This is a genomic window from Chryseobacterium sp. SIMBA_029, from assembly GCF_046535275.1.
Classification (GTDB): Bacteria; Bacteroidota; Bacteroidia; order Flavobacteriales; family Weeksellaceae; genus Chryseobacterium.
Genome location: NZ_JAWRXA010000012.1, coordinates 115344 through 173014, shown reverse-complemented (window position 1 = coordinate 173014; position 57671 = coordinate 115344). Strand labels below are relative to the sequence as shown.

The following is a 57671-nucleotide window of genomic DNA, read 5'->3' as shown; positions in this document are numbered from 1 at the left end:
ATTAATCCATTTGGTCGTATTAACAGCAGGATTTACTATTGCTACTCCGGCTTCTGTAGGAGCAACAAAGTTCAATATAATATTTCCGGTGGGTTCTATATCCATTAATGTTACAACAGGCAGCGTTATAGAAACGGCACTACTTCCGGTAGTTTGTGAAAATAGTGTACCCGATAGAAGCAGGGAAAATATATATACTATGATATTTAGATCTCTCATTTTTTCTTTTTTATTTCATTATATCCTACTTTTATGGATTCCTGCTGGTACTTAACTTCCGTTTGCTGTTTCACTATATTAATGGTAATATCTTTTGTTTCCGAAGGATTTAATGTAAAACTAAAAGTATCCATAGAGATCTTATACCGTTTATCCAGACCGTTTCTGTATAATTTTACATTCCAGTTTCCCGGGCGCAGATAGGTGAAATCAAATTTTTCTCCTATAAAACCTACCTTTCTGTAGATTTGTTCTCCGTTAGAAGCTTCAATAATAATACTTTCTCTTTTCTTTTTTTCCTTTTTAAATTGATATTGAGCAAAGCTCAGTTGATTATTTTCTGCAGGCTCATTAAACTGAATAAACCCCTGGATTTTTGAAGCCGTAGTTAATCCAAAATTGAAAATGTTCTCTTTATTGTTCAAAGGGATTTGTGTCGGTAATGATATATCAGCAATATCATTAATTTCGGTTGTGGAGCGATCTATTTCTAGCAAATAATCTCCGGGAGTTATATTTTTAAATATATAATCACCATTTTTATCTGTAATGGAAAGATGACTTCCCATCATTAGCCTTATCCCTTCTATTTTTTTTGCACCCATATTGCGGATGTTTCCTGATAAAGTAGTGTATTCTGCAATTTTCTGCACCGGAACATTTAAGCGCAATGTATAACGCAATGAAAATATAAAATCCTTATTTCCCAATTCTCCTCTCTGTAGGGCATAACGTCCTGAAACATCAATCTCATGACCCTGAACAATCTGTTGATGAAAAAGGATTTCAAAAAGATTCCGGTCATTATAATATTCTTCCGGAAGATAATTATTCTGGTAAAAAATGCTTAAATAGTTTCTATCAGTAAATCTGCTTAGAATGCGCGCTCCATAGTAAATTTGCTTCTCATTCTGCATTTGATACCTTGAGGTTATGGCATAGCTTCCATATAAATTAAAAGAGGTTTTAAATTTTTCAAAAGCAACATTGGCAGTATAAAAACTTGAATTCCCTGTAAATCCGGACAGATAATTATCCGTTTTACCCCATTGGCTCTGCAGGTTCAGTTGAAAAAGTCCTATTTGCTGGTCGATAGTCAGTCTGACAAATCTTTCATAATAATCAAATTGTCTTGGTTCCAGACGGTCTTGATATTTTTGATATCCGTTGTAAAGCATCACCGATCCTTTTTTCGCATACCTGTAATTGATGCCGTATTGAAGATACTGTCTGTAAGGAGCCGCTAAATACAAAGTATCTCTTTGAAAATTTCTTGCGTCCTGTACATAATTAGCAAATAAATTGAGGCGCTTTGAGATTTTATATTGAAGATTTCCATTAAATGTACTTGTATTAGTAAAGTAGCCTGCGAATTGAGGGCTCGATCTCATATACATTATATTCCCATTGAATTTTTCAAAGCTTCCCAGAACCTGCATCATATAGGCGCTGCCTTCAGTTCTGTCTGTTTTACTGTAAGCTATTTCACCCGATACATCAAGATTTTTGTTTAGTTTAAATTTTCCTGTTGCGTACGGAAGATGAGCATTAGAGTCCAATTTTAGACCATTAAGACTAAAGCTGGGATCTTCAGTTCGCGGGATTTTATATAAATAACCTGCCGTAATTTCAGATTCTTTATTCAGTTTAAATGTCGAATAAATATTAAATTCATCTTTGATATCCCGGAAAAATCTGGGATGATTATAAAAACTGCCTATGCTGAATTTTTTAAAGTTATACCGAAACTCTGCACCTCTTCCGTACCTGGCAAATTCTGTCAGATAGGACGAAGTATATGTTTTATCGCCCAGATGAACGAAAAAATTTTCTCTTCTGTAATTGATAAAATATTCTTCATACTGAGTAAAAGAGTTAAACTCTACAGGATTTTTCGTTACGGCATGAAATTCAAGCTGCCCTTTGTTGTCTTTGTCGAGACTTCCTTTACCATAAATCTCTCCCTGAAAGCCATCATGATACATTCCTCTGTTTTGCATTCCGATAAAAGATAAAGAGGCTGAAACCGGCAACCGGTGATAAATATCCTCTTCGATAGGTTTAGTAGAAATAATCTGGGTGCTGGAATATACCGTTTGATTTTCTTTTGGATGATCAGTAGAAGAAACGGATAGGCTGAGATTCTGATATTCATTTTTTCCTAAATCAGCATTCGTATTCTTACTAACGGTCACTATTTTTGTTTCTCCAGGTAGCAGAAGTAAAGATGAACCGTTATCAACAACTGCATTTTTACTTTCCAGTAAAAGATTCTCGGTTACATTTCCGCTGTTTTTTATCAGGAAGGAAGATTTGATCGTTTCTCCGGCTTTTACAAATTCCGGAGCATTAATTGCCATTACAGATAATTTTCTGTTCCCAGCAACTACTATTGGTAAAGATTGAAGAAGTGGGTTTCCATTATTTTTTTCTGTTCCGTGTAGGGTAATCGTATAATTACCCTGTGGACATTCTGTTGCAATGCGTAAAGGAACAATATAGAGTGAATTCTGGCCTGCCGGAACCAGATATTCACTTTTTGTAATAATAGGCTGTATATACTGCCCGGATGTTTCTACACGAATATCATAGATCTTGTTTTCAGAGGTTTTATTTTCTATCGTAAAGGAAATAGAAGTAGCCGTTCCTGGCAGTAGACTATCTTTTTTGCTGACAAATTCTTTAGGTTGTTGAGAAAAAATAAGTACCGGGAATAATAGAATGATAAAATATAGAATCCAGTTTTTAATCATTTTTTACTTCTAGTTCCACATTGAGGGCGAATGCATTTTCGTCTTCGTCGGTTGCTATAATCACAGCATTATATTGATCAGGGGGGATGGTGTTGATGTCAATATAGTATGATTTAGATGTTTTAGGGAGTAATCCCATGGCCTGACTGGAAAATGTTCCCATTTTTTGCCCTGTTTTACGATTATAGATTTCAATTACTGCGGTAGGCTTACAATAAATATCTCCTTTATTGGCTATGGCTATTTTTACAGTCTTTCTACCCTCTTCTTTTTCGATTTTTACACTCTCAAACTTAAGGTCGGGTTTTACTTTATCAGCATCGTAATCTGTAATTACCTGAATGGCATATCGGATAATAGAAGTTATATTAACCCCTTGTTTACTGTCACTGGGCTTTACATCCTCTATGGGTTCAACGATAATCACACTCCAGTAACTGCCTGCATTGGCAACAGTATTGGGAATGGTAATTTCATAATAGACCTCGGTTTTTTCTTTAGCCTTTAAAGTAATGAAATTGGTGTTGAGCCGGATCCAATCTGTATTTGTTTTTTCGTTCGTATGCGGGCTTGTATAACTAATGGTTCCATCCGACTGATAGGTGAAATCCTGTAAGAATATTTTCACATTTTGCGGCTTGTTATCCGTATTTTCTATTGCAATTTTACCCTTATAGACCTGTCCGTTTTCTACTTTATAGTTATGAGTAAGTCCATTGAGAATCACAATGCTTGCCTGTAAAAAGGTAAAAGGGATTAGGAATGATACCAATAAGAGAATGCGCTTTATCATTTTCAATGAAAAGTTTAGGTTAATATAGAGCAATAGAAAACTAAGAAGAAACCTGATAATCGATTTCTTCTTACTTATAAGATGAAAAATTCAGAATTAGTTATCTGAAATTGTGTACGTCACTGTTGCAACAGTAGTCGTAGACGCTTGTAGATCAGCATAGGCAGCGACACCACCAGGGCCACTTCCTGCAGCAAGTGCATACGTAAGATTATGTCCGTTATTGGCTCCATTCCCTGTGTAAGCACTTCCTATTCCGGAAACAATAGTCTGATCGACAGCACTCAATGTTAGCTGTGCAGAAGGGGTACCCAATGTTCCACCTCCAGCTCCTGTAGCTGCTGCTGCGGTTACATGGATGTCGATGCCGGGAATAATTGCATTCAGTTTTACAGATACATTACGGGTAGGATCGGCAACAGATTTAATGGAAGAATAATTCAGCCAAAGAGTAGTATTACTGGCGCTTGGTAGAATAGGCAAACCAGCTTCTGTAGGAGCTGTAAAGCCCAATGTGATATTTTTAGTAGCAGCCGGTTCAATGTCTACCAATGCAACTTCCGGAATCGTGATTGCGATGGTATGGTTGTCCGTATTGGTATCCTGTGCGTTCATACCAGCAGAGACGGCCAGAGCTATTAAAGATAATGATAGAGGAAATTTGAAATTTTTCATGGGACTAATGGTGTTAATAGTTTTATAAAGTGAAGTTAATAAAAATTCAATAATATGAGGGATTTAAATATAATTTTTTCATATTACAATTTAATTATTTTCACAATTTTAATAATATGTGTTTGAATAATCTATATTATGCAGAAAATCAATATGTTTTTATGATTGAGATCATATGAATACCAAATAAACCTTACATATAACGGTGTAAGGTTTAAATTTTAAAAATTATTCTGTGTTTATGCACTATCCGGGTTAAAATAGGGATATTTTTCTTCCTGATTTTTCATGAAAAATTTTCAGATATTTTCTCTGAAATGTATTTTTAAGTCGTAACAGCCCCTATTTTAATACATGATAAAGCCATTTTTTTGTTCCAGATTGATGTGAAAAGTGTTCTTCCGGGTGTTTTTATTGCATATTTTTGTAAAAAGGAAGATGTTAAAGGATATAAGATTTCAGTTTAAGCGAATATGATTTCGATGTAATACCATCTTAGAATCTACTTAGGATTCCCCAATGGATTTTGATATCATTGAATTTAAAGGGATTTCCAAATTCATTACCATTCGATAACTGAAAGCTCATCAAACCAAGGGGAATAAAGAAATTGAAACCGAGCCCCACGCTATAGAGTTTAGGTTTTACATTGAGCGATTTATTATTCAGCTGTCCATATTGCCCGAAGAAATCAAAAAAGGCCTGATTGCCGATCAGGTAACGGTACTCCAAACCACCATAGTAATAAAAATCGCCGGCGAGAGAGTTTTCATTGAATCCCCGCATGGAGTTCCAGCCTCCGAAACGATACAATTCATTCGCAGAAAACTCAATTTTGGAATCCATCATGGCTCCCTCCGCTTTAATATTGAGGAAATGGTTCCCCGAAATATGATAATTATGCTCCCCAAAGAAGTAAAACTGGTTTTGATTTGCTTTAATATTATCCTTGGTATAGGTCGTGGTCAGGAAGTCATACCCTGCACTGATTTTGGTCTTATAAAGGAAAAGATCTATGTCAGTAGGTTCAGTCATTTCAAACCAAAGTCCGATCCCCTTTTTGTTGTAATCTTTCCCCTGAACATATAGTGTATCAATAATACTCGAGGTTTCAAAAGTTCCTCTCAGACCGATTTTATTTCGGTTATTGATATGATAGTAGAGAGCCGGAAGCATCTTTACATTGGCAAAAGTTGAATCCTGACGGTAAATATTGACTTTCATATTCAGACCTACATTAGATTTAAAAAGATACGGGATATCCGTCTGAAGATCAAAAGTCTGTCCTTTATCCGGATTTCGCTGCCAGTATAAATTGATGGCTTCAAAACCGTTGAACATATTCCTGAAATTAACATTCAGGGTGCCATTTAAGGTGAATTTTTCTGTTTTGTCATTCCCAAATCCGATCACCCCATCAAAAGTATTCGTCTTTTTCTTTTCCATGAAAAGATAGATCTGGGTAGAATCTTTAGTGAATAACGTCTGTGGCTGCCGTTCTAACGTGACGAAAGGATGAGTCTGGAATGTTTTATTGATCGCGATAAGATTCTTATCATCGTACGTTTTTCCTTTGAATTCTTTTTCAAGGTTTTTCATGAATCTTTTGGGAATTCTTTCGTAGCCTTTTACCACAAAACCATTAATGGTCCGTTTATCATTTTTATTGATGTCCAGTTCTACAATGGGATAACCATTTTTCTGGCCTTTAAACTTAGACTTGATCCTGCTGAAAGAATAGCCTTCATCAATATATCTTTTGTTAATGCTCTTTTTCGTAGAATCTAAACTTTTAGTAAAAAAGTCTTTCTGAATTTTTAATTTCTGAACAATAGAATCGGAAAGTTCAACGTACGTTTCATTGTAATTTTTTCCTTTGTTGTAGAAAATTTCAGTCGTATCTCCTTTTTTCTTTACATCCTTAAGCTCTGTGAAGAAGTAATTGCTTTGTGCAAGAGAATCTAAAAATTTCACAGCAGAAGTAGAATCTTTTACCTTTTTTGTGATTTTAGTTTCGGTGTCAATAAGGAAATAATGCTTCTTCTGCGCTTTAAAAAAAGGGCAGAAACAAAGTAATAATATGAAATATAAGCGAATCAAATAGAGGTATTAAAGGTTATTTGCTTTTATGTTCTGTTCCAGCCTCATCGATATAAAACTCTGCTCCATCACGCTCTACTATCATCATTCCGTTTGAAAAGGTATTTAAAACTTTATCGTATGTTTTGTCGTTAATATATTTTTGATGCGTTACATTATATATCTTTATCTTTCTATTTTTGTCTGAAACTTTAACAAAGCTTCCACTCATAGAAGCTATAGAAAAAGGAGAATAGCTTTCAATAAGAAATTTTCCATCTCGTAAGTAATATCTATCAGGCAGGGGTTTCAAATTGGTTCCTACAAAATATAATTCATATTTTCCGGGAGTAGTCGTCTCATAAACATGTCCTTCTATAAAATCATTAACAAGTGGAACAATGATTTTTCCGGTATTGTCAATAATACCGCTTTTTTCATTATTTTTAACTAGAAATAGGAGTAACCCATTTTTAAACACTTCTATTTTTTGATATTTATTCCGAATATCTTGGGGAATTTGATTGATGACCTCAAGATTTTTATCTTCAATTTCTTTACGCTCTTTTCTATAATCATCATCAGAAAATTCATAAATAGAAGCTCCAATTGATGTTGATAGATCTTCTAATTTTGCACAGCTTATTTCAGTATTATCCTCTAAAATGCATTTAGACTTTTTTTCAAGCTTTACAGTTGCCGCCATTACTTTTTTGTACTTTTTTTGCAGAGGATCATAAACATTATACTCAGCAAAAGGGTTGGCAAAATCATACTGAGGAGCAATGATGAATTTTTGTTTATTATCTGCAAAGCCCCATTTATCTCCTTTTTTTACTGGGAAAAGAGTTGCTTTTTGGGCTAAAACAAGACAAGATGCAAACAATAATAAATATTTTATCATGATATAATTGTATTAAACTTAAATCACTTCAAATTATTATATTTCTTCATTAAATTCTCATATGTTCCCTGAGGAAGAATCCATTTCAATGGAACTCCAATTTTCTGCCCGAATTTACCAAAATAATAATGGGCTTTCCATTTGTTCTTACCCAAAAGATTTTCAACATATTCAGCAACTTCCAGAGGTTCAGTTCCATCACCTACATGAGAATTCATCAATGTATACACTTTGTCGAAAATATTTTTATACGGTTCAGAAACTTTGGTTTTTACCCTATTTTCTGCAATATTGGTTTTAATATCTCCTAAATGCAGTGAGCATACATCAATATTCCAAGGATACACTTCATATCGCATGGCTTCAGTCACCTTATCCAATGCAGATTTTGAAGCAGAATAAAATCCTCTGAAAGGAAGACCCATTTCGCTTCCGATACTGGAAACATTGATGATTTTTCCAAATCTATTTTCACGCATTTTCGGAAGTACAGCACTCATCATCTGAACTGCTCCAACCAGGTTCAGGTTGAATAATTTTAAAATATCTTCCTTCGTAGAATCTTCCACAGAGCCAACCATTCCCATTCCGGCATTGTTGATCAGGACATCAATTCTAGTTTCTGTTTTCAGTACTTCTGCAATAGCATTTTGAACCGCCACGTTATCAGTAACGTCGGTTGGTATAGAGGTGAAATACTGACTTTCCGTATGCTTTCTGCTTAATCCGTATACTTTATGACCTTTTTTACCGAAATATTCGGCCAACACAAAACCGATTCCTGAGGATGTTCCTGTGATGATTATAGTTTTTGACATTAGTAATTAAAATATTTATCTGAATTAGGAATTTTGAACTGGTTTTTGCCAACTCTAAAATCATTCATTTTTATTAAGGGGTTAAATGTATGGATAAATTCTTTGTGTACATCTTTTGGAATCTTTCTATCCTCATCTGCATCACAGTCAGAATACTTTTCATCAATGATTACCTTTCCTGTTGAAAAATTGACTTCATTCAAAAAATTAAATTCACAGGTGTCATCAAATGTATTGAGGGCACCAATGAGGTAGAAATCCCCATTTTGAAATCTGAAGGTATATTTGCTTGTAGCAGTATGCCTGGAATTTGTGAAGAGTGATTGCGAAATAACAAGACAGTTATTTTTTATGTTCACTTCGAGCTCATTGCTTTCCGGATAAAAACCGATTTCACTTGCATCGAGCAGAGATGAATTTTCTTTCCAGATTTTAAGCTTTCCATTGATTTTTTTTAGAATATAAAATTTTCTTTGATACCCTTCATTCTCAATTTTTTCACCGATATTAGATACAATTACAGTTTCGTTGATTCCGTCTTTATCTAGATCTCCTTCTGTTTCCAGGACTTTTGTATAGTTTTTAGGAACTGAAAAATCTGTCAATTCCTGAGCGTGAAGAATTGAAATCAATGAAATGAATACAAAAGAAATTAGTTTTTTCATGTAAGCATTATTGAAATTATTGCCCAAAATCTTCTTTCTTTACGTCTGTATCTTCAAGCCTACATAAGCAGCCTTTGAAAGTTTTATACATTCCTGTAATGTCGGTTTCTTTTCCTTTACTGTCCGTTACAGTGATACCTGTAGAAAATGAATCATCTTCCGCAGAGTAAGTTCTGAAGAGTAAATAGGTATAGTTATTATTTGTAAATGACAGATAATTGAGGTCCATTCCTGCGTTTTGTTTTCCGCCGCCTCTATGGTAAGAACTGTATGTAAACTGCTTCCAGCTTTCTTTAGTCCTATCTTTTGGAAATTCCATTTCAACAGTATTTTTGTTTCCAAATCGATACTGAATATATTGGTTCTGCTTATCTTTTACTAAAGACATTTTTTTTCCGTTTTTAGTTTCAAATGAATAGATAACTTCTTCATTAGGCAATAAATATTGCGCCCAAAATGAAACAGGAATAAGAAAAGATAAAAAGATTAAATACTTTTTCATGTAATTGTTACCTCTTCAATTATCTGATTAATATAGTCTCGAGATCCTTCCAGAACATCGGATAAGATTTTTCTACCACATCTTCCTCTTCAATGTTGAGTTCTTGAATTAAACAAAACGGTGCAAAACTCATTGCCATTCTGTGATCCTGGTATGTTTTAATAGAAATATTTTCTTGCGGCTCGTTGAAGCTGATCGATTTGATCGTTAGATCTGTAATTTCAGTTTCAGTTCCTAATTTTTTCAACTCAATATGCAAAGCTGAAAGTCGGTCGGTTTCTTTTACCTTTAATGTTCCCAGTCCTGAAATATCAAATGGGATTTTCAGTGCCGCCGCAGTTACACAAAGCGTTTGTGCGATATCAGGACAATTATTCATATCCAGAACAATTTTTTCAGGAAATATAAAATTAGGATCTGGTTGTAGCGTAATTTTATGTTCATCTTCCGAGAAAATCGTTGTAATCCCGAAGAACTTTTCATAAATCTCTGCAATTGCAGAATCTCCTTGAGTTGATTCTTTATAAAAACTTTTCAAGTGAATTGTTTCTCTTCCTAACGCACAAATAGAGTAGAAGTAAGAAGCAGAGCTCCAGTCGCTTTCCACTTCATAACTTACGGTTGATGATTCATTGTTTTCATTGAATGGTTCCACTTTAATCGTGTTTCCTTCAAAGCTGTTTTTAATACCGAATTTTGTTAAAATATCCAGCGTCATTTCAATGTAAGACCTTGAAGTAACCTCGCCTACAAGATTAATTTTTAATCCATTTTCTAATTTTCCTGCGATCAGCAAAAGGGAAGTAATGAACTGGCTTGAAATGTTAGCGGGAACATTGACTTGAGTCGTGGTAATTTTCTTTCCTGTGATTTTTAAAGGCGGAAACCCTTCATTTTCCATATACTCAATTTCTACGCCTAAATCTTGTAGCGCGCTTACCAAATTCTTGATAGGCCTCTCTTTCATCCTTTTTGAACCGGTAAGGATGGTGGTTTTACCCTCAGCTATAGAATAATAAGAGGTAAGAAAACGCATAGCTGTTCCTGCGTGGTGTATATCTACAATCTCCGTAGTTTCAGACAATGCCTTCTTTAGTAATTGGGTATCCTGAGAATTAGATAAATTCCCGATTTTTATATTGTTGAACAGACTTTCCAAAATCAACAAACGATTCGAAATACTTTTCGAACCGCTGATCTGTACTGTTGTATTGCCTATTAATTTTGATTTTTCTAGCTTCATTGTTTCTTCAGATTTCAGATTGTGGACCTCAGATTTCAGATAGTAAAGTCTAGTATCTGAAATCTGATTCCGGTATCTTATTTTAATTTTTCATTATTCTGATGGCGGTCTTTATCGCGGTCAGTTTTTATCTTCATTTTTTTATCGAAAGCTTCCTGTAGGTTCACTCCGGTCTGGTTGGCCAGACATAATGTTACAAATAATACATCCGCTAATTCTTCTCCCAAGTCTTTACTTTTATCACTTTCCTTTTCACTCTGCTCACCATATCTTCTGGCAATAATTCTTGCCACTTCACCCACTTCTTCAGTAAGCATTGCCATATTGGTGAGTTCATTAAAATAGCGGACACCGATGGTTTTGATCCATTCGTCAACCTGTTGCTGTAGTTGGGTTATTTCCATTATTGATAGGCTCCTAAGGTAGGGTTAGATGTTCTGGATACATTCACAATGTCAAAAGGAACCGTTCCTGCGGTTGCAACATTTCCTTTACCTCTGGCTGGGGAAGCCGTTTTTACTCTTAAATTCTGTTTTGCCGTAAAATAATTAACGAATTGAGGATCCTGATTCTTAATGCTTTGTACCACATTAACATTGCTGTCAAAAGGGAAACCTGCTTCCGAGGTACTGGAATATTTTAATAAAGAGTTTTGAATCAGGAATTCAAACTGCTGTCCTGGCGTTTGCTCAAAATTCACCGCATTATCCCTGTCGGAATAGACAATAGAGTTTTTGATGCTAAGGTTCTGCAGTGCTCCCTGTTCGGTTTGTCCGGCATCATTCTTCCACTCGTTGGTAGCGAAGATACCCATTCTGTTGAATGAGCCCAGCGTTTTAGAATAATTGGCAATCGTAGCATGGGTATAATTATGATTACCTCCTCTGAAAATTCCGATGCAGGATTCTCCACAGTTGTTCATCACTAAATTCTTGGCATTAACGGTAGAACCCACTGCGTAGATTCCATATTCTTGGAAAGTATGGATAAATGAATTACTGATCGTAGCATTCGTCTGTCTCATATCCAATCCTCTTGTCCCTCCAAAAAGCCTTGCATAAGCCATGTTAAGAATAGAACCCGTTTCCATTCTGATAGAATTCCAGTTTTTTGGAATCGTATCATAGTAGGGATCGTTCCTGTCACCACGGAGAATTACTTCATGATTCAGGGCTCCATTGATGTTCAGGGTTGCTCCGGAGGAAACCTTCATTCCACTGTTTTTGTGGAAATATACTTTGGTTCCCTGCTGGATATCGAGCATAATATTCGGATTTATGGTAAGATCACCATAGATGATTTTTGCTTTAGTATTATCCCAGACCGTATTACTGGCAATCACATTGGGGTTACTGGATGATTTGATGAAAAATTCGGCATCCTGAACGACGGAGAATAACGTCACGTGCTGTTGTCCTGCCGGGCTGGTGAACAGTACTTTATCTTCAGCAATTGCTTCAGGGCCTGTAGCTTCAGGGGCAATTTCAACGAAAATATAAAGGCTGTCTTTTTTTCTTAACGGAACATCTTTGAAGTCAATCCCAGCTTTTCCATCTACATTGATTTTATAAAGAGAAGCCGCACCTTTTTCGAGATTAATTCTTGGAATCAAAATATCTTTGTCCTCATTATTGTATACTTTTACCACGTAAGTTTCAGAGCGTACCTGATGATATACAGTGTCACAGAATACGGTGTCTTTTGAAAAACGCAGTTGCTGTGAAGGGGCATCAAAGGTGATATCGTCTTTATTACATGATACTGCCGCAAGAAGCATCCAAAAAGAAAGAGCCAGTAATAATTTGAATTTCATCGAAATTAAAGTTTAATATAGATTCCAAATTTAACGAAAATACTTTGAATTTCTTATCAAGAAAAAAAATATTGGACCTAGAGTTTGGAATTTAAAAAAAATATTGTATTTTTGCACCCTAAAATTAGCAGAGAAATATCCATTACTATTTCGAAAGCAAAACTTTAATTTTTTTAACAATTGTATTATGAAAAACGGAATCCACCCAGAAAATTATAGACTTGTTGTTTTCAAAGATATGAGTAACGACGAGGTGTTTCTTTGCAAATCTACTGCAGAAACAAAAGACACTATCCAATATGAAGGACAAGAGTATCCTTTGATTAAAATGGAAATCTCTTCTACTTCTCACCCTTTCTACACTGGTAAAGTGAAGTTGGTTGACACTGCAGGTAGAGTTGATAAGTTCATGAACAAATACAAAAAATTCGCTAAGTAATTTTTTGTATTTAGAAAATATAGAAGTCTTCCAAATTATTGGGAGACTTTTTTATTGTATTTTTGTTTTAGAGAACGGACTTATAACCAGAATATATACGTCCATTACCTGATATCTAATATTTAAATAGCTAAAAAAATATGCAGTTAGTATTTTCGGATGCGCAATATTGGGAAGATTTTCTTCCGCTTACTTTTACCCGTCCTGTTGCAGCCATGCGGTGCGGAATTCTTACTTTCGCTGAGAGATGGGAGAAAATTTTAGAGAGTACAGAAGTTTCTTATTTTACTGAGCATTATCTGCAGGCAAAATTTAAAGAACCGGAAGCAAAGGAAAGCCTTTTCCTGGTAACTAATTTCTTACCTACTGAAACCATCATTCAGCAAATAAAAGATCTGAAATTGGGGGAAGCACTAGTCTATGAAGACGAACTGATTGCTGCAAAAATTAATATGAAAGGTTTTTCACTCAACCAGATTGAGAAAATGACCGATATTAAAGAAGAACTTGTCTTTTTTAAGAAACCAACCGATCTATTTACCCATAATCATAAAGCGATTGATTTCGATTTTGAATTGCTTACCAAAGGAAGAGTTTCTCAGGAATTATCTTCAACCAATGGCTTCCTTGGAGATAAAAAAGACCTGTTTATTGAAGAAGGTGCCCAGATCGAGTTTTCAACGCTCAATGCAAAAACCGGGAAAATATATATTGGTAAAAATGCAGAGGTGATGGAAGGATGTAATCTACGAGGTCCTATTGCCCTTTGTGAAGACTCTAAATTCAATTTAGGAGCAAAAATTTATGGAGCTACTACAATCGGTCCTCATTGTAAAGTGGGAGGTGAGGTAAGCAATATTATTATTTTTGGATACTCTAATAAAGGGCATGACGGTTTTGTTGGGAATTCGGTGATCGGCGAATGGTGTAACCTGGGTGCAGATACCAATTCTTCCAATCTGAAAAATAATTACGCCAATGTGAAGCTCTGGAGCTATAGAACCAAAGCTTTTGAAGATACCGGATTACAATTTACCGGGCTCATTATGGGAGATCATTCTAAAACAGCAATCAATACTCAATTAAATACGGGCACTATCATTGGGGTGGCCTCTAATATTTTTAAAGAAGGATTCCCTCCTAACCTTGTGGAAAATTTTTCCTGGGGTGGATTTAAAGGAGATGAGAGATTTAAACTGGATAAAGCCTATGAAGTGGCAGAAAAGGTAATGGCGAGAAGAAAAGTGCCGTTAACAGATCATGACAAGACGGTTTTAAAATATATTTTTGATACGTATTAATCCCATATACAAAGGAAACTTCAAATTATTTGAAGTTTTTTTACTTTAAGATGTAATAGAATTAAAATTTTAATTGTCTTACTAATAGAAACAAAGCTCATGACCCAGGAAACCTTTAAGGATACGGTATTTATTCTCAAAAACGAGATGTGTCGTTTTGCGAAAAGATTTGTCATGAGTAGTGATGAAGCAGAAGATGTAGTGCAGGATCTGATGGTGAAGTTCTGGCAGAAGAAGGATGAACTCGAGAAGTTTGGAAATTTAAAATCCTATGCTTTGAAATCTGTCCGGAACGAATGCCTGAACCGGCTGAAACATCACGATGTCAGGCAGGGGTTTGCAGATATGCAGCTGCACAGATCGGAACTCTACAGCATGGAGGTCAATAATCTGAAGGAGCATATCGTAGGATTTATTAACCAGCTCCCCGAAAAACAAAAAATGGTAATCCATTTGAAAGATGTAGAAGAGTACGAAGTGTCTGAAATTTCTGAAATGCTGGAAATGGAAGAAAATGCAGTAAGAGTAAATCTTATGCGGGCAAGACAAAAAGTAAAAGAACAAATCTCACAACTGATGAATTATGAACAAAGATCAATTTCAAGATAAATACGACGAGATCTTCCAGGAGATAAAGGAAGAGAAAATGGACTGGAGCTTTGAAGATTTTCTTCAAAAGGTAGAAAGTGAAGAATCTCAACATCAGGAAACTCCTATTATCCCGCTTCAAAAGAAAAAAACATCTTCTCAGAAATGGGTTTGGATGGCTGCAGGTCTGATTATGCTTTTCAGTATAGGTTTTATCTTTAATACAACTCAGAATGCTGATACTGGAGGTAAAGAGAAACTGGTGAAAGATGAAGTTTTGAGACAAAAATCAAGCTTTATTGAAGAAAACAATGATCATCAGGAGCAGGTAGCAATCAATCATACCGATTCTATTCCGGAAGCTAAAAAAGATTCCATCTTTCAGGAAAACACGGTTGCTGATAAAGATGTTCTGGATGGAATCCTGCCGAAAAGAGGAAGACTGAAAAAAGAAGCGAAACCGAGATTTGTAAATAATACTTCTTTTAAAAATAATAAAGCTTCAGATTCTACAGGCTACAAAAGTTCTTATGTCATTGTAAATGGTAAAAGAATAGACAATGTAGAAGAAGCCATCAATGTGACTAAATACTCATTCCAAATATTTGCAAATAACGTTAGTGAAAAATTAGTACAGACTAAAGTGGTAGACGACGATTATTAACTAAAAAATTGATGATGACCTGATCAGGCGACTGTAATTCGACAAAAAATAAAAATTGACTCATGAAAAAAATATTCATAATATTCGCATTTGCCTTTTCACATTTCTTTAATGTGTACGGGCAGGAAGATAAATTCGACAAGCTTTTTGAAAAATATCAGCAGGTAGAAGGTGTGACTTCCATTAAGATTGCAAAACCCATGTTCGGGATGCTTAACAGCCTGAATATAGATGATTCTCAGCTTGATCAGATAAAGCCTCTCCTGAGTAAAATTAAAGGGCTTAGAATTTTGATTACAGAAAATCCCGAAAACATAAACAGCAAGGAAGGTAAGAAAGTACAGTTTAACCTGTCGCAGATCAATAAAGATATTTCTTCTTATCTGAATACCATCAACTACAGCGAAGTTATGACTGTAAACAGCAATGGGAGTAAAATAAAATTTCTTTCTTCAGAAGCTAAAGATGGAGTACTGGATGATGTGTTACTGAGCATTGATAGTGGAACCGGAGGAAATGTCCTGGTGATGCTTGATGGTAAACTTTCTATGGATGATCTTAATAAAATCATCAACTCAAGCGAGACTAAAATAAGTTCTGTTACCCATACAACAAGAAGCAGCATGACCTCTGAAAGTAATTCATCGTATCTGAGCGGAGAAGCCAGAAATGTAGGAGAATTTCAAGGAATCCAAGTGAGTACTGGAGTGAATGTAGTGTACAAACAGGAAAGCCCTGCGAGTATAAAAGTAATAGCAGACGCAGATAAACTCCAATACATTGTAACTAAAGTTGAAAACGGGATACTGAAGGTATATGTAGATAATAAAGGGGTGAAAAATTTAAGATTTAAAAACTTAAATGTAAACGTTTCCTCTCCAAGAATGGGAAGTATTAAAACCTCCTCAGGAGCGACGTTTTCAACCGTGAATTCTGTACGGGAAGAAAATTTGGATGTAGAAGCGTCATCAGGATCTGTTCTGAAGGGAAAGTTTACTATTTCTAATGTAACGAATATCAGTACCACTTCGGGTTCCAATGTGAAAGCAGATATTACTACCAGAGATATCATTATAAAAGCTTCAAGTGGTTCAGATACCGTTATTGAAGGACAGGCCAACTTTGGAGTGATCGATATCAGCAGTGGCGCAGTCTGTAAAGCTGAAAACCTGAAACTGGATGATTTGGAAGCGGAATCTACATCAGGAGGAAGTCTCACTGTAAATGTAAAAAATACGCTTAAAGTAAGAGCCTCTTCAGGAGGTCTGGTAAAATATAGAGGAAATCCGGAAATTGATGCTAAGATCAGCAAAACTTCCGGCGGAACATTAAAACCTATCAACTAAAACCTACTAGCCATGAAAACTTTACCTAAAATAATTTTGACCTTCAGTGTTGCCTTTCTTTTACAGTCGTGTATGATTTCAGAAAGACCCAATATGGCTTTTTTCAGAAGTTCTGAACGCGATTTCAAAGGAGCAAAGTTTGTAAGCATCAATGTTCCGATGTTTGTAGCCAGGCCTTTCATACGAAAAGCTTTAAAAGAAGATGAAGATAGTGAGGAGATTTTAAATCTGGTCAAAAAAGTTTCCAAGATTAAGGTATTGACGGTAGAAAATGGCGATCGCAGTATGTTGCAGGAATATGCTCAATATTTAAATAATGACAAATTTGAAGAATGGGCAACCATAAAACATGATGGAGATAATGTGAATATAAGAGTAAAGCAGGATGGCGAAACCATAAAAAATATGCTCATCACCGTAAATTCTGATAAAGAATTGGTCTTTGTAGATGTAAAAGGAAGTTTTACGGCAGATGATATTTCAAGAATGATTAATTCAGCTTCAGACAAGTAGTTTCATATACATTTTATTTTGTGTACAGGCCGTTCCAAATTGGAGCGGTTTTTTGATTTAAGTTATTGATTATTAATTTTTATGTAAACTATTGAAAAGGACTTTCATATGTCATTCAAATAACCTAATTTTGCAAAGAAAGTAAAGATGTCTATTCATAACAAAATTGTAGAGACAGCCATCACTTTCGATGACGTTCTTCTAGTCCCTGCTTATTCTGAAGTTTTACCTAATCAGGTATCATTAAAATCAAGACTTACCGACAAAATAACGCTGAATGTTCCGATAGTTTCTGCTGCGATGGACACCGTTACTGAAGGAGATCTGGCTATTGCACTGGCAAGAGTCGGAGGCTTAGGTTTCATCCACAAAAACATGACGATCGCTGAACAGGCTGCACAGGTTAATCGCGTAAAGCGTTCCGAAAACGGAATGATCTTCGATCCCGTAACCCTTTCTAAAGACCATACGTTAGCCGAGGCTAAAGAAACTATGGCCAAATATAAGATCTCAGGTCTTCCTGTAGTAGATGCAGATAATGTGTTGATCGGGATTATTACCAACAGAGATGTAAAGTATCAGGAAAATCTTGATATGAAGGTGGAGGAGATCATGACAAAGAATAATCTGATTACTTCAGATAAAAATACCAATCTTGAAAAAGCAAAAGAAATTCTCCTTAAAAGCAGAGTTGAAAAGCTTCCTATCGTAGATAAAGACAATAAACTGGTTGGATTGATCACGATTAAAGATATCGACAATCAGCTTGAATATCCAAATGCCAACAAAGACGAAAAAGGACGCCTTATCGTAGGTGCCGGAGTTGGAGTTGGAGAAGATACGATGGATAGAATTGCTGCTTTGGTAAAAGCCGGAGTGGATATCATTGGAATCGATTCTGCACACGGACATTCTAAAGGAGTACTGGATAAAATCTCTGATATCAGAAAAGCATATCCGGATTTGGATATTGTAGGAGGAAATATTGTCACTGCAGAAGCTGCCAAAGACCTTATCGAAGCTGGAGCCAACGTTCTTAAAGTAGGAGTGGGGCCAGGATCTATCTGTACGACAAGAGTAGTCGCAGGAGTAGGGGTTCCTCAATTATCTGCTATTTACAACGTTTACGAATATGCTCAATCTAAAAATGTAACCGTAATTGCTGATGGTGGAATTAAACTTTCAGGAGATATTGTAAAAGCTATCGCAAGTGGAGCAGGAGCAGTAATGCTGGGTTCTCTTTTAGCAGGTACAGATGAAGCTCCGGGAGAAGAAATTATCTTCCAGGGAAGAAAATTCAAATCTTATCAGGGAATGGGAAGTCTTTCTGCCATGAAAAGAGGTGGAAAAGAAAGGTATTTCCAGAGTGAAGCTAAAAAATTCGTTCCGGAAGGAATTGAAGGTCGTGTTCCGCACAAGGGAAAATTAGAAGATGTGATCTTCCAGCTTACCGGTGGTTTAAGAGCCGGTATGGGATATTGTGGTGCAAAAGATGTAGAAGCTTTGCAAAAAGACACTAAAATGGTCATGATTACAGGAAGCGGATTGAAGGAATCTCACCCGCATGATGTGATCATCACACAGGAAGCTCCCAATTATTCTTTTTAAAATAATTGATACCCTATACAAAATAAAAGCTGCACAGATCTGTGCAGCTTTTATTTATTGTGTAAACTAAGAAACTAGTTCAATGAAAGAATCATATGTTCCGTCGTAATCTTCCCATTTTTGATTATTAACAAAGAAGGAAGGAGTGCCATTGACACCACTTCTTACTCCTCCTTCAAAATCAGCTTCTATCTTATCCTGAAGGTCGGAAGTGGTGATGTCATTTTCAATTTTGTTGACGTCCAGCTGTAAGGCAGTAACACAGCCTTTAAGCATTTCTTCATTCAACATATTTTGATTGCTGTAGATGAGGTCGTGCATTTCCCAGAACTTTCCTTGCTTCCCGGCTGCTTCGGCGATTGTAGCAGATGCCATTGCATATTGGTGGGCATCCGTTAATGGGAAATTTCTGAAAACAAAAGCAACATCATCGGCATATTCTTCAATAAATCTTTTGACCAGAGGGAAGGCGTGTCCGCAGTAAGGACACTGATAGTCACCATATTCCACCAATACAATTTTTGCAGTATCAATATCTCCAATTACATGGTCGTTGGGACCAACGGGAACTCTTAAAGTAGACATAATTATGGGTTTTGAGTTAAATTTTCCAATGCATCAATGATTCCGTCAGCACCCGGATTAATACCATCCGGCGAAAGATAACTCCACTGGATAATTCCTTCTTTGTCTATTACAAATAGGGCTCTTTTTGAAGTGCCGTTTTCTTCATTGTACACTCCATACGCTTTGGAGACTTCTCCTTTTGGATTAAAATCTGCCAGTAAAGGATAATGAAGTTTTCTGTTTTCCATAAAGGCATCATGGCACCATGCGCTGTCTACGGAAATCCCTAGAATATCGGCATTGTATTTATGAAAAATACTGAGCATTTCGTTGTAAAGGGCGACCTGATCACCACACACAGGGCTCCAGTCTGCAGGATAAAAGACCAGGATGAGGTTTTTACCCAGGAAGTCGGAACGTTTGAGTTTCTGATCGGGAGTAGCGGGAAGCTCAAAGTCCGGAGCTGATTTTCCTTGCTGTAATATCATTATATTTTGAGTTGAGGTTACTATTTTTCTAAATATAAACTAAATTTAGAAATAAGAATTTAAATTATTATTACGATGGTCTTAAATTAATATTAAAAATAAATGGGTAGAAGTGTAATTATAGTGAGGCATTTTTCGTTTAAAAAGGATTAAAATATTTTATGATATTGAAATCTCGGCTTGATAATCATATTTAAAATCTACCTTTCGATCTTGCTTCTTTAAATTGCTAAATAATATCTGCAGGAACTTTGAGGTAGTCGTAAACCGCTCCCGACTGATATATGATTCTTAATATTTCAGTATCCGGAAAATAAAGATACTGGTTTACGACACTTGATGGCATATTATTTTTTCATCAAAAAATATTCTGAAAGAGGAAATGAAATATTTGATGTTTTATTTTTAGAAGAAAGAAGTGTCTACAAAATCTATTAAAAAAGCTTCCAGAATTTCTGAAAGCTTTTGATGGTTACAATGATTATATAAATACTGTAATTTATTTTTTCACAAATTTAAATTCATGAATTTGAGAATCTTTAGCGGTAACCCTAAGTAAATAAACTCCTGGCGTTAATGCAGAAACATTAATTTTATTGCCAAGCTGATCTGTTTTTATAAGCTGACCGTTCATATTGAAAATTTCAACGGAAGTCATATTGTCCAGACCTGAAATACTTATGATATCAGAAACCGGATTAGGAAAAATCTGGATTTTAGGTTTTGTAATATTTAAAGTTGCCAATGAGGAGCTGTGTACATCGCCTGTCAGGGTAGAGTTGGCAGCTGTTAGATTTCCGCTACATTGACCACTTGTTATGACTGTGTTTTCTACCCATGTCCCAAATCCATTGCTTGGTGGATTGGCTGCGGGACTATTTCCCGTAGAATTATAATAGATAAGGTTAGGAGTAAGGAAATCTCCGTCACCGTCGTCTGCAAGAAATTCCCATCGGTTTAACGTATTGTTCCACTGTATCTTGAATTCACAAGATCCCAATCCACTGCATGGCTGCCCATCTACTGGTGTTGTGATATAGATGTTTTTGCCATAGGTGTCTACCGCGGTTTTGGTAAAGATAAAGGATTGGTCATCAAATAAATTAACGCAACCTTTGAATGTAATCGTCTGGGCGAAAGCTGAGCCTCCCAAAGCCAGACATAATAAATATAGAGGTTTCATCATTTATAGATTAAAATTGAGATGGGAAAACTCCAAACAACGAAATGATACATTTTAAAGTAAGATATGGAGATCTGTTTTCATGAGGCTGGTTTCCTCCTGCCATTCCAATTGCTGAAGTGCTCATCGTAGTGTTGGGAACAGCATTAGAATACTCTTTGTCTAATGTTTTTGTATCAGCGGGGATACTGTTGGTAGGGATGTTTTGGTTGCCCTCGGTTGTCGTTGCGTTTAAAGCATGGGTATGCGTGGGCATTTGCGCTGCGGTCAATGTTACGGATTCTACCCCTCCTTTCTGTCCGACAGTATAACTGCTTAATCCTGGACCCTGACCGTTGTGTACAACAGTTCTTCCTCTCATATCAGGTAATGCAAAATTTGTAACTCCATCTCCGCCATAGGTGGTTCCCAAAAGAGAAAACAAAGCCTGGTTTTGGGAGATTGGTAAGAGTTGTCCGTTACATTCTGCCCAGTTTTTAGGAACAAAAGTATAAGGAACAAATGCGATCTGCCCTAAAAAGGGTTCTGAAGCTTGTGCTTTTAGGGTAGAAGTAAGTGCACTGCTAATGAGCAGTGTACATGCAAAAATTAAGTTTTTCATGATGTTTAGATTAGTATAGTAAAATTATAAAATATTCTACATATTTTGATTATTAAAAGAAAAAACCTTTTAGAATTAACTAAAAGGTAATATGTATCAATATATATTGATGATATAGTGAATATTTTTGTACTATAAGTTCAGCATCTTGTGATATTCAGCAATATGGAGGTAACCTTCTTCTTTAATACTCACATCCAGTTGATGCTTTTTGGCAATATCATAAATTTCTTTAGGGTCCATGCTACCTTTTTCGCTAAGGACTTTGCTCATGTTTTTTAATAATTCAACATGAGTAAGTAAATCTTCTTTCGTTTTTTTAGCAAGTTCCTGCATTAGTTTTTCGATTTTCACATCTGTGATATCTTGCTGCATCCGATGGGGATAATCTTCCAGGTTATAGGTGGCCTGATAATCATCCTCGAATCCGTATTTTCTGACATAATCAATCGCTAGAGTAGTAGCCTGCTCTCTGTCATGGCTTCTTCCTATGCTGGCATTTTTGTCTCCGAAGATAATTTCTTCTGCAATACCTCCCGCCAGATAGATCTTGATTTTATCCAAAAGGCTTTCTCTTGTATCATGAATCTGGTGCGGAAATGTAAATCCTGCGGCATAGCTGCTGGCAACCTTGCTCTTCAGTTGTAAAGGCGCAAAGCCGGTATAGAGTATATAGGAGATGGCATGTCCACATTCATGGACGCTGATATTGGCTACAGCATCCAGCTGATTGGTTTGGCGTATCTTGTCAATTCGGCCTAAATAAGGAACCTCAACCACTTTACTTCCTATCTTACCTGTGATGATCTTCTTATTCTCCAGATAATCTATTTCTATCGCTTTGTCATCATGAATGATAGCCTCAAAAAGGAATTTGCTGAGGTTGGTATCCAAAATATCTACCACACTGCTAAAAACAGGCCGGACACCTTGTACCGGAAATACACCATTCCTGTAAATCAAAGCATTAATGTTTTTAGATATTTTTAAGCTGACTCCAAACTTTGCCTTTGTCTTCTTTTTCAGATTATCAAGTTCCCTTTGGATCAATTGATTAAAATCTTCTGTTTTTAGAGAAAAATAAATTAAGTGAATGTTTCCAAAACGTGCCACCTGCTCAGGACGGAATTTTCTGGTCAATGCATTTTTAATATCTACAACCGTTATTTTTTTGGTAAAAGCATGAAAGATATTGGCATCTATATCTGCTTCACTGGTTTCCCGTGACATTTGGAATGCCTCATCCAGATTTCCGCTGATGATGATCAGCATTTTGCTGTAATCTACCGGTTCATAGATCTTTTTTTCCTGCTGTTTCTTAAGGATAAGCTTCACCATATCTTCCTCCTTCATATCGATGATGCTCATGACATCATCTTCTATACTCAGGTATTTTTTAAGCTCTTTGGCATCCCACAGGTTCAGATAAGGGTTTTCTTCAAGATCCGTTTCACCGTTCACTTTTCTTCTTTCATTTTCCTTTTTGCGGAAAAGATAAGAGAACAAATAGTGCTCCAGGTCATCACGCTCCCGCTTACTCAAGCGCCCATCGCTTAAAAGCTCCCAGAAATCGGTAAATTTGGTTTGTGCGACAGGAGTTCCATCAGCATCTAAAGTATTAAATCTCTGGATCTCATCAAACAAGACGATACCGGGTTTTTCATCACTAAGGCCGTTGCTTTGAAGAATATCGGCAACGCTTTTATTCCAGGTGGTTTCATCGGTATTGCTGAGTTCAATCTCTGCAAAGCGGTTTTGGAATCCCAGAAAACTGACCATTTTTCTCACCAGATCTGTTTTTCCGACGCCCGTCATTCCCCAAAGATTGATGACTACAGGGCGGGTCAGAATTTCCGGCATCAGATACCAGATCTGAAGATACTCCATGACATCATCAATAATTGTATCGATCCCTATAAATTCTTTTTTTAGGAATGCTTTGCAGTCGTCCAGCTTTTTCTTTTTCTTCTGAATCTCTTCTTTATCAATAATCATTTGTGAAAAATACGTTATTTTAATTGATCTTTAAAATCTTCAATCCTGAAATCGGTTAAGGCATTTCCTTTTTCAATTTTCTCCTTGGCATACAAACGGAAATCATTTTCTGTTTTCTCTAAAAGATAATCATAAGGACCTATATGAGAAATTAATTTAACCAAAACAGGGGAGATTTCCAAACAGATAAAAAGACCCATAATAAAAGCTGCTGCCAGCCCAATAATCGCTGAATTTTTACCCAATTCATCCAAAGCCTGCAGTCTGGCTGCAAAACCATTGAACTTATCTTCTATCGTCTCCGTGGATTTTCGTTCGGTTTCAAGATTAGTATACACCTTTGATATTTCTTTATCTAAATAATCAAGCCTTGGAGCGGCTTGTTTCTCATAGTTCTCCAAATCCTGTCTGCGTTGCTCCTTTAGCTCCTGCTTACGTTTTGCATTCGGTCCGAAACCTTCCTTGCCACTTGTTAAACCGGATTGCTTTCCTAAAATTTCTTTCTCTAATTCTACAGAAGCAGAATCATATGATTTTTGATATTGAGCTATTTTTTCTGAGATTTGCTTTTTTTCAGTATCGAAAGGTCCGCTTTGCTGAAGAATCCTTCCGTTCAATTCGCCCTGAAGTTGTTTTTTATTTCTCTGAATAATCGTATTCAGTTGTTTGTTCACTTCTTTTTCAAAAATCTTAAGCTCTAAAGGTTTTGAAATAATAATTCCTAAAAAAGTGGCCAGAATCAATCGGGGAATAGCCATTAGAATCTGATTCCACCAGGTTCCTGTTTTCTTGATTGAAGAAACAATATAGCGGTCCAGGTTGAAGATCATTAATCCCCAAAGAATTCCGAAACCTGTTGCTGCCCAAATATTATCAAACACAGTGTACATAGCGTAGCCTGCAGAAAGTGTAGCAAAAATTGCGGTGAACAGAACAATCCCGCCAATGCCGGAAAATTTATTCCATTCGCTGGGGGTCTTTCTTAAAATATGGATGTTTCCTCCGGAACAGATCATGAGGAATTTCTGGAACCAATTAATGGTATGATTCGATTGATTTATAGTTTGTTGATTCGTTTTCATACTAGAAAATTTATACAAATGTAATACTAAAAATCATACCAATGTTAAAGACAGTATTATGTTTAGCCAAGTAATTACGGTTTAGTCTGTAATTATTTGTAAATCAATTTATTAATTTATAAGAAGTTTAAGGTACAGAGATATGGTAATTAGTGCTGTGTTTTATATCTTTTAATAGAATAATCTTTTATACTATTATCTATTTCAAGCTTCGTTTTTAACTTTAAGATATTTCAAAAATTATTTCATAACAAAAGCCCTCGCAAAAGGGCCTTTTATAAGATTTATATCATTACATAGTTACTTTAAACGATCCGGATTTTGTTTCAGGAAACTGTCCCAGCCGGTATACGCTTTTGTATCTGCTATGGTTCCGGAATTAAAATGATGGCATACAGCAACGGCAAGACCATCGGAAGCATCTAAATATTTGGTAGGAAATTCTTTCAGTTTTAAAAGGCTTTTTAACATTCCTGCAACCTGCTCCTTACTGGCATTACCATTTCCTGTAATGGCCATTTTAATTTTTTTGGGTGAATATTCCGTAATGGGAATATTTCTGTGCAGACTCGCAGCCATCGCAACGCCCTGGGCGCGGCCTAATTTCAGCATACTCTGTACATTTTTACCAAAAAAGGGAGCTTCAAGAGCAACTTCATCAGGATGATATTCATCGATGAGCGCTAAAGTCTTATCAAAAATATATTTGAGCTTGGTTTCGTGGTTCGGATATTTTTTTAGGATAAGCTCATGGATAGAAACCAGCTCCATATTGCCTTTTTTAACGGAAATAATACCGAAACCCATAATACTTGTTCCGGGATCTATCCCTAAAATTATTTTTTCTGAAATCATTGGTTCAAAGATATGACATTCTATATTTTTTCTTTGTGAAAAAAAATAATAAAAATAAATCTTGATATGGTGAAAACTTCTTAACTTCATAAAAAAATGATTATGAAAATTCTATTACAACTTTTTATCCTTCCAGTCTTTGTATATGGTAGTTTTCTACAAGTGAACGATTTACCTAAAGGAGATTCGTTGAAAAGCGAGACTTCATTGACTGGTAAAGGCCAGATTGGCTATCTCTTTTTTAAGGTTGAGAAAAACAATTCCGGGTTGGAAAAAATCACATTGGAATCCAGAAAAATAGCTGATGGAAAGCTTAAATCTGTTCCTTCTTTCGACAGAAATTCTGCAGGTATTGGTGATTTCATTGTTTTGCTAACGGATGCAAACGGTAAAGAAATTATTAAACAGCTGGTGGAAGATCCATTGAACCAGAATATGGAAAGTTTTGAAAAAGAGGGGATCAGCAGACACAAGGTTTCTCTTGAAACTGCAGAATTCAGTGTTCGTTATTCTCATTCGGCAGAGATCAAAACAGTGCGGGTTGAGAAAATTACCAGTGCAGGGAATCAATTATTATTTAACGAAAAACTTTAATCATGAAAAAAGCTTTATTTCTCTTATTGGCCAGTACGTCGTTCTGTTTTTCTCAGACTTTTGAAACAGTATCAATCCTTAATAACGGTTCGAATGATAAACGTATTAATATTGCAGTGTTGGGAGATGGGTTTACAACAGCCCAGCAAAGTAGCTTTGTTTCCTCGGCCCAATCCACTATCAATTATCTTTTTACGAAAAGTCCTTATACGGAATACAAAAATTATTTTAACGCCTATGCCGTGAAAGTAGTCTCTACCCAAAGCGGGGTGAAACATCCAGGGACGGCAACAGATGTTACAGAACCTGTGATTCCGGTTTCTAATCCTACGAATTATTTGGGAAGCGGTTTTGATTTTGGTGTTCACCGCTGTATTTACAGCAATACAACCAATAAAGTGGCTCAGGTTTTAGCTGCGAACGTTCCGGACTATGACATTACCTACGTGTTGGGAAATTCTACTGAATACGGAGGTTGCGGCGGAACGTATGCATTTGCTTCTTTAAATAGTGCATCCAATGAAATTGTAGTTCATGAACTGGGACATTCATTTGGTAAACTGGCGGATGAGTATTGGTTTGCCGGTACCGGAGAATCACCGAATAAAACTCAGAATTCAAATACAACAACGGTTAAATGGAAAAATTGGGTAGGACTCAACAGTGTAGGAGTGTATCCTTTTACGGAAAGCCCTTCATGGTACCGTCCACATCAAAACTGTGAGATGAGGTATCTTGACAGACAGTTCTGCTCGGTATGTAAAGAAGCGATTATTGAAAGAATACATTCATTGGTTTCTCCTGTGGATTCTTATACACCGGGAAATACAACCACAGTGAATGTAAGTGCCAATATTACCTTTACAGTCAATGAAATTCTGCCAATTCCCAATACATTGGTCAATTCATGGAAACTCAATGGAACGGCTCTTTCTGCAACAGGAAATTCGTTAACGATTAGCCCAAGTCAGTTGAATACCGGAAGCAACACTTTGTTGTTTTCAGTGACCGATAATAATCCATTGATCAAAGTGACGGGACATAATGCGGTACATTTTGCTAATGTTACCTGGACGTTGAATAAGAGTACGCTTAAAATGGCTGAAGTAAAAGCTGTGGAAAGAAGATTTGGAATTTATCCTAATCCTGCAGAAAACGAATTTTATATCAAAGGAAAACAGGATTTTTCAAAAAATACGAAAGTATCATTGTATGATGGTGCTGGAAGGCTTATCTCTTTACCTTTTGAGATGAAAGATTCGGCAACGCTGTTTGTTAATATCAGTGCGATCCCAACAGGGACTTATACGCTTAATGTGGCAGATGATGAAGGATTGGTGATCTCCCAGAAAATTATAAAAGAATAAGTAAAGTATAACTTTTATAAATATTTTAAAGCCGGCTGGATCAGTCGGCTTTTTCGGTTTATATTCCAGTATTAAGTACTCTTTTTGCAATAGGAACCCACTTTCCGTCATGGCGGAGTAGAGATATTTCATTAACTAAGAATTTCGTTTTAAATTCTTTTTCTTTATAGACGTCCCATGCTTTCTGGAAATTTTCAAAAGTTAAGTCCCGATATCCTATTGTCATATGCGGATGAAAAGAATATCTCATGAAATTGAAATGCTGTTTTACATGATGATATAATTTGATTACATCTTCGTTCTGTTCAGGCTGTACAAAAAGAACGGGATTTTTGGGATTGGGGAAACTTCCAAAGCCATTTAATTCGATTTCAAAAGGAGAAATGTTAAGATCGATTTTTTCAAATGCTGTGAAAATGTCGTTTTCTAATTCAAGCTCCCGATAAAAAGGAGGAAATAGGGTAATGTGAGCATCGTTTTTTAATGCTTTTGAATTGTTATAGTTCACTGCGAGATCTGTTTTGAAGACTTTTACCTCATCAATAATCTGCTGAGGTGGATAAATTGCTATGAAATACAGTTTTTTCATTAGTCTAAAATAAGGTTTAAATTATTTTTAAGTTCAAGTTTTCAAATAAATTTTGATACATAAGAAAATTATGCATAAGTTTGTAAGGTATAAAAATTAGAATTGAAAAAGAACAGTCTTTACAAAGGAACGCTGCAGAATATTATTTTGAAATTATTGTCAAAAGAAGTAAAGATGTATGGTTACCAGATCACCCAACGGGCCAAGGAACTGACGCAAGGAGAGCTTGAAATGACCGAAGGAGCACTGTATCCGCTATTGCATAAACTAGAGGATGACGGAATCATCAAATCGGAGATCCAAAAAATAAACGGCAGAGACCGGAAATATTATCTTTTGACTGAAAAAGGACTGCAGCAGCAGGTCGTAAAAGAAAACGAAATGAAGAATTATTTATTGAACCTAACCACTATTTTCAATATATGATGACCAGCACTGAATTATAAATTATTTAGAATATCAAAAAAAAGATACAGTACTTTCTTGCTTAGGCCAATTTTTAGAGATAGAGATTCTGTATACATTACAATTCAGAAAAATTTTAATAACCAATCATAGCATTTTTAACAGATGACAAACGATATTCAAGAAAGAGAGATCACAAGGTATCTTATTTCAAAAAAACTTAATCAGACACTTCTTTCAGAGATCAAAGACCATTTTATTTTGCAGATCTGAGATCTTATGGATGCTGATGAAATGAACTTTCAGGAAGCTTTCCTGCAGACAAAAATGAATTGGCAGCACGAGCTGGAACTGGTAAAAGCAGATCCGCTGTCATTTAAAAAGATCACAAGAATTGAAAAGAAGATACTTCAGGCGAGGTTCAGGAATATAACGCTGACTGCTATGGCATCATCTCTTCTTTTATCCAGTCTGTTGCTGATAAATCCTGATTTCTTCTTCTATCTGGAAGTATTGTTTTTAGGAGTGCTGGTCGGTATGCTGGGATATAATTTTATCATTAAAAAAATGAAATTCTCCGATTATATCCAATTAAGTTTTCATCCGTTGGTAGCAAGAAATGTACTATTGATTGTTATTTTGCTGTCTTTTATGTATTTGTTTAATAATGAATTTAATTTTAAGGATTTGGGAATTGCAAAAGTCTTTTTTCTTTATGCGATGACGACCAAAATCCAGCTTCTTTATTACAACAGCAGGAAGATTAATGTTTTAATCTAAGCTGCATCAGTGTATTTTCAAGGTTGTCTGTGATTTTTTTTACCTCAATATGGGGCCTGAAAATCGAGTTTTTCCCTTTTTCTTCATCTGCAATATTGGATAAGATAATGACGGAAGTTTTGGTTTCGGGATAATAGATATTCAGGGAAGGGGAGCCTTTGATATAACCGCTGTGGAAATAAGCAATGGGATTTCCAATATTCAGCATGATTCCATAGCCATAGCCCATTTTCCCTAAAATCTGATGATGTCTTTCTGAACTTTTGGAAATAAAAGTGGTAAGCGTTTTAGGCTGCAGGATTTTTCCACCATACAGAGCATTATTCCATTGGTGAAGATCTTCTATGGTAGACAGAACACCGCCTGCTGGAAGTCCGATTTCTTTTCCTCCCAGTCTTTTCGGCATATCCGGAACTTTTTCAGCGGTTTTTCCATTTCTAAGATAAGCGCCTGCAAAACCTGTTCCTTCAAAAACAGCACCTGTGGAAGAATTTTTCATCCCAGCTTTTTTGAAAAGTTCCATTACATTGTCACTAAAAGATTTCCCGGAAACGGTTTCTACAATTTTTCCTAGTGCATTGAACCCATCATTGGAATAAAAGAAATTTGAACCGCTTTTAAACATGAGTTTCCCTCCAAGAGTATTCAAGCCCGAAGTATGATTCAGAAGCTGATGAATGGTGATGTTTTCATATTCTTTGTTCTGGAATTCTTTCAGATATTTTGAAACCTTATCGTGTACATTTAATTTTCCCTGTTCCATTTGAAGTAAAATCAGGACGGAAGTAAACTGTTTGCTTATGGAACCGATGGCAAAGATGGTATTGTCGTCAATTTTTGTACGGCTTTTAAAGTCTGCGAAACCGTTTTCCTTTCGGTACAAAGGAATAGAATCTTTGAAGACGGCTACACTTCCGTTAAAATTATATTTTTTGAAAACAGAGTCTATTTGCTGCTGCAGAAGTGTTTTTTGAAAAGCGGTGATGGTGGAATCAATGACGGCATTTTTGTTAATTGCCGGTTTTTGAACCTCCGTTTTACACGAGACAACGGACATGATAAAAATAAAAAAGAGGGAGCTCTGCAATAAATTTTTCAACATTTGAATAAAGTTTTTCTTAAAAATAGTGAAAATAAAAAAACTTGCCAAGAGGGAAAATTATTGTCTTTTGAAGGAAGAGTTTCTATTCATGGGATTTCTTCAATCATAAAAGAAAAGGACTGTCATCATTTATTTGGAGATCAGATCACAAAACCAAAAAACATAATCTTCCTCTTTATCTGATGTTTCCGATTTCGGCTTAGGATACGTTTTCTTCACCGTTTCTCCAATTTCAAAAGGAATGGGAGCACTGAACAGAGGACCGTCAAAGGTAAAGGTATGAAATTCTCCATTTTCTCCACAAGGATCTACATTAGGAGGCAAATCACGAATAAAGTCCCTATCGATAATTCTTCCGGCAAAACTTTTATCAAGGTAGGTTTCGTTCACGCAGGTTACAATCGTTTTAAAGCCAAGATCTAAAAATTCATGGATGAGGTCTGATGTATTTTGTTTCCAGATGGGGAAGACGGCTTCTATCCCGATGGATTTTAATTGTTCTTCGCGGTATTGGCGCAGATCCTCCAGAAAGATATCTCCGAAAACAGAATGACTGATTCCCTGGGATTTTATCTCCATCATTGTATTGCTCATGATTTCGCGGTACTGTTCCATGGATGGTTCTTTCGGAATTTCCATTTTCATTAAGGGGATGCATATGCTATTGGCTTGCTTTTGTAAAAGATCGACATGCACTCCATGCATTGAGATCCGCTGGTATTCTTCATTAATGCTGGTAAGGAGGGAAGTCACTTCATAACGATCCTCTTGTAAAATTTTATAGAGAGCCAGCGCAGAATCTTTTCCACTGCTCCAATTGAATACCGCTTTTGGTTTCATAAGGTTTCGGAATTAAAATAAAAATCTTCCTAATGGCAGGAAGATGTATGCATAAGGATTATAATTTTTCTGCTTTTTCTACTTCTTTAATCGGGATCAATGCACCGTTCATGTAATCTACTTTGAGCTCAAAAGGATAGGCAGTGGGACCGGAAGCAATTAAACCACCAACAATTCCAAAAAAGACAGCTGCTGTAATTACATTGTCTGTTTTTGCAGTGCCTTTTACCTTACCGATGAAGTAAAAATCGCCATCTCTCTTTTCAGCCTTTGTGAATAAGTTTTCAACAGGAACATAGATGTAAGGGATTCCCTGATAGACTAAGGCGTAAGTATCGTTTTTCTTGATTTCTTTTTCTTTGCCGTCCATCATTTCATATATTTTGATGATTTTAGACGATTTTCCGTAAAATTTTGGATTAACCACCTCTTTGTCCGGTATCTGGTTTTTAAAAGAATTATAATCTTTGTAAAGTCCGTCTTTCAAGACTTCCAGACTGTAAAGGCTCAATTTCTGTTTTTCAATATCATCGAAGTTTCTGATGTCTTCCAGGGTGTAATGATTGGTTTCCGGTGCTTTTTTAGAGATGTTTTTACTGATGAAATTGCTTACCATCTCACTTCCTTTTTTCATGGTGGCTTTGGTAACGTCCATTGAAGAATGGTCGATTACAGAATCTATTGTATCAAGATAGGAATAGGTTCCATCATCGTTTTTTGCAAATAAATAGGCCTGGAAATAGCAGTACCCATGCTCACTGAATGCTCCGGTGACTTCCGCAAAATAAAGTTGTTTAAGATGCATAACGATTGTTCCGTCTTCTGCATCAGCGCCGTTAATGCGTTGTAAGAGATTCTGAAACTGATTCGGTAAACTGGTTGTGGGAACGACCTTAGCTTTAGCATTGAAGGCTCCTTTTTGTACAATTCCAAGAGAAGTTGTATCTATCCTGTTATCGATTAATGTAATGGTTTTATAATAACTTTTCTCCAGCTTTTGATCAGGAAGACTGATCGTAAAATCTTCTACCCGTTTTTGGGAAAATAGCAAGACGGTAAAGCATAACGCAATGAGTAATTGAGTTTTTTGCAGGCTGTTTTTCATGGTATTATATAAAATGGATGTTTTCTGCCTACGAAAATAGAAAAATCCGTTAAATCTTAGAATAGAATTCATTTTTTTAACAATTCAACTTCTTTTAATGAGAGTATGATAGAATAATTCCGTCTTCGAGATGATATTCTTTTCCGAGTAATTCTTCTGCATAGATTTCTGATACATAATAAGATGTGATAGAGCTGTTGTTTTTATTTTTCTCATAATCTTCAAAAGAGATTTCTGCTCCATCCAGAAAACAAAGGGTTGTGTTCTTCTTGGGCTTAAACTCAATTTTTTTTGCCTTGTCCAGATTTGCATATAAAATCGTTTCGTCTTCTCTGTTTCTTTTGTCACTGAAAAGATAAAACCGATCAGGATTTGGTGTTTGATGCTCATTGGATTGAGTTTCAAATACCATAATGTTTTTAAAGCCAAGATCATATTCCGGCATAGATACACTGTAAGAAACACTGTATCTTTTTGCCAGGGTAAGGATGTTTATTCTTTCAGCTTGTTGTAAGGTCTCCTTACTTCCTGAATATTCGATGCTTACAGTTTTAGTTTCCGGCCTGTAAAATTTCCAGTCTTTATCGGGCTCGTAATCAGGGTCTCTTATCGCATAGATGATAGCTCCAGTTTCCATCTTTGAGTCAAGAGTATCCGTTTTAGTTTTTTGTGCATTGAGGTTAGATGTAAGCATGGCCGCCAAAAATACTCCGCCAGCAATTTTTCTGAAAGGGAACTGGGAAAAATTGTAATGGATCTGTGGATGCTCTGGAATAGAATATAATCTTGTAGACTGTATTCTTCCACAGATGGATTCATTTTCTTTTAATAATGAGTGAATTTCAGTGTCTGTTTTATCGGTTAAATCAAATACTTTTTTTGTACATAAGTCACAAAACTTCCCTCCGGAAGCATTTTGCATGTTGTCCCATTTTTGTTCGCAGGGAGAGGGGATCTGAAATTCTTTCTTCATGGTGAGGTTTTATATATTTAAAAATACAAAAAAATGTGGAAAAATCATTTCAAAATTAAACGATGAATATGTAATGCATGATATAGTATTCTATTAAATTCAACCTATAAAACCAGTGAGTTATGGAAAAAACTTATTAAATTTAATCGCAAAAATTAATAAACCGAATGAAAAACTTATTTCTTGGGACTGCAGTCCTATTTTTTACGGGTATGATCAATCCCGTTTTTTCTCAAAAACCAGAATCTCCAAAATTTGTAAGCAATACCGAAGGAATTAAAGAATATTCCCTGAGTAACGGTATGAAAGTTCTTCTTATCCCGGATGCCTCCCAAAGCAATATGGTGGTTAATATTGTGTATAATGTAGGTTCCAAAAATGAAGGATACGGAGAAAAGGGAATGGCTCACCTGCTTGAACATATGTTGTTTAAGAGTACTAAAAAATTAGGCGACATTAAAAAACAGCTTTCGGATAAAGGAGGAAATGCCAATGGAACAACATGGTATGACAGAACAAACTATTACGAGATTTTTCCTTCCAATGACGAAAATCTGAGATGGTCTCTGGGTATGGAGGCCGACAGAATGATTAATGCGACCATTCTACAGACCGATCTTGATAAAGAGTTCTCTGTAGTAAGGAATGAATTTGAAATTGGGGAAAACAGTCCCGGAAGCGTGTTGATGGAACGTATTGTTTCTACAGCATATCTGTGGCATAACTACGGAAACAGTACCATTGGAAGCAAAGAAGATATAGAAAGGGTAAAGGCGGTAACGCTTAAAAAATTCTATGAAAAATATTATCAGCCTGATAATGCCACTCTGATTGTCGCAGGAAAGTTTGATGAAAAACAAGCCCTTAATTACATTTCGCAATATTTTTCTGTCATTCCGAAACCTTCAAGAGTATTGGATCTCGCCTATACGGTAGAGCCGGCACAGGATGGTGAACGTTTTGTAGAATTAAAGCGCTCGGGAGATAGTAAGATTGTAGGTGCCGCTTATCATACCGCTCCTTATGCCGATAAGGATTATGCTGCATTAGATGCGTTGTCTGAAATTTTGACATCAGATCCTTCAGGGTATTTGTATAAAGCAATGATAGATTCTCACAAAGCAGCGTCGATATATTCTTACCAGCCGGTTGTAAGGGATGCCGCTTATATGTATTTCGGCCTTGAGGTTCCTGCAGATAAAGATGTGAAATCTGTGGAAAATGATTTCAGAGCAGAACTGGATAAGGTATCTTCCATGAAGTTTACAGAACAGGATGTAGCGAGAGCTAAGGCTAAAATCCTGAAACAGATTGAAAATACAAAGAATAATACGATTAGCCTGGCGATTAATCTAACAGAAATCATAGGTGCAGGAAATTATAAGCTTGGCATGATGTACAGAGACAGCATTGAAAAATTGACACTGGCAGATGTTCAGAGGGTTTCAGATAAATATTTCAAGACGAATAACCGGACGATAGGGGTGTTTATTCCTTCTAAAGACGAAATCAGAGTTAAAAATATTGAATATTCCAACGATCAGATTGCATCACTTACCAAAGATTATAAAGGAAAAGCACTTGAAAAAGAAGCTGCTCCTTTTGAAGCCAGTATTAAAAATCTTAAAGCTAACCTTACAGAAGGTAAGCTGGGTAACGGAATGAAATATGGCATCATCAAGAAAGAGATCAAAGGCGGTAAAATTCTGGGAAGCTTTAACTTTCCGGTGAGTAATGCCAGTGATTTGAGCGGGAAATCTCATATAGGAGCTTTGATGGCGCAGGTTCTGAAAACCGGAACTCAATCCCATACCAAAGAACAGATTCAGGATATGCTTGACCAGTGGAGATCCAGTGTAAATTTTGGATTCGGTGGACAGACCTTATATGTTAATTTCAGTACCTATAAAGAGAATCTGCCGAAAGTGATGGGATTGATCAAAGAAATTCTTACAGAATCCAATTTCCCTGAAGCCGAATTGGTAAAAACAGTAAATGAATACAATACCTATCTTGAAGGAAACCTGAATGATCCTCAATCCATTGCATTTACGGAGATTGAAAAAATTACAGGGAACTATCCTAAACAAAGTATTTACTATACCGCTTCTTTCCAGGAGCAGATCGATCAGAATAAAAAAGTGAAAAGGGAAGAATTAGTAGCCTTTTACAATACAATTTTGGGAAGTAATAATGGAGTAGGGAGCATTGCGGGTGATATAGATTCTAAAACAGCAGCATCGTTGTTAGAAAATACTTTTGGTAAATGGAATTCAAAATCCAAATATGAATATGTAAAACCAGAACTTTTCTCTACCAAAAAAGAGGATAAAGACTATCTTACTCCTGATAAAGAAAATGCAGCAGCTGTTGGAAAGATCAGTTTCCAGATGGATAAAAAAAGTCCTGATTATCCTGCTCTTGTTATTGCTAACGAAATGTTGGGAAGCGGAGGGTTTCTTACCTCCAGAATTCCGACCAGACTTCGTGAAAAAGAAGGAATCAGTTATGGTGCAGGTTCTTATATGAATGTTCCTGTTAATAATACGGTAGCATCATGGGGCTGGTATGCCTTCTTTAACCCGACAAAAAAAGAGGCTGTAAATAAAGCATTAAAAGAAGAAGTGAATAAAGCGGTAAAAGATGGATTTACAGAAGAAGAATTCAAATCTAACCTAAATTCCTGGCTTACTTCCAGAAAAACAGATCTCGGAACCGATAATATGCTGATGGGACTGGTGAATACCCAATTGCTGTACGATGTTCCATTAGAAGATTATGATGCTTTAGAGGCTAAAGTTTCGGCACTCAATGTGAAACAGGTAAATGAAGTACTTAGAAAATATATCAGTGAAGATAAGCTGACTTCTGTTTTTGTAGGAGACTTTAATAAAAAGTAGATTATTTGGAAGAATGATTAATATCAAATCGACACTGTTAGGGTGTCGATTTTTTTATGTTTAAATATCCAGGGTAAAATAAAAAACCTCAAAGAAATTCTTTGAGGTTTTTATTTATAACTTATCTGTCTGACACAGATTACATGTTTCGTCTGTACTTACCGCCTACTTCAAATAAAGCATTGGTAATCTGTCCCAGAGAACAGTATTTTACCGCATCCATCATGACATGGAATAAATTCTGCTGGTTGATGGCAGCATATTGTAATGTTTTTAAAGCAGCTTCGGATTTATCTTCATTAGATTGCTGGAAATTATGAAGAGTTTCAATCTGAACCTGTTTTTCTTCCTCCGTAGAACGGATTACTTCTCCCGGACGAACCGTTGGTGAACCGTCTTTTCCAAGGAAAGTATTTACCCCGATGATCGGATATTCCCCGGTATGCTTCAGCCATTCGTAATGCATCGATTCTTCCTGGATTTTTGAACGCTGGTACATGGTTTCCATTGCACCCAAAACACCACCTCTCTCGGTAATTCTGTCAAATTCTGCATAAACAGCTTCTTCCACAAGATCCGTTAGTTCTTCAATAATAAATGAACCTTGAAGTGGATTTTCGTTTTTCGCTAGCCCTAATTCTTTATTGATGATCAACTGAATCGCCATAGCTCTTCTTACAGATTGCTCAGTTGGAGTCGTAATTGCCTCGTCATAAGCATTCGTGTGAAGTGAATTACAATTGTCATAGATCGCATAAAGCGCCTGAAGCGTCGTTCTGATATCGTTGAAATCAATTTCCTGAGCGTGAAGTGAACGTCCCGAAGTCTGGATGTGATATTTCAACATCTGGCTTCTTTCGTCTGCTCCGTATTTCAGTTTCATTGCTTTTGCCCAGATTCTTCTTGCCACACGTCCGATTACTGAATATTCAGGGTCGATACCGTTGGAGAAGAAGAACGATAGGTTAGGAGCGAAATCATTGATATCCATTCCTCTTGACAAATAATATTCAACATACGTGAAACCATTTGCTAAGGTAAATGCTAACTGTGACACCGGATTGGCACCCGCTTCTGCAATGTGATATCCTGAAATAGAAACCGAGTAGAAGTTTCTTACTTTTTCTGTGATAAAGTATTCCTGAACGTCACCCATTAATCTTAAGGCGAATTCAGTAGAGAAGATACAGGTATTCTGAGCCTGGTCTTCTTTTAAAATGTCAGCCTGAACAGTACCACGAACGGTAGCAATCGTTTTAGCTTTAATTTCAGCGTAAGCTTCAGCCGGAATAACTTCATCTCCGGTAATTCCTAATAGTTTTAATCCTAATCCATTATTGGAAGGTGGAAGTTCTCCGTTATATTTTGGTCTTTCTAAGCCCTTATCGTCGAATTTTGCTTTTAAAGCTTTTTCAACATTTGCTTCAAGCTTATGTTCTGCAATATATTTTTCAACATTCTGATCGATGGCAGCATTCATAAAGAAAGCTAACAACATTGGAGCAGGTCCGTTGATCGTCATGGAAACTGAAGTCATTGCATTCACCAGATCAAATCCGGAATACAATTTTTTAGCATCATCTAATGTTGCGATAGAAACTCCTGCATTTCCAATTTTACCATAAATATCCGGTGGCAGCGCAGGATCCTGGCCATATAACGTTACAGAGTCAAACGCTGTTGAAAGACGTTTTGCATCCATTTCTGCAGAAACATAGTGGAATCTTCTGTTGGTTCTTTCAGGACCACCTTCTCCGGCGAACATTCTTGTCGGATCTTCTCCGGTTCTCTTGAAAGGGTAAATTCCTGCGGTATAAGGAAATGCTCCCGGAAGGTTTTCCTGACCTTTCCATTGGATAAGATCGCCCCAGTCGGTGTATTTCGGTAAGGCGATTTTTGGAATTTTAAGATGGGATAAAGATTCTGTTGAGGTTTCTACTTTAATCTCTTTTCCACGAACAAAATAAGAATAAAACTCAGCTTTGAAAGCTTGTTTCGTATCATCCCAGTTTTTTAAGAAATCGATATTTTCCTGTTGAAGATCTTTTTCAGCCTTTTGATATTCAGTGTCTAATGTTTCATTAGAAAGGAAGCTTTTGACCCCTTCAATATGATACATTTTTCTTGCTAATTCTGCCTGTTTTTCAACATTGGCGTCATACTGTCTATTGTTTTCAACGATTTCAGATAAATAACGAACTCTTTTTGGAGGAATTATCGTGATGTCTTCAGAAACTTCTTGTTCAACAAATCCTTGCAAGTTTAAACCTGAAAACTTATCGTTTACTTTTTCAACTAATCTATTGTATAAATCAGTTGTTCCGTGGTCATTGAACTGAGAAGCTTTTGTTGCATAAACCGGCATATCATCCAACGGACTTTCCCACAATAAATGGTTTCTTTGGAACTGTTTTCTTACAGCTTGAAGTGCATCTAAAGCACCACGTTTGTCAGATTTATTTAAAGCAACTAAATCTGCATAATCCAACATGTCGATTTTTTCCAACTGTGTCGAAGCTCCATATTCAGGCGTCATCACGTACATTGAAACATCAGCAAAATCTGAAACTTCCGAACCAGATTGTCCGATACCCGAAGTTTCCAGAATGATGACATCCGGATGAGCCAGTTTCAACACATTCAAAGCAGAATGGATGAACGGAGAAACGGAAACGTTATTTTCTCTTGTTGCCATTGAACGCATATACACTCTTGGGTCATTGATCGCGTTCATACGGATCCTGTCTCCCAGTAATGCACCTCCTGTTTTCTTTTTGGAAGGGTCAATAGAGATGATAGCAATTTTTTTATCGGTATTCGAACGTAAGAAACGTCTTACCAGTTCGTCAGTTAAAGAAGATTTCCCTGCTCCTCCTGTACCTGTGATTCCAATGATCGGAATATTGACATCTTTTGATCTCTCATCAATGGCTTTTACCAGCTCCGGTTTTTCCTCTGAAAAGTTTTCAACAGCGGAAATAATTTTGGCAATACTGGTGGAGTTTTCAAAGTTGATGGCATCCAGGTCCTCTGCTGTTACGTCTTTTCCTGTTGAAAAATCCGAACGTTTTACCAGATCATCAATCATTCCCTGAAGTCCAAGCTCACGCCCGTCATCCGGAGAATAAATCCTGTCGATTCCATACGCCATAATATCGTCGATTTCCTCAGGAAGGATTACACCGCCTCCGCCTCCGAAAATCTTAATCTGGGGCGAATTTTTTTCCCTTAAAAGGTCATAGATATATTTGAAATATTCATTGTGGCCTCCCTGGTATGAGGTTAAAGCAATGGCATTGGCATCTTCCTGGATCGCTGTATTTACAACTTCTTCTGCTGATTTATCGTGTCCAAGGTGGATAACTTCGCATCCTGTTCCCTGAATAACACGGCGCATGATATTAATCGCTGCATCATGTCCGTCGAATAATGACGCTGCTGTCACAATTCGAACTTTGTTTTTAGGAGTATATTTTTGGGTTTCCATAAAAAATCTAGAAAATTTCTGAATTACCAAATATAATAATAAAATAAGAACCCGATTTTATTATTTAAATAATTGATAATTAGATTTTTAATTGTTTTTTATGAATTGAATTTTCTGCTTGTAAACAAACATTCGTTTAGAAATGATGAGTAAATTCTTTATTTTTGCGACATATTTTAAATATATGCAAAAAGCCTTGATGTATTTCGCTTTAGGAACAGTAGTCAGTTTCCTTATTAGTTATTTTTTCCTGAGCACCGAAAATATCGGCTTAGATTTTTATTATGCAGTAGCTTTTGGTGCTGCCTGGGGATTAGCTTACTATTTAGACACTCCCAATTTTTCACTCCCTAAAAAGCTTGGGCTTTCTTTTGCAGCAATGGCTGTGTTTGTTTTAATAGGGAGCGCTATTTTCAATATAGAACTGGCAATTCCGGCGATACTTAAATTTTCAACGGTCTTTGTTGCCTATTATTTAATTGCGAGTTTTAGAGCAAGTAAATCACTGCGTCGCTAATGGATCATCAGGAAGCTAATCAATCCTAAGCCAACCACCAAAAAGCAAAAAGCGAAAAAATTGATGAAGAACAGCAAACAACCAATGATAAAGCTTACAAAACCATGTGAGTGATATACTCTGTGATGGGCAATAAAGAAATATCCTATACTATATAAGGCAAGTACATAATAAGAAATGTCGATCAGGACATCAAAAACCTTAATGTGATTGATTAATTTTTGGGTATGTATTAATATAGAAATGATTGTGATGACAAATAATAAAAACGAAAAATAGTGGAGGGTGAATACTCCGTGATCAAAATACCACCATTTTTTCTTATTATGAAAGATCCACAAGAATAAGGCAAAAATCGGAAGATAGATAAAAAGGGCCTTTGGCAGATTATGAAAAGATATTTCATAGAGTTTCTGGAATATTTCTTTCTTAGTGATGCCGCTTTCTTTCAGTTCAAAGAACTTATGAACAAAAGGAGAGGAAATGTTATATCCTAAGGAAGGGTTTTTAGCTACGATGGCATCATATTCTTTAGCATTTCTGGCACCTGATATTACCGTAGATTCATCTATTCCATGATCTAGATTGAGCTCATCTTCCAGGTCATTTGCCTTTACATTCTCTGCGAGTGTTTTATTTACTTTCGCAATGGTCGCAGAATCTTCTTTTGAAACATTTTTATTATTGTTATTGATTGCTTCACTAATTCTGGCTGTAGTGATAGCATTAATGCTGTCTTTTTTCTTCGTATTATGAGTTTTAGGAGCTGTTTCTTTATGATTGGAATCAAAATTCATCAGTGGGAAAAGCGAAAACATGAAAAAAGTAATAAAACTTATAAATATGTAAAGCTTTACCGGAGGAACATAGAGCTGTCTTTTACCTTCCAAATAAATTGCCGTAAGCTTCCCGGGCCGGAAGAGAAGATTTTTAATAGTCTTCCAGAACTGTCCGTCATAATGCGTAAAATCTTCAATAAAATGGGTAAACAGATAATGAAAGACCTGTTTAGGTTCTGTGTTTTCCTGTCCACAATGGGTACAGAATCTTTCCTCGACTTGATGTCCGCAGTTCAGGCAGGTTTTGTCTTCTCTAATTTTTCCGTGGCTCATGGATATTGAAATTTAGCGCAAATATAATTATTTCGCACTATAAAAAATAGAATTGATAAACCGATAAGGAAATGTTTAAGAGAAAGTTAATAAAGTAAGAGTTTAGTAACCAAACTCTTTACTTTATCACTTGTGTTTTTAGAATCTTCTAAAAATGTTTTTTTTCATCGAAATTCATTTTACAATATTTATGCCAAATAATTAAGATCGTTGAGGTTTATAGTGTTACTAAAGGATATATGAATTGGGAAACATAAAGTGAAATATGTTTTTGGGTTACAAAAATTATGTGTACCTTTGCACACCCTTATGGGGAAAATTATGTTTAATCTTTAACTAAAACGTGTGAATACATTAAGTTACAAAACTGTTTCAGCGAACAAAGCTACTGCTAATAAAGAATGGGTTGTGGTAGACGCTGAAGGACAACCGTTGGGAAGACTAGCTTCTCAGGTTGCAAAGATTTTGAGAGGTAAGCACAAAACAAACTTTACACCCCACGTAGATTGTGGTGATAACGTTATTGTTTTGAATGCTGGGAAAATTACGCTTTCCGGAAACAAGTGGGCTGATAAGACTTACATCTGGCATACAGGTTATCCTGGTGGTCAGAAGTTTATGACAGCTGCTGAACTTCAAAAGAAAGATTCTTTAAAAGTATTGGAAAAATCTGTAAAAGGTATGCTTCCAAAAAACAGATTAGGATCTGCATTGCTTAAAAACCTTTATTTATATGAAGGAACTGAGCACAAGCATGAAGCTCAACAGCCTACAACAATTAATATTAACGAATTTAAATAATTATTAATATGTCTATAGTTCACAAAATCGGAAGAAGAAAAACTGCCGTAGCAAGAGTTTATATGAGACCAGGTACTGGTAACATCAAAGTAAACGGTAAAGATGCTAACGAGTATTTCTCTACAGACGTAATGGTTTACAAATTAAACCAACCGTTTATCCTTTCTGAAACTGTTGGTCAGTACGACGTTACCGTAAATGTTTTCGGTGGTGGTAATACAGGTCAAGCAGAAGCTATCAGATTAGGTATTTCAAGAGCTTTATGCGAAATCAACGCTGAGTTCAGATTAGCATTGAAGCCTGCTGGTTTACTTACAAGAGATGCAAGAATGGTGGAAAGAAAGAAACCAGGTCAGAAAAAAGCAAGAAAGAGATTCCAGTTCTCAAAACGTTAATTTTCAGACTTCAGGTACTGGGTTTCAGATTTCAGAATTTTTTCTGTCTGTTATCTTATATCTAAAATCTATTTATCAAAACAAAAAATTGCCCGTTACGTTTAGCATCCAAACACTTCTCCCATCTAAAGAAGTTGTTGATTGCATAAGAAGCGGAAAGTAAACTAACAAAAACAGAAAACATGGCAAAAGCAAATGTAAAAGACCTTTTAGAGGCTGGCGTACACTTCGGTCACATGACTAGAAAGTGGAACCCAAATATGGCTCCATACATTTTTATGGAGAAAAATGGTATTCACATTGTAGACTTACATAAAACAGCAGTTAAATTGGATGAAGCTTGTAGCGCTTTAGAAAAATTAACTTCTGCAGGTAAAAAAGTTCTATTTGTTGCTACTAAGAAGCAAGCAAAAGAAGTAGTTGCAAAACACGCTTCTGAACTTAATATGCCTTATATTACAGAAAGATGGCCAGGAGGTATGTTAACAAACTTTGTTACAATCAGAAAGGCTGTTAAGAAAATGAACCATATCGACAAAATGAAAAAAGACGGTACGTTCGAAACTTTATCTAAAAAAGAAAGACTTCAGGTTGACAGACAAAGAGCTAACTTAGAGAAAAACTTAGGTTCTATCTCTGACATGGTTCGTCTTCCTTCTGCAATCTTCGTTGTAGATATCATGAGAGAACACATCGCTGTAACTGAAGCTAAGAAATTAGGTATTCCAGTTTTCGGTATTGTTGATACAAACTCTGACCCTAGAAAAGTTGACTTCGTTATCCCTGGAAACGATGATGCTTCTAAATCTATCGATATGATCTTAAACGTAGTTTCTGATTCTATCAAAGAAGGGCAGTCTCAAAGAAAAGCTGATAAAGAAAAATCTAAAGAAGAAGGAGAAAAAGTATCTGCTGAAACAGATGCTGATTTCGATGCTGAATAATTAAAAGATTTTCTTTTATATAGAAAAAACGCTGGATTCTGTCCAGCGTTTTTTTTTTGAATATTGTATAGAAACAAAAATGAATAATTCCTGTTATTGCATTGTTTACTGACTCAGCTTTATAGAATAGGAGCTGGATATAAATTGGGTACTCTGATAAGGAGATCTGCACACCATGGCGGACAGTTTGTAGTTCTGGTTTTTAGGAACCATGGTATAGCCTATTTTACCAACAGCGATGGGGATTTTTTTAAAGAAATTATTTCCGCTTACGGTAAGAACCATATTGCAGGATGATTTATTCTCCACGGAGATAGAAGTCTTTGGATTACCCGGTGAATCGGAATTGAGAAGATCATTCAGTACTTCTGCAGTCTCTGGCTTATAGGTCTTAATAAGTTCGTTGTATTCACTGTCCGTATTGTTGACAGCGCTTCCTGAACGGGAAGGATAGGTAGTTCTTATAGGATAAGTGCCGTAATTTGCATTACAGCTTATCAGGATGCAAGATATGCCGGAGAAAATAAACAGCTTTTTCATACAGTTATTTTGATCTTTTCTTTTTTACAGGTTTTTCCTTTGCCGGTTCTTTTTGATCTTGTACCGGATCTTTCTTTTCCTCAGACTTATGAGTGCCGGGATTATCAATCACTACAAATATACTTTTTTTTATATCTTTATTTGAAGCATATTTTACATCACAGACATTGCTGTTCAGGCTATAGGAGCCTTTGTTGAGAACGATAAAGTTCTCACCATGAGCAGGAACGGCAAGGTTGTAGAAGTCTTTTCCTTCAATTCTTAAGATAATATTGCAGTCGGAATTATTCCTGAACAGGAGTACGGCTTCTTTCCGGGTAATATCTTCATCAAACATAGCGTTCAGAAGTTTAACCGTTTTATCTTTATGCTGATCAGAGTTTTCTGCAATCAATTTTTTGAATTCTTCCGCATCATCAGAACTGGAATTCCTCATAAATCTGTTGGGAATATCAGTGATAACAGGCCTGGCTTCCATGGGTTTGGCGGTCTGTGCACCTTTTGTCCATTCAGCATTCTTTAAAGCAATAAGCTTAGGCTTCAGCACACTCCGTTTGGGATCTTCGGGATGTGCATTTTTGAGGTACTCTTCAATTTCCTTGGTATTTGTGCTTTTCAGGATGTCTTTGTTTTTTTTCTGTGCGGGAGTTAAAACGGGGACAAGGAAAATAAAGAGGAAGGTCGTTAAAAATTTTTTTTTCATCAATTTGTTTTATTTCATCAGCTTATCCGGAATTTTATATAAGTTATTGTTTTTCCTTTGGCCGAGAACAACTCTTCGTAATATGTCTTTATATCTCTTAAGTGTTCTGTATTCGGATCATATTCAGGGGCACCATAAATATCATGATGTGCTGAAATGATTTCATAGCCAGCACCTTGTAAATATCCAAGGGTGTAGCCATGCAGGAATTCTGAATCCGTTTTTAAGTGGATAATTCCACCCGGTTTCAGGAATTTTTTGTAGCGTTCTAAAAAGTCAGGATGCGTTAATCTGTGTTTTGTACGTCTGTATTTGATTTGTGGATCTGGAAAGGTAATCCAGATTTCATCTACTTCATTTTCGGCAAAAAAATAATCTACAAGCTCAATCTGGCTCCTCAGAAAGGCAACATTAGTCATGTTGTTTTCTACAGCTTCTTTAGCTCCAAACCAGAATCTTGCTCCTTTAATATCGATGCCGATAAAGTTTTTTTCCGGGAATGTTTTTGCAAGTCCTACTGAATATTCTCCTTTTCCGCACCCCAGTTCAAGAACAATGGGATTATCATTTTTAAAGAAATTTGTTCTCCATTTTCCTTTAAGTTCAAAACCTTGTAAAGCTTCCTCTCTTGTAGGTTGGATTACGTTCGGTAATATTTTGTTTTCTGTGAATCTTGCTAATTTATTTTTACCCATGAGTTTATATGAAAATCCCGCAAAAATAGTGAAATTTACATACAATACATTGCCTTTTTCAGATAAAAAAGGCGGAAGTGATTATATTCATTTTATGAATTACTTTGCCACAGAACTTCCTAAAGAAACCATAATGGGTCTTTCAATTGTTTTTTGGGAGGCATATTGAGCACCGCACACAAGACTGGTAAAGAGATAGCTTCCCTTTTCTATTACGATTGAACTTTCATTATGAGCAGGAACGGCGAGTCTGTATTTGATGGTACCTACACTTTCCATTCTTACGATAATATTACAGTCCGATTTGTTTTCAATGAGGACAATGCATTCTTTGCTCATAGGATCATTATCAAACAGGGAATTCAATATTTTTACGGTTTTATTTTTATGCTCAACAGGGGAGACGGCCATCAGCATATTAAATTCCTCTGCTTCTGCATCAGGTACCGCAGAATTGGCATTGGGATTTACGACAAATGCATTTTGAGCGTTGCTTGGTGTATAAACTACGGTGGATTGTTTTGCGGCGAGCTCGGCTTTGTATTTGGCGATTTGTTTTTGCTTGATGATTGCATTCATTTCATCAAAACTGATTTTGGTAGATGGCCTTCTTCTGAGCATGGCGAGCATTTCCTGCATATCCTTTACTTTTTGATCCGCAGGATGAGCATTCTTGATGTATTCCTTCATCATTTCCATGACTCTGGGTTTTAAAACGGATCGTCGGGGATCATCCGGGTGAGCATCCCTTAAAAAGGCATTGATTTCGTAAATACTTTTACTTTTCAATATATTGCTGTAGTCTTTCCCTTTTTTCTGGGCAGACATGGTGAAGGAGAGAATCAAACTAAGGAATAAAATTAACTTTTTCATTAATAAATATTAAATTGAAAATTGGCTTTTCTTAATTTGTGTTCTATGCAATTAGTCTTTAAAAAGAATAACGGAATAATATTATTTTTATTTTAAACACGTGATTGTGACATAAATTTAAGCATATTTATGAACAAAAAAAAATGTATACTATAAAATTATTATACTATACATTTTTTTAAATATCATAGTGATGATTTTAATTGATAACTTCCTGAAGGTGAGAATTCTTAAGCCTTTTCTGGTAGATAGGCATGTATTTTTCAATTGGAATTTTTATAGCTTCATAATTACCGGCCAATATGTATGGCTGAATATTCTCTGAAGTATACACAAACTGAAGGAAATTATCAATTAGGTTTTCAGGGATTTTAAGTCTCAGGAAATAATCTTTTCCAAGGTAATTTTTAATATCGGTTACAGAGCTGCTCATTCTTTCATAAGCAACATACCGTTGTTTTTTCTTTCTTTCTCCCGAAAGCATATCATAAATGCTTTCCAGACTGAAGGTAAGACCTCCGTCTCTTAACCCTGCAATCGGAAGTTCCGGAGGTAATCCGTTTCCTTTAGGTTCCGGCAATCCAATCACCTTTTTTAATGCGAGTGCTTTATCTTCTTTTCTTAAGGAGTTTACGTCATACCGCAAGTTTCCTGTAGGCTTAAACCGGTTGATGACAATTTCCTGAATTTCATAATAGGCTACTTTTAATTCAGTTAGATTTTTCTGTCCAAACATTTGAGGGGTAAGCTTTACATCTTTTCTTTCGGTAACGATGGAGGTAAATCTGACAACATCTCCTGGATTTGCAGGGATATTAAAATCTCCATTGTAATCGGTAAGGACGGTTTTCTGGGTATTTAGATTAGTGACATATACCTGGTTGAGATATAAAACAGAATTGTCCCTTAGAAATACCTCTCCGGAGTATGTTTGCGCGCTGATTTTCACCAAAAAAACCAACAGCACTAGAGTAATTAGCTTCTTCATATAATGGGGCAAAATTACGTAGAAATACAACAATTTATACCGGGTAAGTAAGGAAAACTGGTTAAAATTATATTAAACTTTACGGTAAAACTGTTAATGAATGTTATAAATTTCTTTTTAATGCAAAAGATGCAAAAATCATTCCTTCAGAGAGTATTTATCTGTGTTTTACCAGAAGCCAGCTGGTATACTTCACAGGGGTGGTAGAGCCATACTCTGTCCAGCTGATAAAATACCAGTAGGTAGCAGTAGATACAGGCCTTCCGCCCATGGTTCCGTTCCAGGTATAGCGGTTGGTGGGGCTTCCTCTAAAAACTTCCGCGCCATATCGGTCGAAGATTCTAAACTCAAGGTTATTATTGGTCATTAGAGCAGAATAGTCGATGTCATCATTGTATCCGTCTCCATTTGGAGTAATGGTATTGATAAGGTTAATAATCACAAAAGGTCTTGTGGTTTCATCACATCTTTTAGCATCTCTTACATGAATGATGTGGCTGCCTGTTGCTACATTGGTGAAAACATTGGAATTCTGCCATGTGATTCCGTCTAAAGAATATTCATAAGGCGGCGTGCCTCCGTTGACACCAATCGTTACCGTAGAACCGTTGATTTCTATTGAGGTGATTAAAGGAACCGGAGATTCTATAACGTTAACATATTGTCTGTACACACAACCATTGAATGTAAGATCTACCCAATAATTTCCAACGCCAACATTAGAGATAGAAGAAGAAGTAGCTCCCGTGCTCCATAGATAACTTTCGAATCCGGGACCTGCATCCAGAGTTGTTTTGGCCTTGGCACAAATGATCTGATCTACGAGAATGTCAGATTTCTTAGGCGCTTTAATAATAATAGTAATTGAACCTATTTCGGGACAGACACCGGCTTTTTCAAATCTGATATAAAAAGTTTGAGTTCCGGTAACACTTACCGTTCCGGTGATAGGGCTTACATTATTCTGAGCATCTGCCTGGGTTGCATAGAAGGTGTAGAGAACATTCGGGTCTGTTGTAAACTGAGGGATGTATGCTCCCAGGTTAATCAGTTTTGTTCCATCCAGATCTTCATCGCATAAGCTTATTGTGGCCAGTTTTTTTATCAAAGGTATCTTTGCTCCGATGGTAAATTGTAAAGGTTTAACAACGGTTGCGCAGCCATCAGGTGAATCCACTCTTATATAAATGGTGGTTGCTGCGGTATAGCTCCAGCTATTGGGAAGCGTATTGGTATTTCCTGCATTGGCGTCTGCCAAACTTGCATAGTATCTTACATTGGTAAAATAGCCTGGATTATTAAGAACAAAAGGAGTAATGTTAGATAATAACACCGTAACAGTTCCATCAAAATTATCATCGCAGAAAACACCGGTATAGTTGTCCAGAACAATAGCAAGATTGTACAGGCTGAGGGTAATCTGGGCAATGCTCTTACAACCTATATTATTTTTTACCACAGCATACACAATCGTTCCGTCGGGGGCAGTATATGCATTGGCGGAAGTAATAAGAGCAGCGGGGTTTTCCGTCTGTGCATCAGCAAGAGTAGGATAATAGGTAATGGTGACCGGTGAATTATTCGTAATGCTGGCTGTAGTGAGGTTAAATGTTCCTTGTCCGTTGATGTTACAGGCATGTAATGTGGCATTGTTGACTATCAAAGCCTGAACATTGATGGTTACGGTCACCGTTTCGCAATCGGTAAAAATGGGATCGTTTCCGCAGAATGTATACGTAAAAGTATCTGTTCCTGTTGTTCCCGGAGTATTAACCGTATAGGTGATGATTCCGGTTACGGGATTTATCGTTGCCGTTCCCAGAGTGGGAGCCGTAACAATAGCAACGGTAGCGGGAACAGGAGTCTGCGTAGAGCTGCTGAATGTAGGGGTTATGGTTTGTGAAGTACAAAGACTGTAAACTGTAGTCGTCTGTTTCATACAGTTCAGTACTTTAAATTGTTCAGTCACCAATGGTGCACAACTGCCCATAGTTACAGAGCATGTATAAAACCCTGATTCTACAGGAGTATAAGATGGATTGATCGCTCCGGGAATCAGATTTCCGTTTCTATACCATTGATAACTGTCATAAATAATAGGATCTACTGTCAGTACAATTCCGGGAACACAGTCTCCTCCGGATTTTAAAATAACTGGCTGTGTTGGAAATCCGGCAAAAAATCCGCCATACCCTACAGCATCACTTCCTGCATTGATTCCTGCTGTAATAGCCTTGTCTGAAACTACAGTAATCGTCCCGGTTACATTGGGGATTCCATAGGTTACCCAGTTCGTTGTTCCGGTCATATCATATGGACCTGTTGCTGGAAGCGGGGTAGATCCGTTAACAGTAACCACAGCGCCTCTTTGGGTTATAAGATTAAGTTTGGTTGGAATATTAAGAATTCCCGAAGGATTATTATTGGAATGAACAAAGTTTTCATCAATGAAGCCCAGTTCGTTAATCTGTTTTGGAAGATAACAGTTGAGTGCAGGGATAAAGTTAAATCCTCCGGTAGCTACTTCATTACCAGTAGCGGAGTCTCCGGCGAGAACCTGATAGACATAGGCGTTTTTTGTAGTTCTAATATATAAATTATAATGTCCTCCTCCCTGAAGCTGATATTTTGTATCCGGAACTACGTAATACTGTCCTGTATTAAGGGTGGCGATAGGTGGAATTTCATTATTTAAAAAAATCTGGGTATTGTCTTCTGTTGCGATGATAAGCGCACCTTCCATATTGGCTCCGATGCTTCCATTGCCTTTTACAAGGGCGAATTCACTTCCCAATCTTTCCACAGGAACCGCCTGGTCCATTAAAATGTCTGAGCTTGAAGGATAATTTCCTGCATATTGTCCGTTAAAGTTTCCATTGGTAATGTTGACAGGTTTATTAGAGGTAATTTTTGCCCCGATAAATCCGTCATAATTTCCGGCAATAGTTCCGCTGCCGTCAATGATATAGGATTGACCTTTATTTAAACTGAAAGTCATGGTGGGATTGGTTGCTCCAGTGGTCCCGTTAGAAAACTGAACCGTGGGCTTATATCCTGATACGGTAACCGTTGTATTGTCTTCAGTGGCCAGTACACTCGTCATGAAATTAAGAATCAGATTACTGACGGTTATAGGAGCATTGGCTGCATAAAAGTTTTTTCCGGTGGAAGGTATTCCTTTAGAAGTAATAATCTCAGCGTGATTGAAAACTGAAAATCTTAAGTTGGCATAAAAGGGAAAGTCTGCTTTCAGATACAACCCTTTTGTGGTGGGTGTAAACAGATCTGTCTGAAGAGTCGTAATAATATATTCCCGGAGAACATCAAATTTTTGAGGGTTATTCTTGCTTATGTTGATGGTTCCGATCAACACATTATTATTGTAAATGCTTACCGGAAAAGGAGTAGTTCTATTGGTAGATAGGTATAATTTCTGATAAGGATTTGGATTACCTGTCCTGTCTACCATAGGGGCAAACCAATGTTCCCTGTCTAATTGTGCAAAAGCAGACGTGAAAATATAAAATATAAGTAAAAAAGATAGAATTTTCTTCATTCAGTACTGGCATTTGTCACAAATTTAATAATAAAATGTATTAATTAGTTGAAAAAGTAATAAAAAAGCCACGATTTTAAAATCGTGGCTTAAAGAAGTTTATTTTGAATAAATTACTGTCTGTTTTTAACTAAGATCCAGCCCGTATATTTTATCGCTGTCTGCTTGCTGTTAGGCTCAGTCCAACCGATTTCATACCAGTAATTTCCGGTAGGAACTCTTCTGCTTCCATTAGTCGTTCCGTTCCATTTGTATCCGGTAGATTTATCTCCCTGATGAATTTTACTTCCATAGCGGTCGAAAATATTAAATACCAGATTGTTTTTGTGAGCTAATGCAGAATAATCTATGGCATCATTTACTCCGTCATCATTTGGAGTAATTACATTGATCAGATTAGGAATGGTAACTTCTACCTGTATAGGTTCACAATCGTAAGCATCTTTTACATATACAATAGCGTTACCTCTTGCTACATCAGTGAAAATGTTAGAGGTCTGCCAATTGATATTATCCAGAGAGTATTGGTACGGAGCCGTACCACCTACGGCATACACCGTAATCGTATTTCCTGCAATATCAATTGTTGAAACTACAGGCTGCTCCGAAGCGTACACTTTCACGGTCTGTGTCGTGATACATGCGCCTGTTTTCAGCTTTACCCAATAAGTTCCTACTCCTACATTATTGATCGATTGAGTGGTAGCTCCTGTGCTCCATTCATAGCCGTTAAATCCAGGTCCTGCATCCAGAGTTGTTTTGTCTTCAATACAGATGATTTTATCAACCAAAACAGCTGATTTTACCGGTGGTAATACAATCAGGGTTACTTCTGCTATTCTGTAACAGCCATTTGCATTCGATACCTTTACGTAAGCAACTCCGTTGGGTGCAACGTAGGCTGCCGGATTTGTAATCTCATTGGTTCCGTTGATGGCATCAGTAGGAGACGGGTAGTATTTTTTGGTGACCCCTGGTTGCCCGCTAACGGTAGCGTTAATAAGATTGAATAAAGCCGTAGCAGGATTAGCTTCTATGAAGCAGGATCTTAAAATTGCATTTGTTACAATAGGGCTTTCAGATATGGTTAAGTTCAACGTTATTTCCTCACAATCGGTAAAATCAGGGTTATTTCCACAGAATCTGTAAACTATTTTGTCTGGCCCCAGATATCCGAAAGTAGGTGCGTAGCTTATTACTCCTGTAGTTGGATCTATAGTTGCAGTTCCGTTAGCAGGTGGAGTCACAATGGTTACAGTACCAGGCACCACAACCTGGGTAGAGGTAGTGAATTCCGGTACGATCATTTTAACGCCATCGCACACTGTCTCATTTTTAATGGTTTCCTGAAGACATGTAAATACTTTATACACCGGAGTAAATATCGGTGGGCATGTTCCTACTGTAATTTTCACCGTATAATTTCCTGATTGTGTTGGGGTATACGTATTATTTGTAGCACCGGGGATAGAAGTATTATCTCTAAACCATTGGTAAGATTCAAAACTGTCATCTACTTCAAGGATGATTCCTGGAATACAGTCTCCCGTTTGTTTTGCGATAACAGGAATGGACGAGAATCCGGCGAAGTATCCACCATATCCCACTACACCACTTCCTCCGGATATACCGGCAGTTACAGCTTTTGTAGAAGTAATCGTTACATTTCCGGTAACATTGGGTACGGAGTATGATACCCAGTTAGTTGTTCCTGTTACAGAATAAGGGCCTTGTGCAGCAGGAGGCTGTATTCCGTTGACTGTAACTGTCGCTCCGGTTTCGGTAAGGATATTTAATTTTATAATATTGACTGTTGGGGGAAGGATATTAATCATTCCTATTTCGTCAATTTTTCTTGGAAGATAGCAGTTCAAAGGTGGAATATAATTAAAACCAATGGTTGCATTACTAGTCGCAACCCCTGCTAATAATTGATATACATAGACATTTTTAGAAGTCTTAATGTACATGTTATAGTGGTTATTCCCCTGGTTGATATAATTGGTGTTGAGATCTTTATTGACCCTGTAGTTTTGTCCCTCATTCAGAGTGATGACCGGAGTGGTAGAATTGTTGATAAATACCTGCGTACCATCTTCCGTTGCTACGATCAGGGCATCTTCCATTCGTTGACTGATGTCTCCGTTTCCTTTTACAACAACGAATTCATTGCCAAGCCTGTCTGTAGGTACCGACTGGTCCATTACAATATCAGCTCCATCGAAAAAACCACCGGCTGGGATAATAGCAAACTGACCGTTAAAGTTTCCGTTCGTAACAGAAATTGGTTTGTCGGAAACTATTTTTGCCCCGATAAAGCCTTCTTTATTTCCTAACTGATCTCCGGTTCCTTCAATAATATAAGACTGTCCTTTATTTAGTGTGAAAGTCAGTGTAGGATTTGTAACGCCGGTCCAGCCATTGGTAAATACTACATCAGGAGAATAGTTTGAGACCGTCACCGTAGTATTATCCTCTGTAGCTAAAATACCCGTTGTAAAATTTAATGCATTAATAGGATTCAGGATAGGGGATACGACGGCATAAAATTTTGTACCGATTCCTGCTTTTCCTTTAGAGGTTAAGATTTCACCGTGGCTGCTTACGGAGAATCTAAAGGTTGCAAAATAGGGTTTTGCTCCTTTCGTATACAGTCCTTTCGTTCCGGGTGTAAAAAGTTCACCGGTATTACTGGCGATCATATTCGTCAATGGAATGGTAAAAGTCTGTGGATTTCCTTTACTGATCGTTACAGTTCCAATTACAGTATTGTTGCTGTAGATGCTTACCGGAAAAGGAGTAAGGGAATCTGTGGAAAAGTATAAAGCCTGCTGTGGGCTGATAAGATTTGTTGATCTGGCTGACATGGGAGCAAACCAATGATCAGTGTCTCTTTGTGCAAAGAGGACATTAATTGCCGAGACAATCAATGCCAATGTGAGTAAAAATTTTTTCATTTAAAAGGAATTGGGATTTTTGCAAAAATAATAGAATAATTAATATGAATTGAAAATAATTATAAAAAAAGAGTATTGAAATAATAAAAAAAACCACGATTTTAAAATCGTGGTTTACTATTGAGTTGTTATTTATTCTCTGTTTTTTACAAGAATCCAACCTGTATATTTTATTGGAGTTTTTGCTTTATTAGGCTCATTCCAGTTAATATGATACCAATAGGTTCCGGTAATGAGTTTTTTGTCATAATGTTTTCCGTCCCATTTGTAGTTATTGAACTTATCTCCGGTAAATATCTTATTACCATATCTGTCGTATACTACGAAACTAAGGTTTTCTTTATAAGATAATTCGCTGTAATCTATATAGTCATTTTTATTATCACCATTTGGAGTAATGGCATTTAATAAATTAGGAACTGTAATTTCAACAGAAACAGGAGTACAATCGTAAGCGTCTTTCACATAGAATGTATGCTGACCTCTTGAAAGACCGGTGAATACATTGGAATCCTGCCATGCAGAAGTTCCGTCTACAGAATATTTATAAGGTGGTTTTCCGCCATTTACAATTACTGTTGCCGTATTGTTAGAGATTTCAATTTGAGTGATTACCGGATCATCTGCCTTTTTTATTCTTACGATTTGCTTCAGGAAGCATCCGTTTTTCCCAAGCATTACCCAATATTCACCTACTGGTAAATCATTAATAACTGATGTTGTTGCTCCGGTATTCCATCGGTAAGAATCGTAACCTGGACCAGCGTCAAGATTTGTTTTGCTGTCAATACAAATATATTTATCAACTAAAACAGGAGATTTCTTAATCGGAAGTGCAGTAAGGGTAATTTTAGCATTTGCTGTACATCCTTCATTGGTCGTTACTTTTACATACACTGTACCACCTGTTGAAGGATAGGCTGCAGGATTAGTAATTTCATTGGCACCGGCAAGAAGATCTGCTAGTGTGCGGTAATACTTTTTCGCTACCGGATTGTAAGTGGTAACATTGGCCGTTGTAAGATCAAAATAAGCATAAGGATCTACATCATATTGACAGGCTGTGATAGATACATCTGTTACCACGAAAGGAACAACGGTAAGATTTAATGTAATCTGTTCGCAGTCTATAAATTCAGTGGCATTTCCGCAGAATTTGTAAACAATCTTGTCAGGTCCCAGATATCCTGGAGTAGGAACGTAAGTAATGGTTCCGTTTGAGTTAAGAGTTGCAGTTCCGTGAGTAGGTGGCGTAACAATAACCAGTGTACCCGGAACCGGAGTTTGTGAAGATGATGTAAATGCTGCTGTAATCACTTTGGTAGAACATGCATTCAATGTTTGTGTAGTCTGTTTTAAGCAGGTGAACACTTTATAGATTGGTGTCGTAACCGGAGGGCAGCTTCCCATCGTTACTTTTACCGTATAGTTTCCAGCTTGTGTCGGAGTGAAGGTATTGCTTACAGCTCCCGTGATAACCGTTCCGTTCAGATACCATTGGTATGTTTCGTAGCTGTCATCCACTTCAAGGATAATACCGGGAACACATTCTCCGGTTTGTTTTGCAATAACGGGAATCGAAGAGAATCCTGCAAAGTAGCCACCGTATCCTACGGCGCCACTTCCTCCTGCGATTCCTGCAGTAACTGCTTTTGTAGAGGTAACGGTAACATTTCCTGTTATATTAGGAACAGAATAAGATACCCATGCAGTAGTTCCTGTAACAGGATATGGTCCCTGGGCTGCAGGCAGCGGAGCAGTATTTACCATAACCGTAGCTCCTGCTTCGGTAAGGATATTTAATTTTACAGTATTGGTGGTAGGCGGTAAAATATTTACCATTGCAATTTCATCAATCTTCCTTGGCAGGAAGCAGTTCAAAGGGGGAACATAGTTATACCCTTCTGTGGCGGTATAATTGTCGATACCCGCCAAAAGCTGGTATACATATACATTTTTCGTTGTTTTGATGTGCATATTGTAATGCCCATTTCCTTGATCAATGTATTTATTCACAAATGTGCCATTAGGACCTGCACTTACGCGGTACCATTGTCCTTCATTAAGGGTAGTAGCAATACCTCCGCCATTTACATAGACTTCCGTATTATTTTCTGTTGCAATTATCAGTGCATCTTCTACACCGTCGGTAATCAGTCCGTTTCCTTTTACAAGAACAAATTCATTTCCTAATCGGTCTGTAGGTACAGACTGGTCCATCACGATATCTGAACCACTTCCGTTAATTTGTGGAAGGGCAAATTGTCCGTTAAAGTTTCCGTTGGTTACGGAGATCGGCTTATCAGCTTCTATTTTTGCACCGATAAAACCGGTAGCATTGGTGCCATTATTTTGCAATCCCTCAATAATATAGGCTTTGCCCTTATTAAGAGTAAAGGTCATGGTAGGGTTGGAGACCCCGGTAGTACCATTAGAAAACTGAACACCTGGATCGTATCCTGAAACGGTTACCGTTGTATTATCTTCTGTTGCCAGAATTCCCGCCGTAAAATTCAGGTAAGTAAGGGTTTGACCTGTCATTGGAGTTGCCGCAGCATAAAATTTCTTTCCAATTCCGGCTTTCCCTTTGGATGTTAATATTTCTCCGTGGCTTGAAACACTGAATCTGAAGTTGACAAAATAAGGTTTTGCCCCCTTGGTATAAAGTCCTTTGCCTACTGATGTAAACTTTTCACTGCTTGTCGAAGTGATCATGTTTGTGGTAGGAATTGGAAATACTTTAGGGTCACCCTTAGTAATGGTGACTGTTCCCAGCAATACACCATCACTATAGATCTCCACCGGAAAAGGTGTTAACGAATCTGTAGAAAAATATAGTGCCTGTTGGGGACTGGATAGCGCAGATGCATTTGCCGCCATTGGTGCAAACCAGTGCTCTGTATCTCTTTGTGCAAAGAGCGTATTAATTGTAAAAAAAACTAATACTAAACTGAGTAGAAATCTTTTCATGTGGTGGGAATTAGGATTTCTACAAAATTAAAATAATATTTGAGATATTGTTAATAAAATGTAAACAAAACATAAAAATTATTCGCGATTTTTAATTAAAAGCCATCCTGAATATGAAACTGGTAATTTCGTATCTGGCTCAATCCATTTTATTACATACCAATAAGTTCCGGTTGGAAGGTTTCTTCCCGCGACCTTTCCATCCCAGCTGTAAGTTCGGTCAGCAGACTTGTATACTTGTGCTCCATATCGGTCTGCAACTTCTATGCTTACATCCTGCTTTATTTTCAGGTCAGAGTAGTTAAGAACGTCATTAATTCCATCTCCATTCGGAGTAATGGCATTCACGAGGTTGATCACTAAAAACTCTTTCGTTACAGGAAGACATCCGTCGGCTCCCAGAACATACACATTATGGATTCCTCTGCTAAGCCCTATGAAAACATTTGAAGATTGATAATCGATTCCGTTTAAAGAGTATTGATAAGGAGGAGTTCCTCCTGTAGCATAGATGGTAGCTGTTGATCCTACTACATCTATTCTCGTAATAGTAGGAGCCTGAGCTGTAGTTACACTTACATTCTGACGGTAAACACATCCGTTAAAACCTAAATCTACATAATAATTTCCTGCTCCGGCACTAATAGTCTGCGTAGTTGCCCCGGTGCTCCATGCATATGATGAGAATCCAGAACCCGCATCTAATATCACATGTTCGTTTGAACAAATTACATGGTCGTGCAGTGTGGTAGATTTCTTTGGAAATTTTAAAGTAAGCGTTAAA

The 57671-nt window shown here is 36.7% G+C and carries 52 protein-coding genes (2 of these 52 cut by a window edge); 16 read left to right on the top strand and 36 right to left on the bottom strand.

The window, feature by feature from the left end:
* From SB679_RS20365 to SB679_RS20310, 12 genes are all read right to left on the bottom strand, one after another.
* Window positions 1-219, bottom strand: partial view of a hypothetical protein gene (locus tag SB679_RS20365; protein ID WP_410704144.1) — the 5' portion only. Its footprint begins 318 nt before the window's first position; 219 of the gene's 537 nt are visible here — the first part of the coding sequence; the start codon lies at window positions 217-219; its stop codon lies off the left edge, out of view.
* Window positions 216-2972, bottom strand: coding sequence for a hypothetical protein (locus SB679_RS20360; protein WP_410704143.1), 2757 nt, complete (start codon window positions 2970-2972; stop codon window positions 216-218). Before SB679_RS20360 ends, SB679_RS20365 begins: the two co-directional genes overlap by 4 nt.
* Entirely contained in the window at window positions 2965-3765 is an 801-nt protein-coding gene (locus SB679_RS20355) for a WxL protein host-binding domain-containing protein (RefSeq protein ID WP_410704142.1), read from the bottom strand. Before SB679_RS20355 ends, SB679_RS20360 begins: the two co-directional genes overlap by 8 nt.
* A gap of 96 nt (window positions 3766-3861) precedes the next feature.
* Window positions 3862-4440: a hypothetical protein gene (locus SB679_RS20350; RefSeq protein ID WP_410704141.1), complete on the bottom strand. Its 579-nt coding sequence runs from the start codon at window positions 4438-4440 to the stop codon at window positions 3862-3864.
* A gap of 495 nt (window positions 4441-4935) precedes the next feature.
* Window positions 4936-6540: a hypothetical protein gene (locus SB679_RS20345; protein WP_410704140.1), complete on the bottom strand. Its 1605-nt coding sequence runs from the start codon at window positions 6538-6540 to the stop codon at window positions 4936-4938.
* Between the two features lie 16 nt (window positions 6541-6556).
* Window positions 6557-7423 carry a WG repeat-containing protein gene (locus SB679_RS20340; protein ID WP_410704139.1) on the bottom strand — a complete coding sequence of 289 codons (867 nt, stop codon included), beginning with the start codon at window positions 7421-7423 and terminating at the stop codon, window positions 6557-6559.
* Between the two features lie 23 nt (window positions 7424-7446).
* Window positions 7447-8241, bottom strand: a complete 795-nt coding sequence (locus SB679_RS20335) for an SDR family oxidoreductase (RefSeq protein WP_410704138.1) — start codon at window positions 8239-8241, stop codon at window positions 7447-7449.
* Window positions 8241-8906, bottom strand: a complete 666-nt coding sequence (locus SB679_RS20330) for a hypothetical protein (RefSeq protein ID WP_410704137.1) — start codon at window positions 8904-8906, stop codon at window positions 8241-8243. The genes SB679_RS20335 and SB679_RS20330 overlap by 1 nt, the downstream gene beginning before the upstream one ends.
* A 16-nt stretch (window positions 8907-8922) precedes the next feature.
* Window positions 8923-9408, bottom strand: coding sequence for a hypothetical protein (locus tag SB679_RS20325; protein ID WP_410704136.1), 486 nt, complete (start codon window positions 9406-9408; stop codon window positions 8923-8925).
* Between the two features lie 19 nt (window positions 9409-9427).
* Complete coding sequence (locus tag SB679_RS20320) at window positions 9428-10651, bottom strand: 3-phosphoshikimate 1-carboxyvinyltransferase (protein ID WP_410704135.1); 1224 nt, start codon at window positions 10649-10651, stop codon at window positions 9428-9430.
* 77 nt (window positions 10652-10728) lie between these two features.
* A complete protein-coding gene (locus SB679_RS20315; protein ID WP_040997695.1) occupies window positions 10729-11055 on the bottom strand; it encodes a nucleotide pyrophosphohydrolase in 327 nt (108 codons plus the stop codon).
* Window positions 11055-12464, bottom strand: a complete 1410-nt coding sequence (locus SB679_RS20310) for a hypothetical protein (RefSeq protein WP_410704134.1) — start codon at window positions 12462-12464, stop codon at window positions 11055-11057. The genes SB679_RS20315 and SB679_RS20310 overlap by 1 nt, the downstream gene beginning before the upstream one ends.
* Before the next feature lie 187 nt (window positions 12465-12651).
* On the opposite strand from SB679_RS20310, the gene SB679_RS20305 reads away from it, so the two are divergent.
* From SB679_RS20305 to guaB, 7 genes are all read left to right on the top strand, one after another.
* A complete protein-coding gene (locus SB679_RS20305) occupies window positions 12652-12903 on the top strand; it encodes a type B 50S ribosomal protein L31 (RefSeq protein ID WP_034715439.1) in 252 nt (83 codons plus the stop codon).
* A gap of 140 nt (window positions 12904-13043) precedes the next feature.
* On the top strand, window positions 13044-14204 hold the full coding sequence (locus SB679_RS20300) for a GlmU family protein (protein WP_410704133.1): 1161 nt from the start codon (window positions 13044-13046) through the stop codon (window positions 14202-14204).
* A gap of 99 nt (window positions 14205-14303) precedes the next feature.
* Window positions 14304-14813: an RNA polymerase sigma factor gene (locus tag SB679_RS20295; RefSeq protein WP_034715443.1), complete on the top strand. Its 510-nt coding sequence runs from the start codon at window positions 14304-14306 to the stop codon at window positions 14811-14813.
* Complete coding sequence (locus tag SB679_RS20290; RefSeq protein WP_410704132.1) at window positions 14788-15456, top strand: hypothetical protein; 669 nt, start codon at window positions 14788-14790, stop codon at window positions 15454-15456. The genes SB679_RS20295 and SB679_RS20290 overlap by 26 nt, the downstream gene beginning before the upstream one ends.
* 62 nt (window positions 15457-15518) lie before the next feature.
* On the top strand, window positions 15519-16802 hold the full coding sequence (locus SB679_RS20285) for a DUF4252 domain-containing protein (protein ID WP_410704131.1): 1284 nt from the start codon (window positions 15519-15521) through the stop codon (window positions 16800-16802).
* A gap of 12 nt (window positions 16803-16814) precedes the next feature.
* Window positions 16815-17315 (top strand): DUF4252 domain-containing protein, encoded by a 501-nt coding sequence (locus SB679_RS20280; protein ID WP_410704130.1) that lies wholly within the window; start codon window positions 16815-16817, stop codon window positions 17313-17315.
* Window positions 17316-17462: 147 nt separating this feature from the next.
* Complete coding sequence (guaB, locus tag SB679_RS20275) at window positions 17463-18923, top strand: IMP dehydrogenase (RefSeq protein ID WP_317742346.1); 1461 nt, start codon at window positions 17463-17465, stop codon at window positions 18921-18923.
* 66 nt (window positions 18924-18989) lie between these two features.
* On the opposite strand, the gene SB679_RS20270 is transcribed toward guaB, so the two are convergent.
* From SB679_RS20270 to ruvC, 8 genes are all read right to left on the bottom strand, one after another.
* Complete coding sequence (locus SB679_RS20270) at window positions 18990-19508, bottom strand: DsbA family protein (RefSeq protein WP_410704129.1); 519 nt, start codon at window positions 19506-19508, stop codon at window positions 18990-18992.
* Window positions 19509-19510: 2 nt separating this feature from the next.
* Window positions 19511-19978, bottom strand: a complete 468-nt coding sequence (locus SB679_RS20265) for a redoxin domain-containing protein (protein WP_410704128.1) — start codon at window positions 19976-19978, stop codon at window positions 19511-19513.
* Window positions 19979-20207: 229 nt separating this feature from the next.
* Window positions 20208-20324 carry a KTSC domain-containing protein gene (locus tag SB679_RS20260; protein ID WP_410704127.1) on the bottom strand — a complete coding sequence of 39 codons (117 nt, stop codon included), beginning with the start codon at window positions 20322-20324 and terminating at the stop codon, window positions 20208-20210.
* Between the two features lie 153 nt (window positions 20325-20477).
* Complete coding sequence (locus SB679_RS20255; RefSeq protein ID WP_410704126.1) at window positions 20478-21164, bottom strand: T9SS type A sorting domain-containing protein; 687 nt, start codon at window positions 21162-21164, stop codon at window positions 20478-20480.
* 7 nt (window positions 21165-21171) lie between these two features.
* Window positions 21172-21762, bottom strand: a complete 591-nt coding sequence (locus SB679_RS20250) for a phage tail protein (protein WP_410704125.1) — start codon at window positions 21760-21762, stop codon at window positions 21172-21174.
* 132 nt (window positions 21763-21894) lie between these two features.
* Window positions 21895-23757 (bottom strand): AAA family ATPase, encoded by a 1863-nt coding sequence (locus SB679_RS20245; RefSeq protein ID WP_410704124.1) that lies wholly within the window; start codon window positions 23755-23757, stop codon window positions 21895-21897.
* Between the two features lie 14 nt (window positions 23758-23771).
* Window positions 23772-24839: a DUF4407 domain-containing protein gene (locus tag SB679_RS20240; protein WP_317742331.1), complete on the bottom strand. Its 1068-nt coding sequence runs from the start codon at window positions 24837-24839 to the stop codon at window positions 23772-23774.
* A 300-nt stretch (window positions 24840-25139) separates the two neighbouring features.
* Window positions 25140-25694, bottom strand: a complete 555-nt coding sequence (gene ruvC / locus SB679_RS20235) for a crossover junction endodeoxyribonuclease RuvC (protein WP_034714372.1) — start codon at window positions 25692-25694, stop codon at window positions 25140-25142.
* 102 nt (window positions 25695-25796) lie between these two features.
* On the opposite strand from ruvC, the gene SB679_RS20230 reads away from it, so the two are divergent.
* A complete protein-coding gene (locus SB679_RS20230) occupies window positions 25797-26288 on the top strand; it encodes a hypothetical protein (RefSeq protein ID WP_410704123.1) in 492 nt (163 codons plus the stop codon).
* A 2-nt stretch (window positions 26289-26290) separates the two neighbouring features.
* On the top strand, window positions 26291-27655 hold the full coding sequence (locus tag SB679_RS20225) for a M64 family metallopeptidase (RefSeq protein ID WP_410704122.1): 1365 nt from the start codon (window positions 26291-26293) through the stop codon (window positions 27653-27655).
* Between the two features lie 58 nt (window positions 27656-27713).
* Here the strand turns inward: SB679_RS20225 and SB679_RS20220 are convergent, their stop codons facing one another.
* A complete protein-coding gene (locus SB679_RS20220) occupies window positions 27714-28244 on the bottom strand; it encodes a 2'-5' RNA ligase family protein (RefSeq protein ID WP_410704121.1) in 531 nt (176 codons plus the stop codon).
* Between the two features lie 102 nt (window positions 28245-28346).
* Here SB679_RS20220 and SB679_RS20215 point away from each other — a divergent pair, with 102 nt between their 5' ends.
* Together SB679_RS20215 and SB679_RS20210 are read left to right on the top strand one after the other, a co-directional pair.
* Entirely contained in the window at window positions 28347-28670 is a 324-nt protein-coding gene (locus SB679_RS20215) for a PadR family transcriptional regulator (protein WP_410704120.1), read from the top strand.
* Window positions 28671-28928: 258 nt separating this feature from the next.
* Window positions 28929-29429 (top strand): hypothetical protein, encoded by a 501-nt coding sequence (locus SB679_RS20210; RefSeq protein ID WP_410704119.1) that lies wholly within the window; start codon window positions 28929-28931, stop codon window positions 29427-29429.
* Here SB679_RS20210 and SB679_RS20205 read toward each other — a convergent pair.
* The 4 genes from SB679_RS20205 to SB679_RS20190 all read right to left on the bottom strand — a co-directional run bounded on the left by SB679_RS20205 (window position 29413) and on the right by SB679_RS20190 (window position 33449).
* Window positions 29413-30531, bottom strand: coding sequence for a serine hydrolase domain-containing protein (locus SB679_RS20205; RefSeq protein WP_410704118.1), 1119 nt, complete (start codon window positions 30529-30531; stop codon window positions 29413-29415). The two genes, SB679_RS20210 and SB679_RS20205, sit on opposite strands and share 17 nt — an antisense overlap.
* 129 nt (window positions 30532-30660) lie before the next feature.
* Complete coding sequence (locus tag SB679_RS20200; protein WP_410704117.1) at window positions 30661-31371, bottom strand: diphthine--ammonia ligase; 711 nt, start codon at window positions 31369-31371, stop codon at window positions 30661-30663.
* 58 nt (window positions 31372-31429) lie between these two features.
* Complete coding sequence (locus tag SB679_RS20195; RefSeq protein WP_410704116.1) at window positions 31430-32548, bottom strand: hypothetical protein; 1119 nt, start codon at window positions 32546-32548, stop codon at window positions 31430-31432.
* Window positions 32549-32570: 22 nt separating this feature from the next.
* The gene (locus SB679_RS20190) at window positions 32571-33449 is read right to left on the bottom strand and encodes a hypothetical protein (protein ID WP_410704115.1); all 879 of its coding nucleotides are present in this window, start codon (window positions 33447-33449) and stop codon (window positions 32571-32573) included.
* Between the two features lie 167 nt (window positions 33450-33616).
* Between SB679_RS20190 and SB679_RS20185 the strand changes: the two genes are divergently transcribed.
* Window positions 33617-36349, top strand: coding sequence for a M16 family metallopeptidase (locus SB679_RS20185; RefSeq protein ID WP_410704114.1), 2733 nt, complete (start codon window positions 33617-33619; stop codon window positions 36347-36349).
* 139 nt (window positions 36350-36488) lie between these two features.
* Here the strand turns inward: SB679_RS20185 and SB679_RS20180 are convergent, their stop codons facing one another.
* Window positions 36489-39836 carry a methylmalonyl-CoA mutase family protein gene (locus tag SB679_RS20180; protein ID WP_410704113.1) on the bottom strand — a complete coding sequence of 1116 codons (3348 nt, stop codon included), beginning with the start codon at window positions 39834-39836 and terminating at the stop codon, window positions 36489-36491.
* Window positions 39837-40020: 184 nt separating this feature from the next.
* Here SB679_RS20180 and SB679_RS20175 point away from each other — a divergent pair, with 184 nt between their 5' ends.
* Entirely contained in the window at window positions 40021-40353 is a 333-nt protein-coding gene (locus SB679_RS20175; protein ID WP_410704147.1) for a hypothetical protein, read from the top strand.
* Here SB679_RS20175 and SB679_RS20170 read toward each other — a convergent pair.
* Window positions 40350-41465 (bottom strand): DUF3667 domain-containing protein, encoded by a 1116-nt coding sequence (locus SB679_RS20170; protein ID WP_410704112.1) that lies wholly within the window; start codon window positions 41463-41465, stop codon window positions 40350-40352. The genes SB679_RS20175 and SB679_RS20170 overlap by 4 nt on opposite strands.
* Window positions 41466-41810: 345 nt before the next feature.
* Between SB679_RS20170 and rplM the strand changes: the two genes are divergently transcribed.
* From rplM to rpsB, 3 genes are all read left to right on the top strand, one after another.
* A complete protein-coding gene (gene rplM, locus SB679_RS20165) occupies window positions 41811-42266 on the top strand; it encodes a 50S ribosomal protein L13 (protein WP_034714185.1) in 456 nt (151 codons plus the stop codon).
* A gap of 8 nt (window positions 42267-42274) precedes the next feature.
* A complete protein-coding gene (gene rpsI / locus SB679_RS20160) occupies window positions 42275-42661 on the top strand; it encodes a 30S ribosomal protein S9 (protein ID WP_410704111.1) in 387 nt (128 codons plus the stop codon).
* Between the two features lie 182 nt (window positions 42662-42843).
* On the top strand, window positions 42844-43605 hold the full coding sequence (gene rpsB / locus SB679_RS20155) for a 30S ribosomal protein S2 (protein WP_034714190.1): 762 nt from the start codon (window positions 42844-42846) through the stop codon (window positions 43603-43605).
* A 105-nt stretch (window positions 43606-43710) separates the two neighbouring features.
* On the opposite strand, the gene SB679_RS20150 is transcribed toward rpsB, so the two are convergent.
* The 9 genes from SB679_RS20150 to SB679_RS20110 all read right to left on the bottom strand — a co-directional run.
* On the bottom strand, window positions 43711-44145 hold the full coding sequence (locus tag SB679_RS20150) for a DUF6759 domain-containing protein (RefSeq protein WP_410704110.1): 435 nt from the start codon (window positions 44143-44145) through the stop codon (window positions 43711-43713).
* A gap of 4 nt (window positions 44146-44149) precedes the next feature.
* Window positions 44150-44848: a DUF6759 domain-containing protein gene (locus SB679_RS20145; protein ID WP_410704109.1), complete on the bottom strand. Its 699-nt coding sequence runs from the start codon at window positions 44846-44848 to the stop codon at window positions 44150-44152.
* A 17-nt stretch (window positions 44849-44865) separates the two neighbouring features.
* The gene (gene trmB / locus SB679_RS20140) at window positions 44866-45543 is read right to left on the bottom strand and encodes a tRNA (guanosine(46)-N7)-methyltransferase TrmB (protein ID WP_410704108.1); all 678 of its coding nucleotides are present in this window, start codon (window positions 45541-45543) and stop codon (window positions 44866-44868) included.
* A gap of 99 nt (window positions 45544-45642) precedes the next feature.
* A complete protein-coding gene (locus tag SB679_RS20135) occupies window positions 45643-46416 on the bottom strand; it encodes a DUF6759 domain-containing protein (RefSeq protein ID WP_410704107.1) in 774 nt (257 codons plus the stop codon).
* 199 nt (window positions 46417-46615) lie between these two features.
* Window positions 46616-47404 (bottom strand): hypothetical protein, encoded by a 789-nt coding sequence (locus SB679_RS20130; protein ID WP_410704106.1) that lies wholly within the window; start codon window positions 47402-47404, stop codon window positions 46616-46618.
* A 157-nt stretch (window positions 47405-47561) separates the two neighbouring features.
* Window positions 47562-50960, bottom strand: a complete 3399-nt coding sequence (locus tag SB679_RS20125) for a T9SS type B sorting domain-containing protein (protein WP_410704105.1) — start codon at window positions 50958-50960, stop codon at window positions 47562-47564.
* Between the two features lie 113 nt (window positions 50961-51073).
* A complete protein-coding gene (locus SB679_RS20120; RefSeq protein ID WP_410704104.1) occupies window positions 51074-53917 on the bottom strand; it encodes a T9SS type B sorting domain-containing protein in 2844 nt (947 codons plus the stop codon).
* A gap of 132 nt (window positions 53918-54049) precedes the next feature.
* Complete coding sequence (locus SB679_RS20115) at window positions 54050-56887, bottom strand: gliding motility-associated C-terminal domain-containing protein (RefSeq protein WP_410704103.1); 2838 nt, start codon at window positions 56885-56887, stop codon at window positions 54050-54052.
* A 78-nt stretch (window positions 56888-56965) separates the two neighbouring features.
* Window positions 56966-57671, bottom strand: the 3' portion of a protein-coding gene (locus tag SB679_RS20110) for a T9SS type B sorting domain-containing protein (RefSeq protein WP_410704102.1). 2642 nt of this gene lie beyond the right edge of the window; only the last 706 of its 3348 coding nucleotides appear in the window; its start codon lies beyond the right edge, outside the window — the gene reads right to left on this strand; the stop codon is at window positions 56966-56968.

What these genes read in the sequence shown, in the direction of transcription:
- SB679_RS20360 (WP_410704143.1), bottom strand. Translation starts at nt 2,972, where the DNA reads ATGATTAAAAACTGGATTCTATATTTTATCATTCTATTATTCCCGGTA.
- SB679_RS20355 (WP_410704142.1), bottom strand. Translation starts at nt 3,765, where the DNA reads ATGATAAAGCGCATTCTCTTATTGGTATCATTCCTAATCCCTTTTACC.
- SB679_RS20350 (WP_410704141.1), bottom strand. Translation starts at nt 4,440, where the DNA reads ATGAAAAATTTCAAATTTCCTCTATCATTATCTTTAATAGCTCTGGCC.
- SB679_RS20340 (WP_410704139.1), bottom strand. Translation starts at nt 7,423, where the DNA reads ATGATAAAATATTTATTATTGTTTGCATCTTGTCTTGTTTTAGCCCAA.
- SB679_RS20335 (WP_410704138.1), bottom strand. Translation starts at nt 8,241, where the DNA reads ATGTCAAAAACTATAATCATCACAGGAACATCCTCAGGAATCGGTTTT.
- SB679_RS20330 (WP_410704137.1), bottom strand. Translation starts at nt 8,906, where the DNA reads ATGAAAAAACTAATTTCTTTTGTATTCATTTCATTGATTTCAATTCTT.
- SB679_RS20325 (WP_410704136.1), bottom strand. Translation starts at nt 9,408, where the DNA reads ATGAAAAAGTATTTAATCTTTTTATCTTTTCTTATTCCTGTTTCATTT.
- SB679_RS20320 (WP_410704135.1), bottom strand. Translation starts at nt 10,651, where the DNA reads ATGAAGCTAGAAAAATCAAAATTAATAGGCAATACAACAGTACAGATC.
- SB679_RS20315 (WP_040997695.1), bottom strand. Translation starts at nt 11,055, where the DNA reads ATGGAAATAACCCAACTACAGCAACAGGTTGACGAATGGATCAAAACC.
- SB679_RS20310 (WP_410704134.1), bottom strand. Translation starts at nt 12,464, where the DNA reads ATGAAATTCAAATTATTACTGGCTCTTTCTTTTTGGATGCTTCTTGCG.
- SB679_RS20305 (WP_034715439.1), top strand. Translation starts at nt 12,652, where the DNA reads ATGAAAAACGGAATCCACCCAGAAAATTATAGACTTGTTGTTTTCAAA.
- SB679_RS20300 (WP_410704133.1), top strand. Translation starts at nt 13,044, where the DNA reads ATGCAGTTAGTATTTTCGGATGCGCAATATTGGGAAGATTTTCTTCCG.
- SB679_RS20295 (WP_034715443.1), top strand. Translation starts at nt 14,304, where the DNA reads ATGACCCAGGAAACCTTTAAGGATACGGTATTTATTCTCAAAAACGAG.
- SB679_RS20290 (WP_410704132.1), top strand. Translation starts at nt 14,788, where the DNA reads ATGAACAAAGATCAATTTCAAGATAAATACGACGAGATCTTCCAGGAG.
- SB679_RS20285 (WP_410704131.1), top strand. Translation starts at nt 15,519, where the DNA reads ATGAAAAAAATATTCATAATATTCGCATTTGCCTTTTCACATTTCTTT.
- SB679_RS20280 (WP_410704130.1), top strand. Translation starts at nt 16,815, where the DNA reads ATGAAAACTTTACCTAAAATAATTTTGACCTTCAGTGTTGCCTTTCTT.
- guaB (WP_317742346.1), top strand. Translation starts at nt 17,463, where the DNA reads ATGTCTATTCATAACAAAATTGTAGAGACAGCCATCACTTTCGATGAC.
- SB679_RS20270 (WP_410704129.1), bottom strand. Translation starts at nt 19,508, where the DNA reads ATGTCTACTTTAAGAGTTCCCGTTGGTCCCAACGACCATGTAATTGGA.
- SB679_RS20265 (WP_410704128.1), bottom strand. Translation starts at nt 19,978, where the DNA reads ATGATATTACAGCAAGGAAAATCAGCTCCGGACTTTGAGCTTCCCGCT.
- SB679_RS20260 (WP_410704127.1), bottom strand. Translation starts at nt 20,324, where the DNA reads ATGCCATCAAGTGTCGTAAACCAGTATCTTTATTTTCCGGATACTGAA.
- SB679_RS20255 (WP_410704126.1), bottom strand. Translation starts at nt 21,164, where the DNA reads ATGATGAAACCTCTATATTTATTATGTCTGGCTTTGGGAGGCTCAGCT.
- SB679_RS20250 (WP_410704125.1), bottom strand. Translation starts at nt 21,762, where the DNA reads ATGAAAAACTTAATTTTTGCATGTACACTGCTCATTAGCAGTGCACTT.
- SB679_RS20245 (WP_410704124.1), bottom strand. Translation starts at nt 23,757, where the DNA reads ATGATTATTGATAAAGAAGAGATTCAGAAGAAAAAGAAAAAGCTGGAC.
- SB679_RS20240 (WP_317742331.1), bottom strand. Translation starts at nt 24,839, where the DNA reads ATGAAAACGAATCAACAAACTATAAATCAATCGAATCATACCATTAAT.
- ruvC (WP_034714372.1), bottom strand. Translation starts at nt 25,694, where the DNA reads ATGATTTCAGAAAAAATAATTTTAGGGATAGATCCCGGAACAAGTATT.
- SB679_RS20230 (WP_410704123.1), top strand. Translation starts at nt 25,797, where the DNA reads ATGAAAATTCTATTACAACTTTTTATCCTTCCAGTCTTTGTATATGGT.
- SB679_RS20225 (WP_410704122.1), top strand. Translation starts at nt 26,291, where the DNA reads ATGAAAAAAGCTTTATTTCTCTTATTGGCCAGTACGTCGTTCTGTTTT.
- SB679_RS20220 (WP_410704121.1), bottom strand. Translation starts at nt 28,244, where the DNA reads ATGAAAAAACTGTATTTCATAGCAATTTATCCACCTCAGCAGATTATT.
- SB679_RS20210 (WP_410704119.1), top strand. Translation starts at nt 28,929, where the DNA reads ATGGATGCTGATGAAATGAACTTTCAGGAAGCTTTCCTGCAGACAAAA.
- SB679_RS20205 (WP_410704118.1), bottom strand. Translation starts at nt 30,531, where the DNA reads ATGTTGAAAAATTTATTGCAGAGCTCCCTCTTTTTTATTTTTATCATG.
- SB679_RS20200 (WP_410704117.1), bottom strand. Translation starts at nt 31,371, where the DNA reads ATGAAACCAAAAGCGGTATTCAATTGGAGCAGTGGAAAAGATTCTGCG.
- SB679_RS20195 (WP_410704116.1), bottom strand. Translation starts at nt 32,548, where the DNA reads ATGAATTCTATTCTAAGATTTAACGGATTTTTCTATTTTCGTAGGCAG.
- SB679_RS20190 (WP_410704115.1), bottom strand. Translation starts at nt 33,449, where the DNA reads ATGAAGAAAGAATTTCAGATCCCCTCTCCCTGCGAACAAAAATGGGAC.
- SB679_RS20185 (WP_410704114.1), top strand. Translation starts at nt 33,617, where the DNA reads ATGAAAAACTTATTTCTTGGGACTGCAGTCCTATTTTTTACGGGTATG.
- SB679_RS20180 (WP_410704113.1), bottom strand. Translation starts at nt 39,836, where the DNA reads ATGGAAACCCAAAAATATACTCCTAAAAACAAAGTTCGAATTGTGACA.
- SB679_RS20175 (WP_410704147.1), top strand. Translation starts at nt 40,021, where the DNA reads ATGCAAAAAGCCTTGATGTATTTCGCTTTAGGAACAGTAGTCAGTTTC.
- SB679_RS20170 (WP_410704112.1), bottom strand. Translation starts at nt 41,465, where the DNA reads ATGAGCCACGGAAAAATTAGAGAAGACAAAACCTGCCTGAACTGCGGA.
- rpsI (WP_410704111.1), top strand. Translation starts at nt 42,275, where the DNA reads ATGTCTATAGTTCACAAAATCGGAAGAAGAAAAACTGCCGTAGCAAGA.
- rpsB (WP_034714190.1), top strand. Translation starts at nt 42,844, where the DNA reads ATGGCAAAAGCAAATGTAAAAGACCTTTTAGAGGCTGGCGTACACTTC.
- SB679_RS20150 (WP_410704110.1), bottom strand. Translation starts at nt 44,145, where the DNA reads ATGAAAAAGCTGTTTATTTTCTCCGGCATATCTTGCATCCTGATAAGC.
- SB679_RS20145 (WP_410704109.1), bottom strand. Translation starts at nt 44,848, where the DNA reads ATGAAAAAAAAATTTTTAACGACCTTCCTCTTTATTTTCCTTGTCCCC.
- trmB (WP_410704108.1), bottom strand. Translation starts at nt 45,543, where the DNA reads ATGGGTAAAAATAAATTAGCAAGATTCACAGAAAACAAAATATTACCG.
- SB679_RS20135 (WP_410704107.1), bottom strand. Translation starts at nt 46,416, where the DNA reads ATGAAAAAGTTAATTTTATTCCTTAGTTTGATTCTCTCCTTCACCATG.
- SB679_RS20130 (WP_410704106.1), bottom strand. Translation starts at nt 47,404, where the DNA reads ATGAAGAAGCTAATTACTCTAGTGCTGTTGGTTTTTTTGGTGAAAATC.
- SB679_RS20125 (WP_410704105.1), bottom strand. Translation starts at nt 50,960, where the DNA reads ATGAAGAAAATTCTATCTTTTTTACTTATATTTTATATTTTCACGTCT.
- SB679_RS20120 (WP_410704104.1), bottom strand. Translation starts at nt 53,917, where the DNA reads ATGAAAAAATTTTTACTCACATTGGCATTGATTGTCTCGGCAATTAAT.
- SB679_RS20115 (WP_410704103.1), bottom strand. Translation starts at nt 56,887, where the DNA reads ATGAAAAGATTTCTACTCAGTTTAGTATTAGTTTTTTTTACAATTAAT.